Source organism: Candidatus Solirubrobacter pratensis (assembly GCF_000425945.1).
Classification (GTDB): Bacteria; Actinomycetota; Thermoleophilia; order Solirubrobacterales; family Solirubrobacteraceae; genus Solirubrobacter; species Solirubrobacter pratensis.
Map to the genome: position 1 here is coordinate 1 of NZ_AUEK01000019.1, position 55,135 is coordinate 55,135.

57 protein-coding genes and 1 pseudogene (1 of these 58 cut by a window edge) are annotated in these 55,135 nt (G+C 70.8%); 42 read left to right on the forward strand and 16 right to left on the reverse strand.

Annotated elements, in window-relative coordinates:
- Nucleotides 1–331: 331 nt before the first annotated feature.
- The 5 genes from H958_RS0122495 to H958_RS0122515 all read left to right on the forward strand — a co-directional run bounded on the left by H958_RS0122495 (nt 332) and on the right by H958_RS0122515 (nt 5,418).
- The gene (locus H958_RS0122495) at nt 332–778 is read left to right on the forward strand and encodes an IS110 family transposase (RefSeq protein ID WP_028060303.1); all 447 of its coding nucleotides are present in this window, start codon (nt 332–334) and stop codon (nt 776–778) included.
- 645 nt (nt 779–1,423) lie between these two features.
- Complete coding sequence (locus tag H958_RS39580; RefSeq protein WP_407641162.1) at nt 1,424–3,004, forward strand: MFS transporter; 1,581 nt, start codon at nt 1,424–1,426, stop codon at nt 3,002–3,004.
- A 77-nt stretch (nt 3,005–3,081) separates the two neighbouring features.
- Nucleotides 3,082–3,222, forward strand: a complete 141-nt coding sequence (locus H958_RS46625) for a hypothetical protein (protein ID WP_156028170.1) — start codon at nt 3,082–3,084, stop codon at nt 3,220–3,222.
- A gap of 207 nt (nt 3,223–3,429) precedes the next feature.
- Nucleotides 3,430–4,830, forward strand: coding sequence for a transposase (locus H958_RS39585; RefSeq protein ID WP_196807497.1), 1,401 nt, complete (start codon nt 3,430–3,432; stop codon nt 4,828–4,830).
- Nucleotides 4,831–5,127: 297 nt separating this feature from the next.
- Nucleotides 5,128–5,418 carry a hypothetical protein gene (locus H958_RS0122515; protein ID WP_028060304.1) on the forward strand — a complete coding sequence of 97 codons (291 nt, stop codon included), beginning with the start codon at nt 5,128–5,130 and terminating at the stop codon, nt 5,416–5,418.
- 103 nt (nt 5,419–5,521) lie between these two features.
- Here the strand turns inward: H958_RS0122515 and H958_RS0122520 are convergent, their stop codons facing one another.
- The 3 genes from H958_RS0122520 to H958_RS39590 all read right to left on the reverse strand — a co-directional run bounded on the left by H958_RS0122520 (nt 5,522) and on the right by H958_RS39590 (nt 8,073).
- Nucleotides 5,522–6,271 carry a class I SAM-dependent methyltransferase gene (locus H958_RS0122520; RefSeq protein WP_028060305.1) on the reverse strand — a complete coding sequence of 250 codons (750 nt, stop codon included), beginning with the start codon at nt 6,269–6,271 and terminating at the stop codon, nt 5,522–5,524.
- A gap of 69 nt (nt 6,272–6,340) precedes the next feature.
- Nucleotides 6,341–7,540 carry a hypothetical protein gene (locus tag H958_RS0122525; protein WP_028060306.1) on the reverse strand — a complete coding sequence of 400 codons (1,200 nt, stop codon included), beginning with the start codon at nt 7,538–7,540 and terminating at the stop codon, nt 6,341–6,343.
- Nucleotides 7,537–8,073: an RNA polymerase sigma factor gene (locus H958_RS39590; RefSeq protein ID WP_037411183.1), complete on the reverse strand. Its 537-nt coding sequence runs from the start codon at nt 8,071–8,073 to the stop codon at nt 7,537–7,539. The genes H958_RS0122525 and H958_RS39590 overlap by 4 nt, the downstream gene beginning before the upstream one ends.
- A gap of 245 nt (nt 8,074–8,318) precedes the next feature.
- Between H958_RS39590 and H958_RS0122535 the strand changes: the two genes are divergently transcribed.
- Nucleotides 8,319–8,843 carry a hypothetical protein gene (locus H958_RS0122535; protein ID WP_028060307.1) on the forward strand — a complete coding sequence of 175 codons (525 nt, stop codon included), beginning with the start codon at nt 8,319–8,321 and terminating at the stop codon, nt 8,841–8,843.
- Nucleotides 8,844–9,382: 539 nt separating this feature from the next.
- On the opposite strand, the gene H958_RS48415 is transcribed toward H958_RS0122535, so the two are convergent.
- The 3 genes and pseudogenes from H958_RS48415 to H958_RS39600 all read right to left on the reverse strand — a co-directional run bounded on the left by H958_RS48415 (nt 9,383) and on the right by H958_RS39600 (nt 10,575).
- The gene (locus H958_RS48415) at nt 9,383–9,571 is read right to left on the reverse strand and encodes a hypothetical protein (protein WP_028060308.1); all 189 of its coding nucleotides are present in this window, start codon (nt 9,569–9,571) and stop codon (nt 9,383–9,385) included.
- Between the two features lie 88 nt (nt 9,572–9,659).
- Nucleotides 9,660–9,824, reverse strand: a pseudogene (locus tag H958_RS49175) (NAD(P)/FAD-dependent oxidoreductase); the annotation flags it as partial.
- Nucleotide 9,825: 1 nt separating this feature from the next.
- Complete coding sequence (locus H958_RS39600) at nt 9,826–10,575, reverse strand: alpha/beta hydrolase (RefSeq protein ID WP_081686174.1); 750 nt, start codon at nt 10,573–10,575, stop codon at nt 9,826–9,828.
- Nucleotides 10,576–10,668: 93 nt separating this feature from the next.
- Between H958_RS39600 and H958_RS39605 the strand changes: the two genes are divergently transcribed.
- Together H958_RS39605 and H958_RS0122565 are read left to right on the forward strand one after the other, a co-directional pair.
- Nucleotides 10,669–12,291, forward strand: coding sequence for a GMC family oxidoreductase (locus H958_RS39605; RefSeq protein ID WP_037411184.1), 1,623 nt, complete (start codon nt 10,669–10,671; stop codon nt 12,289–12,291).
- A gap of 687 nt (nt 12,292–12,978) precedes the next feature.
- Nucleotides 12,979–13,464: a DapH/DapD/GlmU-related protein gene (locus tag H958_RS0122565; protein WP_156028174.1), complete on the forward strand. Its 486-nt coding sequence runs from the start codon at nt 12,979–12,981 to the stop codon at nt 13,462–13,464.
- A gap of 295 nt (nt 13,465–13,759) precedes the next feature.
- On the opposite strand, the gene H958_RS0122570 is transcribed toward H958_RS0122565, so the two are convergent.
- Nucleotides 13,760–14,389, reverse strand: a complete 630-nt coding sequence (locus H958_RS0122570) for a glutathione S-transferase family protein (protein WP_028060310.1) — start codon at nt 14,387–14,389, stop codon at nt 13,760–13,762.
- A gap of 200 nt (nt 14,390–14,589) precedes the next feature.
- On the opposite strand from H958_RS0122570, the gene H958_RS0122575 reads away from it, so the two are divergent.
- Nucleotides 14,590–15,039: a hypothetical protein gene (locus H958_RS0122575; RefSeq protein ID WP_028060311.1), complete on the forward strand. Its 450-nt coding sequence runs from the start codon at nt 14,590–14,592 to the stop codon at nt 15,037–15,039.
- Nucleotides 15,040–15,277: 238 nt separating this feature from the next.
- On the opposite strand, the gene H958_RS0122580 is transcribed toward H958_RS0122575, so the two are convergent.
- Nucleotides 15,278–15,835, reverse strand: a complete 558-nt coding sequence (locus H958_RS0122580; protein ID WP_028060312.1) for a dihydrofolate reductase family protein — start codon at nt 15,833–15,835, stop codon at nt 15,278–15,280.
- Nucleotides 15,836–16,290: 455 nt separating this feature from the next.
- On the opposite strand from H958_RS0122580, the gene H958_RS0122590 reads away from it, so the two are divergent.
- Nucleotides 16,291–17,154, forward strand: coding sequence for a Vgb family protein (locus H958_RS0122590; protein ID WP_028060313.1), 864 nt, complete (start codon nt 16,291–16,293; stop codon nt 17,152–17,154).
- Nucleotides 17,155–17,814: 660 nt separating this feature from the next.
- Here the strand turns inward: H958_RS0122590 and H958_RS0122600 are convergent.
- On the reverse strand, nt 17,815–18,927 hold the full coding sequence (locus tag H958_RS0122600; protein ID WP_028060314.1) for a D-glucuronyl C5-epimerase family protein: 1,113 nt from the start codon (nt 18,925–18,927) through the stop codon (nt 17,815–17,817).
- 754 nt (nt 18,928–19,681) lie between these two features.
- On the opposite strand from H958_RS0122600, the gene H958_RS0122605 reads away from it, so the two are divergent.
- Complete coding sequence (locus H958_RS0122605; protein WP_028060315.1) at nt 19,682–19,990, forward strand: helix-turn-helix domain-containing protein; 309 nt, start codon at nt 19,682–19,684, stop codon at nt 19,988–19,990.
- 357 nt (nt 19,991–20,347) lie between these two features.
- On the opposite strand, the gene H958_RS43905 is transcribed toward H958_RS0122605, so the two are convergent.
- Nucleotides 20,348–21,958 carry a metallophosphoesterase gene (locus tag H958_RS43905; protein WP_051324687.1) on the reverse strand — a complete coding sequence of 537 codons (1,611 nt, stop codon included), beginning with the start codon at nt 21,956–21,958 and terminating at the stop codon, nt 20,348–20,350.
- Nucleotides 21,959–22,412: 454 nt separating this feature from the next.
- Here H958_RS43905 and H958_RS0122615 point away from each other — a divergent pair, with 454 nt between their 5' ends.
- Complete coding sequence (locus H958_RS0122615) at nt 22,413–22,604, forward strand: hypothetical protein (protein WP_028060316.1); 192 nt, start codon at nt 22,413–22,415, stop codon at nt 22,602–22,604.
- 202 nt (nt 22,605–22,806) lie between these two features.
- On the forward strand, nt 22,807–23,376 hold the full coding sequence (locus tag H958_RS0122620; RefSeq protein ID WP_028060317.1) for a type 1 periplasmic-binding domain-containing protein: 570 nt from the start codon (nt 22,807–22,809) through the stop codon (nt 23,374–23,376).
- Between the two features lie 66 nt (nt 23,377–23,442).
- On the opposite strand, the gene H958_RS0122625 is transcribed toward H958_RS0122620, so the two are convergent.
- Nucleotides 23,443–23,622, reverse strand: a complete 180-nt coding sequence (locus tag H958_RS0122625) for a hypothetical protein (protein ID WP_028060318.1) — start codon at nt 23,620–23,622, stop codon at nt 23,443–23,445.
- A 146-nt stretch (nt 23,623–23,768) separates the two neighbouring features.
- Here H958_RS0122625 and H958_RS39615 point away from each other — a divergent pair, with 146 nt between their 5' ends.
- Nucleotides 23,769–24,698 (forward strand): alpha/beta fold hydrolase, encoded by a 930-nt coding sequence (locus H958_RS39615; protein ID WP_051324688.1) that lies wholly within the window; start codon nt 23,769–23,771, stop codon nt 24,696–24,698.
- Between the two features lie 93 nt (nt 24,699–24,791).
- Here H958_RS39615 and H958_RS0122635 read toward each other — a convergent pair whose 3' ends face one another.
- A complete protein-coding gene (locus tag H958_RS0122635; RefSeq protein WP_196807500.1) occupies nt 24,792–25,778 on the reverse strand; it encodes an IS110 family transposase in 987 nt (328 codons plus the stop codon).
- Between the two features lie 541 nt (nt 25,779–26,319).
- Between H958_RS0122635 and H958_RS43910 the strand changes: the two genes are divergently transcribed.
- From H958_RS43910 to H958_RS46630, 3 genes are all read left to right on the forward strand, one after another.
- Nucleotides 26,320–26,841 (forward strand): nuclear transport factor 2 family protein, encoded by a 522-nt coding sequence (locus H958_RS43910; RefSeq protein WP_051324689.1) that lies wholly within the window; start codon nt 26,320–26,322, stop codon nt 26,839–26,841.
- A gap of 462 nt (nt 26,842–27,303) precedes the next feature.
- A complete protein-coding gene (locus H958_RS0122645; RefSeq protein WP_196807501.1) occupies nt 27,304–27,876 on the forward strand; it encodes a DUF1036 domain-containing protein in 573 nt (190 codons plus the stop codon).
- A 529-nt stretch (nt 27,877–28,405) separates the two neighbouring features.
- Nucleotides 28,406–28,786 (forward strand): ABC transporter ATP-binding protein, encoded by a 381-nt coding sequence (locus H958_RS46630; RefSeq protein ID WP_156028176.1) that lies wholly within the window; start codon nt 28,406–28,408, stop codon nt 28,784–28,786.
- A 116-nt stretch (nt 28,787–28,902) separates the two neighbouring features.
- Here the strand turns inward: H958_RS46630 and H958_RS49325 are convergent, their stop codons facing one another.
- The gene (locus tag H958_RS49325; protein ID WP_456064418.1) at nt 28,903–28,992 is read right to left on the reverse strand and encodes a DUF3309 family protein; all 90 of its coding nucleotides are present in this window, start codon (nt 28,990–28,992) and stop codon (nt 28,903–28,905) included.
- A gap of 235 nt (nt 28,993–29,227) precedes the next feature.
- Between H958_RS49325 and H958_RS0122665 the strand changes: the two genes are divergently transcribed.
- The 15 genes from H958_RS0122665 (at nt 29,228) to H958_RS0122735 (ending at nt 42,645) form a co-directional block, all read left to right on the forward strand.
- Nucleotides 29,228–29,854 (forward strand): HdeD family acid-resistance protein, encoded by a 627-nt coding sequence (locus tag H958_RS0122665; protein WP_028060322.1) that lies wholly within the window; start codon nt 29,228–29,230, stop codon nt 29,852–29,854.
- A gap of 130 nt (nt 29,855–29,984) precedes the next feature.
- The gene (locus tag H958_RS43915) at nt 29,985–30,788 is read left to right on the forward strand and encodes an oxygenase MpaB family protein (protein ID WP_196807502.1); all 804 of its coding nucleotides are present in this window, start codon (nt 29,985–29,987) and stop codon (nt 30,786–30,788) included.
- Between the two features lie 175 nt (nt 30,789–30,963).
- Nucleotides 30,964–31,200: a hypothetical protein gene (locus H958_RS0122675; protein ID WP_028060323.1), complete on the forward strand. Its 237-nt coding sequence runs from the start codon at nt 30,964–30,966 to the stop codon at nt 31,198–31,200.
- A 360-nt stretch (nt 31,201–31,560) separates the two neighbouring features.
- Complete coding sequence (locus tag H958_RS39630; RefSeq protein ID WP_051324691.1) at nt 31,561–32,265, forward strand: GntR family transcriptional regulator; 705 nt, start codon at nt 31,561–31,563, stop codon at nt 32,263–32,265.
- The gene (locus H958_RS39635; protein ID WP_051324692.1) at nt 32,262–33,518 is read left to right on the forward strand and encodes a pyridoxal phosphate-dependent aminotransferase; all 1,257 of its coding nucleotides are present in this window, start codon (nt 32,262–32,264) and stop codon (nt 33,516–33,518) included. Before H958_RS39630 ends, H958_RS39635 begins: the two co-directional genes overlap by 4 nt.
- A 26-nt stretch (nt 33,519–33,544) precedes the next feature.
- Nucleotides 33,545–34,609, forward strand: coding sequence for an ABC transporter substrate-binding protein (locus tag H958_RS0122690; RefSeq protein ID WP_081686177.1), 1,065 nt, complete (start codon nt 33,545–33,547; stop codon nt 34,607–34,609).
- Entirely contained in the window at nt 34,609–35,793 is a 1,185-nt protein-coding gene (locus tag H958_RS0122695; protein ID WP_028060325.1) for a M24 family metallopeptidase, read from the forward strand. The genes H958_RS0122690 and H958_RS0122695 overlap by 1 nt, the downstream gene beginning before the upstream one ends.
- The gene (locus H958_RS39640; RefSeq protein ID WP_051324693.1) at nt 35,790–36,446 is read left to right on the forward strand and encodes a cysteine hydrolase family protein; all 657 of its coding nucleotides are present in this window, start codon (nt 35,790–35,792) and stop codon (nt 36,444–36,446) included. The genes H958_RS0122695 and H958_RS39640 overlap by 4 nt, the downstream gene beginning before the upstream one ends.
- On the forward strand, nt 36,443–37,357 hold the full coding sequence (locus H958_RS0122705) for a dipicolinate synthase subunit DpsA (RefSeq protein ID WP_028060326.1): 915 nt from the start codon (nt 36,443–36,445) through the stop codon (nt 37,355–37,357). Before H958_RS39640 ends, H958_RS0122705 begins: the two co-directional genes overlap by 4 nt.
- Nucleotides 37,350–39,008: an L-aspartate oxidase gene (locus H958_RS0122710; protein ID WP_028060327.1), complete on the forward strand. Its 1,659-nt coding sequence runs from the start codon at nt 37,350–37,352 to the stop codon at nt 39,006–39,008. The genes H958_RS0122705 and H958_RS0122710 overlap by 8 nt, the downstream gene beginning before the upstream one ends.
- Nucleotides 39,005–39,814, forward strand: coding sequence for an ABC transporter ATP-binding protein (locus H958_RS0122715; RefSeq protein ID WP_196807503.1), 810 nt, complete (start codon nt 39,005–39,007; stop codon nt 39,812–39,814). Before H958_RS0122710 ends, H958_RS0122715 begins: the two co-directional genes overlap by 4 nt.
- A 9-nt stretch (nt 39,815–39,823) precedes the next feature.
- Nucleotides 39,824–40,702, forward strand: a complete 879-nt coding sequence (locus H958_RS39645) for an ABC transporter permease (protein WP_051324694.1) — start codon at nt 39,824–39,826, stop codon at nt 40,700–40,702.
- On the forward strand, nt 40,702–41,883 hold the full coding sequence (locus tag H958_RS0122725; protein WP_028060329.1) for a M20/M25/M40 family metallo-hydrolase: 1,182 nt from the start codon (nt 40,702–40,704) through the stop codon (nt 41,881–41,883). Before H958_RS39645 ends, H958_RS0122725 begins: the two co-directional genes overlap by 1 nt.
- Nucleotides 41,880–42,254, forward strand: a complete 375-nt coding sequence (locus H958_RS0122730) for a RidA family protein (protein ID WP_037411185.1) — start codon at nt 41,880–41,882, stop codon at nt 42,252–42,254. Before H958_RS0122725 ends, H958_RS0122730 begins: the two co-directional genes overlap by 4 nt.
- A gap of 190 nt (nt 42,255–42,444) precedes the next feature.
- Nucleotides 42,445–42,645: a hypothetical protein gene (locus H958_RS0122735; protein WP_156028180.1), complete on the forward strand. Its 201-nt coding sequence runs from the start codon at nt 42,445–42,447 to the stop codon at nt 42,643–42,645.
- Nucleotides 42,646–43,080: 435 nt separating this feature from the next.
- Here the strand turns inward: H958_RS0122735 and H958_RS0122740 are convergent, their stop codons facing one another.
- Nucleotides 43,081–43,272, reverse strand: a complete 192-nt coding sequence (locus H958_RS0122740) for a hypothetical protein (RefSeq protein ID WP_028060331.1) — start codon at nt 43,270–43,272, stop codon at nt 43,081–43,083.
- Nucleotides 43,273–43,527: 255 nt separating this feature from the next.
- On the opposite strand from H958_RS0122740, the gene H958_RS0122745 reads away from it, so the two are divergent.
- From H958_RS0122745 to H958_RS0122770, 6 genes are read left to right on the forward strand one after another with little or no spacing between them, the layout of a single operon-like run.
- Nucleotides 43,528–44,901 carry an aminotransferase gene (locus H958_RS0122745; protein ID WP_028060332.1) on the forward strand — a complete coding sequence of 458 codons (1,374 nt, stop codon included), beginning with the start codon at nt 43,528–43,530 and terminating at the stop codon, nt 44,899–44,901.
- A gap of 8 nt (nt 44,902–44,909) precedes the next feature.
- Nucleotides 44,910–45,986, forward strand: coding sequence for an ATP-NAD kinase family protein (locus tag H958_RS0122750; RefSeq protein WP_051324695.1), 1,077 nt, complete (start codon nt 44,910–44,912; stop codon nt 45,984–45,986).
- A gap of 28 nt (nt 45,987–46,014) precedes the next feature.
- On the forward strand, nt 46,015–47,391 hold the full coding sequence (gcvPA, locus tag H958_RS0122755; protein ID WP_028060333.1) for an aminomethyl-transferring glycine dehydrogenase subunit GcvPA: 1,377 nt from the start codon (nt 46,015–46,017) through the stop codon (nt 47,389–47,391).
- Complete coding sequence (gene gcvPB / locus H958_RS0122760; RefSeq protein ID WP_028060334.1) at nt 47,388–48,920, forward strand: aminomethyl-transferring glycine dehydrogenase subunit GcvPB; 1,533 nt, start codon at nt 47,388–47,390, stop codon at nt 48,918–48,920. The genes gcvPA and gcvPB overlap by 4 nt, the downstream gene beginning before the upstream one ends.
- Complete coding sequence (locus H958_RS0122765) at nt 48,917–49,822, forward strand: 3-hydroxyacyl-CoA dehydrogenase (RefSeq protein WP_028060335.1); 906 nt, start codon at nt 48,917–48,919, stop codon at nt 49,820–49,822. Before gcvPB ends, H958_RS0122765 begins: the two co-directional genes overlap by 4 nt.
- 47 nt (nt 49,823–49,869) lie before the next feature.
- Nucleotides 49,870–50,667, forward strand: a complete 798-nt coding sequence (locus tag H958_RS0122770) for an IclR family transcriptional regulator domain-containing protein (protein ID WP_028060336.1) — start codon at nt 49,870–49,872, stop codon at nt 50,665–50,667.
- Here the strand turns inward: H958_RS0122770 and H958_RS47805 are convergent.
- Nucleotides 50,664–51,590 carry a VOC family protein gene (locus tag H958_RS47805; protein WP_028060337.1) on the reverse strand — a complete coding sequence of 309 codons (927 nt, stop codon included), beginning with the start codon at nt 51,588–51,590 and terminating at the stop codon, nt 50,664–50,666. The two genes, H958_RS0122770 and H958_RS47805, sit on opposite strands and share 4 nt — an antisense overlap.
- 72 nt (nt 51,591–51,662) lie before the next feature.
- On the opposite strand from H958_RS47805, the gene H958_RS39650 reads away from it, so the two are divergent.
- The 4 genes from H958_RS39650 (at nt 51,663) to H958_RS0122795 (ending at nt 54,742) form a co-directional block, all read left to right on the forward strand.
- Entirely contained in the window at nt 51,663–53,171 is a 1,509-nt protein-coding gene (locus H958_RS39650; protein WP_051324696.1) for an APC family permease, read from the forward strand.
- A gap of 1 nt (nt 53,172) precedes the next feature.
- Nucleotides 53,173–53,940 carry a 3-oxoacyl-ACP reductase FabG gene (gene fabG, locus H958_RS0122785; RefSeq protein WP_028060338.1) on the forward strand — a complete coding sequence of 256 codons (768 nt, stop codon included), beginning with the start codon at nt 53,173–53,175 and terminating at the stop codon, nt 53,938–53,940.
- Nucleotides 53,941–54,224: 284 nt separating this feature from the next.
- Nucleotides 54,225–54,347: a hypothetical protein gene (locus H958_RS48790; RefSeq protein ID WP_255325448.1), complete on the forward strand. Its 123-nt coding sequence runs from the start codon at nt 54,225–54,227 to the stop codon at nt 54,345–54,347.
- Nucleotides 54,335–54,742 (forward strand): hypothetical protein, encoded by a 408-nt coding sequence (locus H958_RS0122795; RefSeq protein ID WP_028060339.1) that lies wholly within the window; start codon nt 54,335–54,337, stop codon nt 54,740–54,742. The genes H958_RS48790 and H958_RS0122795 overlap by 13 nt, the downstream gene beginning before the upstream one ends.
- Here H958_RS0122795 and H958_RS0122800 read toward each other — a convergent pair.
- Nucleotides 54,709–55,135, reverse strand: the 3' end of a protein-coding gene (locus H958_RS0122800) for an SDR family oxidoreductase (RefSeq protein WP_028060340.1). Its footprint extends 488 nt past the window's final position; 427 of the gene's 915 nt are visible here — the last part of the coding sequence; its start codon lies off the right edge, out of view; the stop codon is at nt 54,709–54,711. The genes H958_RS0122795 and H958_RS0122800 overlap by 34 nt on opposite strands.

The following is a 55,135-nucleotide window of genomic DNA, read 5'->3' on the forward strand; positions in this document are numbered from 1 at the left end:
GAAGGCCGCATCAGTCACCTCAAGCGACGCTACGGCCTCGACCGATCCCGCCTCAAAGGCCACACCGGCGCCCGCACCTGGGCCGCCTGGGCGATCCTCGCCTACAACCTCGACACGCTCGCCCTCACGACCACCTGACGCGACCGGCGACGCGATCCGCTGAACGGCCGGCGGGCCCGCCAACCACCGCCCGCCACACCCGTCCGGACCGCCTGACACCATCACCACCGGTCGCGGAGCCGCCCGCCCACGACCCGCCCGATGAACGGCCGCGCCGCCCGCGCGGCCGTTCTCACTTCACCCGTTTATCCGGGGGAAGTAGCTAGACGCTGTGACCGAGTGGCTGCGCGGCTTGCCGGAGCCGCTGTGGGCGGTGTATGAGGCGGGGCCGCCGGGCTTCGCGCTCGCGCGGGCCGCGGAAGCGGCCGGCGTCACGGTGCAGGTGGTCGCGCCTGGCAAGACGCCGCGCGCGGCCGCGGATCGGGTCAAGACCGATCGCAAGGACGCCGAGTTGCTCGCGCGCTTGCTGCTCGCCGGCCGGCTCACGGTGGTGCCGGTGCCGCCGGACTGGCTGGAGGCGGTGCGGCACCTGGCCAGGACGCGCGAGCACGCGCGCCGAGATCTCGCGCGTGCGCGCCATCGGGTGCCGAAGTTGCTGTTGCTGCACGGCCGCGTCTATGAGGGCGCGACGACGTGGAACCGCGAGCACCGCCGGCGGCTCGCCGCGCAGACGTTCACGCACATGAGCAGCCCGTCACACGGCCACGCTCGTTCCTAGACCGCGCACGCCGGCGACGAAGCCAGCGCCCTGGGCTAGCCGACGCCCGCATCATCAGACTGAAACGCCGACGCGATCTCGACATCGCGCCCGGCCCGGGACCCGAGACCACCCAGACCTGTCCGCCCAGCGACCGCGATCCGCGACTACGAGGTTTCCGATGGAGGACTACGCGTCGCGTGATTCGATAATCGCTCGTCGTTGCGACTGTCGACGCTCCCGAGGAAGGAGCGATATGACACGCAGCAGACCCATTACCTTGCTCGCCCGCGCAGCGGTGCTCGCGCTGGTCGGTCCGTCCGTCGCAGCCTGCGGCGGTGTGGGCGCCGCGACGGCGTCGCCCTTCGCAGGTCACCTATAACGGCCACCCGCTTCAGCTGGTTCGTAAAGGACACGAAGGCCGGCCAGACCACCTGATGGGCGAGGAGACGCGGCACCGGCTGGCGCAGGCGATGACCGACCTCGGCTACCGCCCCAACGTCGCCGCGCGGACGTGTTCGTTAACCGCTGGTCACCCAAGGAGTTTCGATGGCACCCGCAGACCCCGCCGGCTCGAGCACTCCCGCTCTGAACGGTCGAGCATCGGACCGCGCCCCACGTCGATCAGTCCTCCCAGCCACCCGTCGCGGCCTCGGCCATCCCTGGCTGACGCTGCTGGCGGCCGCGTTCGGCCTGGGGATGATCGGCCTCGACTCGACGATCGTGGCTGTCGCCAACCCGACGATTGGGCATCACTTCCACGCGACCCTGCCGCAGTTGCAGTGGGTCACCAACGCCTACCTGCTCGCGCTCGCGGTCACGCTGATCACCGGCGGCAAGCTCGGCGATCAGCTCGGACGCAAACGCATCTTTCTGATCGGCACGGCCGGGTTCGCGCTCGCGTCTCTGGCGTGCGGCCTGTCCACTTCACTCGGCGAGCTGATCGCCTTTCGCGCCGCGCAGGGTCTGTTCGGCGCGATCATCGTCCCGCAGACGCTCGCGACGCTCCGCGCAACGTTCCCGCTCGAGAAGCTCGCCGCCGCGATCGGGCTCTGGACGATGAGCTCCTCGCTCGGGATCGCATCGGGTCCGATCGCGGGAGGGCTGTTGATCAGTCACACGAGCTGGCGCTGGATCTTCTTCGTCAACGTCCCGGTCGCGGCGGTATCGCTGCTCGTCGGAACGTGGGTGATCCGCGAATCCCGCGATCAGGCCGAAGGCCGGCGGTTTGACCCGCCCGGGATCGCCCTGCTCACCGGCACGCTGTTCACCCTCATTTGGGGCCTGATCGACGCCGAGAAGCACGGCTGGGGTCACTTCACCCCGTTCGCCTGGCTGCTCACGGCGGCACTGCTGCTCGTTCTGTTCATCGCATGGGAGATCCGCGAGGAACGCGTCCGCCAGCCGCACATTCCCCTCAGCCTGTTCCGCTCCGCGCAGTTCTCATCCGGCGTCGTGATGGCGTTGGCCGTGATGATCGGGCTCTACTCCGTGCTGTTCTTCGTCACCCTGTACTTGCAGCGCGTGCACGGGTACACGGCCAGCCAGACCGGGGTTCGGCTGTTGGCGCTGACCGGGGTGATGGGGATCAGCGCGTTCGCCGGGAGCCGCGCCGTGGCCAAGATCGGACCGCGTGTCCCGCTGCTCGTCGGCGCGCTGCTGAGCGCCGGGGGACTGATCGGCCTTTCCCGCCTAGGACCACAGACCTCGTTCAGCTCGATCTGGCCGTTCCTGGCGCTCATCGGACTTGGGTTCGGTCCGGCCCAGACCGCATTCGCGCGAGCGATCGTCGGGGGAGCACCCCCCGGTCAAGCCGGGATCGCCGGCGGCATGACGAGCACCGCGGTCCAAGTCGGCGGGCTGCTCGGGCTCTCCGTGCTCGGCTCGGTGATCGTCAGCCGCGTCACCTCGACCTTGCCCCACAAGCTGACACAGGCGGGTGTTCCCGCCCAGCTGGTCCACCAGCTCCAAGGAACCGGCCACAGCATCGCCCAAGGCATCGTCCCGATCCCAAGAGGATTTCCGGCGAGCACCGCTCAGGCGATCACCAAGAGCGACCTGCTGGCATTCACAGCCGGCCTCGACGCCGCGATGGCGATCGCCGCCGCGATCGTCTTCGTCACCGGAATCGTGGCCTTCCTGGCCGTGGGGATCAGCGCCCGGGCGACCCGCGTTGCGGCAGTTCCCAGCGATACCCCACGCGAAGTCGTGGCCGAGCCCTCCGAGCCCTCTCAGAGAGCGGCCTAGCTGGTGTAGGACCTAGATCGCGAAGCCACATCACTGAACGCTTCACACGGGCAATCGACCAGCTCGGCAACCCGTCGATGGACGTCCGGATCGGCGGCATCTACGCGCTCGGGCGGATCGCGAGCGACTCTCGGCAAGACCACCCGCAGGTGATGGAGGTGCTCACCGCCCACGTCCGCGAGCACCCGCCGGGGCCCCTCACGGTGTCGCCGAGGTGATCGGGAGCAGACGGAGCAGGGCGCATCAGGACGGACGTGCAGGCGGCAATGACTGTGATCGGACCGCCAGGTCATCGCCGTTGCGTTGCTTCTCACGCGACCCCCGGCATCGACTTCGCCCGCGGCCAACGTCCGACACTCCTGCTTTCGCTCGAGGCTGTCGCACAAAGGGGGCTGCTGTCCGGCGGGTTTAAGAGGATTGCGGGCATGGCGCAGAACTTCTTGGCGTGTGATCGTGAGCAGTCGTTTTTGTTCCCGCCCGACGTCCGCGACTGGCTGCCCGAAAACCATCTCGCGTGGTTTGTGATTGACGCGGTCGGCGTGATCGATACGTCGCAGTTCTACGCGGCGTATCGGGCGGACGGGCACGGGCGCGCGGCGTATGAGCCGTCGATGGTGATCGCGCTGTTGCTGTATTGCTGGTCGCGCTCGGTGCGGTCCTCGCGAGCGATCGAACGGGCCTGCGTGGAAGACGTCGCCTGCCGCGTGATCGCCGCGCAGCAGCGCCCGGACCACGCGACGCTGGCGCGCTTTGTCGTGCGCCACGAGAGCGCGTTGGGTGAGCTGTTCGGGCAGGTGCTCGAGCTGTGCGCCGACGCGGGCTTGGCGACGGTCGGGATCGTCGCGATCGACGGGACCAAGGTCCACGCCAACGCCCATCGCGACCGGACCATGACCTACGAGCAGATCGCTGAGGCGATCATCGAGGAAGTGATCCAGACCGACATCGCCGAGACCGCCGTCCACGGTGAGCACCGTGGCGATGAGCTGCCCGAACCGGTCGCGACCCCCGAAGGGCGCCAGCGCTGGCTGCGCGCCGCGCGTCAGCGGCTTGAGCAGCGACGTGCTCGCGAGGCGCGGCCGATCCCTCGGTCACGGGCCTCGCGGTTGCTTGAGGCTCGGCGCCGGCTCGAGCAGGAGCTCGCCGTCGAGCGCGACGCCAACGCGCGCTACGAGGCCTACCGGTCGCGCGGCGTGATGAAAAACGGCCGCCGCTTCGGCGGCCCGCCCAAGCCCTACACGCCGCCGGCGACACCTGCGGGCAAGATCAATCTCACCGACCCGGACTCGCGCCTGGTGCACGGCATGCGCGGTTACATCCAGGGCTACAACGCCCAAGCCGTCTGCAACGAGCAATACCTGATCCTGGCGGCTGAGGTGATGACCGCCTCCCCAGACTTCGGGCACCTGCTGCCGATGCTCAACGCCGCTCGGGCCGAGCTCGCCGCCGCCGACGTCAACAGCACACCTGAAGTGGTGCTCGCCGACGCCGGCTACTGGCATCTGAACCAGATGAACGAGATCACCGGCGACGGCATCCCGGTACTGATCGCACCTGACTCCAGCCGCCGTGCATCTCCGCGGCCGGGCTGGACCGGCGGCGCTTATGACTTCATGCGCGCCGCGCTCGCCACCGAACGCGGCAACGAGCTCTACCGGCAGCGCAAACAGCTCATCGAACCGATCTTCGGTCACACCAAACACAACCGCGGATTCACCCGCTTCTCCCGACGCGGCCGAGCCGCCGCCCGGACCGAATGGCGACTGATCGCGACCACCCATAACCTCCTCAAGCTCCACCAGCACTTCACCGCCACGGTCATCTGACCGCGGCGGCGGGCGCCGGCCCCGAGCACGAGCACGACCCCTGGCGACGGCCCCGGGCATTCCCCGTTCGGTGGGGCACCGGAGTTGAGCCCCTCGCCCATCGGTCCCCGCGGACCGCCGACGAAGCGACCAAACCGACTTAGCGCGACAGCCTCGCTCGAAGGGCAGCCCGGCGTGCGCGTGATTCGGCGTTCGGCGCGGACGGTTGATCATCAGGAAGGGATGCCGTGGCGCCGGTCCGTTAGCGTTGGCCAAAGCCCATCGAAGTGGCATCCGCCACGTGAAAGGCAGGTCGGCATGCACGCGGTCGTTCGCACCTATTCGGGGCAGGGCGCGTCGGAGCTCTTCGAGCTTCTCGGTCAGCGCGAGAAGGACGTGAGGGGCATCATGACCGAGGTCGAGGGCTTCGTCAGCTACGTGGCCGTTCGCACCGGGGACGGCGGCGTGGCGGTAACTGTCTGTGACGATAAGGCCGGCGCGGACGAGTCCTCCCGGCGCGCAGCGGAGTGGGTCAAGGCGAAGCTCAGCGCGCCGGTCGATCCCCCTGCGATCACGGAGGGAGACGCGGTCCTCCACTTCAGCGCGTAGCGCCACAATCTCGGCATCGCGTGGCGCACGACACCGAGCCGGACCGAGGACAGCAACGGGTGGTGACAACAGTCAGGAATCGAAACAGGACCCCTCGGGCTGGTCAGGTCGCGTCGGAGACGACGAGTCGAAGCGCACCGTCGTAGGTGTCGCCCGTGCGCAGGTGCCCATGCTCGGCGTCCCACGCGCCCGAGTCGAGCGCCGCCGCGAGACGGCCGACGATGCGCTCCTCGACGCCGGGAGCCAACAGCGCCCACATCGACTGGGCCGCTCGCACAGCGGGATCGAGCAGAGCCTCGGGGCGACGCCAGAACGCCTCAAGGAAGCCGTCGACGCAATCGCTGGGAGTCTGGATCCGCGCGATGCGCGTGTGTCCGCCGAGCGCGGCGGCGACAGCGTCAACGCGAGGGAAGCGCGGCCGCTCGATCATCAGTCCCTCAGCCAGGTACTCCTGCTGCCACACCGGCAGCGCTTCGAGGTCGAACGTGAGCACCACGACGGCGCCGCGCGCGACACGACGCAACTCGGCCAGGCCCGCCGCCGGCGGCTCCCAGTGATGGACCGTGACGCAGGCCATCGCCGCGTCGACCGCGCCGTCATCCAGCGGCAGCGCCTCGGCGCGCGCGGCGATCGCCGGCGCGGCGCCCGGCGCGCGCTGCGCGCGCATCGTTGCGCTCGGCTCGATCGCAAGAACCCAGCGGTCCTCCGGCTCATACGAGCCGGCGCCGGCGCCGACGTTCAGCACGGTCGGTGCGTCGCCCAACGCCGCGTGGATGCGCGCCGCGATTCGCGGATCCGCACGCCTGTGACGCGCGTAGCCGCTTCCGTACTGCTCGTAGTCGACATGCGGCACGGCCGCGACGCTACACGCATGGCTCTGAAGCAGCACGCGTCGATGGCGCGAACACGTCGCGACGGGCGGTCACGGTAGTCGGAAGGAGACCCTGCCGACGAGCGCGCCGTTGTGGTCAGGCATGGCGAACGCGCCGCCCCGGGTCGAGTAGGTGATCAGGCCGTGATAGCGGCCGTGACCGGAGAGCCAGTCGAGCTTGAACACGACGGTCTCGCCGGCCTTGATGTCGCGCTGGGTCGAGGTTCCGACGCCGCGGCCGGGGTGCTTCTTGGACGGGCTGACGAGGATCAGCCCGTAGGAGCTGCCGGCGTCGGTCACGGCGACGCGGGCGCGGAAGCTGATGCGGGCATGCCAGTGCTTGCCACGATGGAACGTCGCGATGTGAATCGGGGTGCGGACGTCGGCGCTGTCGACAGGCGGCGCGGCCGGCGCGGTGTAGCCGGGATTGGCGCATGTATGCGCGGGCCCGGTCGGACCGGAGGGCCCGAGTTTGCAGGAGCTGCCGTCCTTGAAGCGGATCTCGGTGATCGGGCCGTTGGTGGGATACGGCGTGACGCCAACGCCGCCGATGCCACTGTTGCCGATCCGATCGACGATCAGGTAGGCGCCGTCGTCGCCCGTCGTCGGGATCACGCGCGAGCCGACCACGATGCTCTGCGCCTGCGGGCCGAGCGTCCCGTAGTAGAGGATGCGCACGCTGTCCGGGTCGCAGAGCTTGCTCTTGGGCACGCCGCTCGTGAACTGCGGCGGCATGCACTCCGCGTTAGGACTCGCGCTGGCCGCGATCCCGCCGAGCGTGATGTTCGCGATCAGCCGGCGAGCGCCGTCGAGCGACGCGCACGTTCCCGGATGACCGATCCCATCGGCGGGGAAGGGGTGGAAGCGGCCGTCGTTGTGGAAGGCGCCGTCGCGCCCGAGCACCCCGATGCGTCCGTTGACCAGGCGCCCGGCCTGCAGGCAGCCGAGGCCGCGACTGGTCGTGACCAGCTGCATGCCCCAAGGCGGGCCGCCGTCGGGATCCGCCGTTTGAACACCCAGCACGCGGCTGCTGCCGCCGGTCACCTGGCCGAGCCCGGTGTGCGGGTTGGACGGCTGCACCGGGTCCTTGGCGGGCGCGCCGATCGGGATCACGCCGCCGGCCGCCAGCGCAGCTGTCGTTCCAGCCACGAGCAGCACCGGCAGGCCGAGGCCGAGCTTCAGCGAGAAGCGCCGCCGGCGGGGCGGGAGGACGCGTTCGAGCTCGCGTTCGAGTTCCGGGATCAACGTCATGGCTTCACATCCCTTCGCAGCGCCGCAATGCCGCGCGAGACCCGCTGGCGCACCACCGCCGGCGAGCACTCCAGGTCACGCGCGATCACGCCGTAGTCCTCCTCGGCCAGCACACGCCGGCGGACCGCCTCGCGCTGGTCGGCCGGCAGATCCGCCAGCCACGCCTCCACCACGGCGCCCTCCGACTCCAGCACCGCTTCCTCCACCGACCGCAGGGTTTGCTCGCTCGGCTCGAGCACGCGCATGCCGAGCCGGCGCCGCATCTCGCTCTCGACGCGCCCTTCGCGCCACGCGGCGAGCACGACGTGCCGCGCGATGCCGAGCAGCCACGCCCGCGCGCCGCCGACTTCGGGCCGATACGCGTCGCGTGACTCGTACGCGCGTGCGAACGTCTCCGCGACCACGTCGATCGTCACCTCGGGATCGCCGACCATCCGGCCGACGAACGTCACCACCGCCCGCTCATGGCGGCGGTAGAAAGCCCCGAAGGCACCGTCGTCTCGCAGCAGCTTTGCGTCGCCGTCACGGCCCATGTCTTCCTATTGCGCCACGGCGGCCCGTTTTGTGACGAGCGGACCGATGACAACCGCCGAGGACAGGAGGCGATCGGCTACGCGGGCCGCGCCAATCGGTCTCGGCGAACGAGGAGTGGGTTCGCGAGCGCCCGGCGCGTCGCGAGAGGATCATGCGCCTAGGGCGCGAGCTCTGACCGGGTGCGGGCGCGTCCACCCCTAGGGTGGACCGCGCCGGCCGGCGCACCGGACACGATGGGTGGCGAATGCTCCGTCGCACGCTCTCCTTCGCAGCGCTGATGGTGCTCGCGGCTCCCGGCGCCGCGCACGCGCGCACGCTCGTGCGCGTGGACAAGCCGACACCCGTCAGCGCGTCCGGCTCCGACGTCGTCTACAGCCGCAGCGACCCGGCCACGCGTGAGTTCCAGCTCTGGTACGCGCACGGTCGCGCCGTGCCGATCCCGCTGCCGATCGACGAGCGCACGGTGCCGTTCGATGCCGACCTCGGTCCCGGCCCGCACGGTCATCGTGTCGCCGTCTACTCGCGCTGCACGTCTGAGCCGCCGTACGACACGGCCGACGAGAACGGCTGGCCGATCCCGTACACGCGCGGCCGCGGCTGCTCGCCGTACGAGGTGGACTTGTTCACCAACGTCGAGCGCCGGCTGCGCGCGTCCGACGCGCCCGGCGACGAGGTGCTGCCGCCGCAGTACGCGGACGGCGCGCCCTACTGGGCTCGGCTGTGCCAGGGCGACCCGGCCGGCTGTCCGGGCCGCGCGGGCCTGATGTAAGCGCGCGGCGCCGCCCGATACCGCGCGCGGATCGGCGGCGAGGACCTGTGGCAGGCACGCGTCGGCGACGTCACGCTCGTGCTCCACAACGCGGACGAGTTCGAGCTCTGCGGCCACGGCTGCCCGTTGCAGCCGCCGCGGCACCCGACGTACCTGCCCAGCCGCGCGCCGTTGGAGTGACCCGCGGGCGTAGGCGCGCGGCGCGACCCATCGAGCCGCAGCCCGCGCCGCCCGCGCCCAGCCGATCAACGCCGTGCGACCGCTGGCCGCCGACGCCCTCAGCGCAGGCTCGACGGCATTCCGAAGCTCGTACGAGCACGTGATCGCCCGCCGTCAGCCGAAGCGGGCGATGTTGCAGCTCGCCGACCACAGCGGGATCCGGCCGGCGACGGCGGCGGATGTCACCCGCGCGCGACACCCGGGCCGCGATCGCGGCTGCGGGCTTCGAGATCGAGCGCTGCGAGCGGTTCGCGTTCAGAGCGCTCACGATCGAACCTCGCATCCCGTACATCCTCGGGATCGCGCGACGCCGCTGACCGTCAGGCGGCGACCTGGCGCAGCTCGCGATCTGCCCGCCGCGCGACTTCCCGGCGCTCATGCTCGAGCGCGCGCAGGTAGTCGTCGAAGTCGACCTCGATCGTGTGGCGCTTGGAGGCGACGTAGCGCCGGCGCATCGCCTCGTCCTCCTCCTCGATGTCGCGCAGCATCTCGGCGCGCCCGGGCGGCACGTAGTCGCCGCACAGATTGTCGGCGATCCACCCGGCCCTGGGTCTCGGCGATCGGCATCGTCGCGCCGAGCGGCTGCACGAGGCCGACGAAGAAGACGCTCGGGATGTCCGGGTGCAGGACCCGGCGGAACAGCCCGATCCGGTTGCCGGGCGCGGAGATGAAGCCCGGATCGAAGAACGGGAAGCTGATGCGGTAGCCGGTGCAGTAGACGACGACGTCGACACGCTCGCGCGAGCCGTCGACGAACTCCACCTCATCGCGGTGCAGCCGCGCGATATTCGGCTTGGGCGTGATGGGATCGCCGCGCGGATGTCGCCGGCGACCGCCTCGACCGCCTCGTTGCTCGTTCGAACACGTTCACCATCGAGAAGAAGCCGTGGAACATGTCGTCGTAACGGCGGAGGGTCACGTCGGTGCCGGCAGCGCGGAGGCGCTGCGCATATGCGATGACGTGGTCGCGCAGCGGGTCGTATTCGGCGACCGCCATGACGGCCGGCGGCAGCTTCGACATGTCCGGGGCGCGAAGCGGCGACACCTCCGCGTCCTCGCGATGGGCGACGTCGACGACGTAGTGATCCCAGAACCACCGCATCTCCTGGCTGCCGACCAGCGCGTCAGTGGCGTGCTCGACAAAGGAGGCCGTGGTCATGGCGTGGTCGGTCACCGGATACACGAGGACCTGCAGGCTGAGCGCGGGTCCGCCTCGGTCTCGGGCGCGCAGGGCGCAGACCGCCGCGAGGTTGCCGCCCGAGCTGTCACCGCCGACCATCAGCGGGACGGACGCGTGTTCTTGCGCCGCCCAGTTCAGCGCGTCCCAACAGTCTTCGAGCGGCGCGGGGGCGAGCTCTCGCCTTGACCCAGATCGTGGGTCGAATCGCCCAAGCAGGACTTTGCCCGTTCGGACTGTCTGCATAGACCCTCCGCCCGGCCTGAAACCCGCTTCACCCGGGCCGTGAGCGGCAACGCGCCGCAGCGCCCCGGATGCCCCGAACGTGGTGTCCATCGCCCTTCGTCTGGACCATGCCGGCACGGCTGGGCACAACTGGCGAATGCCGCTCTTCTTCGTCCCGCCCCACGCTCCAGCGGTTCCGGTCCGATGAGCGCCGACCCCAGAGATGCGACGTACGATTACGTCATCGTCGGCGCCGGCTCGGCCGGTTGCGTGTTGGCCAGCCGCTTGAGCGAGGACCCGGACGCGCGTGTGCTGCTGCTCGAGGCCGGTGGGCCTGATTCGGACGAGATGCTCCAGATCCCGGCCGTCTTCGCGACGCTGTTGCGTACCGATCACGACTGGGACCACTCGACCGGCCCCGAGCCCGAGTGCGACAACCGACGTGTCTACCTGCCGCGCGGCAAGGGGCTCGGCGGCACCTCGTCCACGAACGCGACGATCTACATCCGGGGCCACCGGCGCGACTACGACGAGTGGCGCGAGCTCGGCTGCGAGGGCTGGGGGTGGGACGACCTGCTGCCGTACTTCAAGCGCGCCGAGGACAACGAGCGCGGGGCCAGCGCGCTGCACGGCGCCGGCGGTCCGTTGGCCGTGTCCGACGTGCGCCACCGCAACGCGATCCAGCAGGCGTTCATCGAGGCCGCGGCAGTGCACGGACTGCCCGCCAACGACGACTTCAACGGGCCCGATCAGGAGGGCATCGGCTGGTATCAGACGACCACCCGGGACGGCCTGCGGGCGAGCACGGCCGCGGCGTATCTGCACCCGGCCGCGAGCCGGCCCAATCTCACTGTCGAGACGCGCGTGCACGCGCTCAACATCATCTTCAAGGGCACGCGTGCGGTCGGCGTCGCCGGGCTGCGCCTCGACGAGCGGCTCGAGTTCCGCGCCGAGCGCGAGGTGATCGTGTGCGCAGGCGCGTACGGCTCGCCACAGCTGTTGATGCAGTCGGGGATCGGCCGCCCGGACGAACTCGCCCAGCTGGGGATCTGGTCGGTCTCCGACCTCCCGGGCGTGGGTTGCAACCTCCAGGACCACCCGTTCGCCGAGATCGTCTTCCTCACCGACCGCGACGACACGATGTTCGGCGCGTTCAACGAGACCAACCTCGAGCTGCTCGAGCAGGGCCAAGGTCCGCTGACCGCGCCCGGTCTCCAAGCCGGCGGGTTCGTTCGCACCGACGACGGCCTCGAGACGCCCGACGTGCAGCTCTACTGCATCCCCGCGCTGCTGCGCGACGAAGCGCTGGTGCCCGCGCACGCCCCCGGCGTGACGCTGGCCCAGTGCGTGACCAAGCCGGCGAGCACCGGCTACGTGGCGCTCGTCTCCCCCGACCCGACCGCGAAGCCGCTGATCGTCCACAACTACTACGCCGAGCCGGCGGATCTGCGCACGCAGATTGCCGGGACTCGCCTCTGCATGGAGCTCGCGCGCACTCAACCGCTCGCCGGCTGCCTCGGCGAGCCCTACCAGTACCCGGCCTCCGACTCCGACGCGGACATCGCCGCGATGCTGCGACGGCACACGGGATCGGGGCTCCATGCAACGAGCAGCTGCAAGCTGGGCGTCGACGAGCTCGCGGTCGTAGACCTCGAGCTGCGCGTGCGCGGCACCGACGGGCTGCGCGTCGTCGACGCGTCGGTGATGCCGAGCGTGCCCCGCGGAAACACGAACGCCCCGACCATCGCGATCGCCGAGCGGGCCGCCGACCTGATCCGCGGGCGAACACCGCTCGGCGACGAAACGGCGCGGGCGCGCGTCGCCTGAGCGCCGCCCCACCGTTCCTCGACTCAGCGGGCGATCGGCGCCGTGGCGAACGACGAGCGATGCCGGCGCGGTCTCTCACTCGAACCCGTCCGGGTTGGTGAAGGCCCTGCGTCGCTGCCGATGATGAGCCGGTGTCTCATCGGCCAGCGGTCGCCCGATCAGCCGGTGGTGACCGAAGGGATCCTCGAGCCGTCCTTGTCGCAATCCGAAAGCCTGTCGGCGGCCGCGGCGATCTCGGTCGCGCCCGCGGCGATGGCCCGTTGGGCAATCGCACGGCGTCGAGGATGTCGGGCGCGACACGATCAAGCGGCTCGTACGCCAGCACGGGATCCGGGGCGCCAGACGCTGCGGCAGGCCGTGACGCACGACCAAACCGGACACGGACGCGGCGCGGCGGGCCGGATCTGGTCTGCCGCGATGTCCACCGCCGGGCTCTACGGAGGGTCACGCGAATTCCTGCCAAAGTCTCGGATCTCGACGAAACGACGCGTCTGCCGCGCTCGCGAACTCGGCGGCCGAGAGAGGCAGCGCTTATCTCTGAGCGTCGCCCGCTCCCGCGGGATCGCCGTCCTCAGCCGGAGCTAGAGTCGACGGCATGTTTTGCATCGCTCGATCGCGTCGCCCGTCGTGAGGGGCGAGCGGCTTCTTCCGAGAGGGGGCGAAGAGACCAGAGCCGTCACTCGTGGAGTGCCGCGTGCATTCGCCTGCTGCGAGGCCATCAACCGGCTTCCGTACTCGGACCAGGATGCCATCCGCCGCGCGTGGTCAGAGCTGACAGGCCGACCGATCGACGAGCGCTTCCATCTGGTGCCACCCGTCCACAGCGACCACGGGCTCAAGCTCCGGGTCGGCGCCAACGTGTTCATCAATCACGGGTGCACCCTCAACGACATGGGCGGCATCGAGATCGGTGGCGACTCCATGATCGGGCCGAACGTCAGCCTCTTGACGACCGGTCACCCCACAGCCGTTGCTGATCGACGAGCCGGCATCACCGTCGCGCCGATTCACATCGGCGCCAACGTCTGGATCGGCGGCGGCGCGACCGTCCTCGGCGGCGTGACGGTCGGCGACGGTGCCGTCGTGGCCGCCGGCGCCGTCGTCAGCCGCGACGTGCCGCCGGCCACCCTCGTCGCGGGCATACCGGCACGAGCCATCCGCTCTCTCGACTGACTGGGCGTACCCCCTCGGTGCAAGGAAAGGGGTCCGACGGAAAGACCCGCGGGCCGGCTGCCGTCCAGCGCGACCTCGTCCTCCTCATACGTGGCGAGGACCTTCGCCGAACGTACCGGGAGCGTGCGCGACACGACCGATGCAGCGACGTACACGGCACTGCCCGACGGCCCGCCCTGCCCGCCGCAGTGGGGACGCGTGTACGCCGACGAAGTCTCCCACGCGAGGTAGGGACGCCCGACGACCGCTGGTGGACACACATGATGTTCAGCACGCGCCGAGGCGTCTCGCGCCGTTAGTGGTAGCGGTCGAAGTCGGCCGGCCAGGGCAGCGGGAACAGGTGCCGATAGGGCCGCGCGTCCGCGATCACCTTTGCGAACGACGGCCGTTGCGCGAGCGCGCGGTAGTACCGCGTCAGGTGCGGGTGCGTTCCCTCGTCCCACGGGTGGATCGCCAGGGCGTAGAACAGGCCCGGCGCGGCGGCGCAGTCGGCGATCGTGAGCGTGTCGCCGGCGAGGAACTCGTGCCCGGCCAGCTGCGCCTCGAGCATGCCGTAGGCCATGTCGAGCCGGCCCCGCGCCTGGCTGACTGCGCGCTCGTCGAAGCGCTCGTAGATCGTGTCGAAGACGATCGCCTGGACGGCGTCGGAGACGTACTGGTCGCAGAGGCGGTCCCACTTGCGGGCCTCCAGCGACGGCACCAACCGCGCGCCGGCGACGTGCTCGATGATGATCGACGTCTCGCCGATCACCTGGTCGCCGTCGCGCAGCACCGGGATCGACGCCGGCGGCCACAGCTCGGCCAGTTCGGCGCGGTCGAAGTCGCGTTGCTCCTCGAGGACGTCGTAGGCGATGCCCTGCTCGTTGAGCGCGATCAGGACCTTCTGGCAGTAGAGCGCGAAGGGGTGCTCGTAGAGAGTGAGCATCCGGATCCTTCCTGTCGTTAGGGTGTTCACACTCCTGGGTCGGAGCCGTCGGCGGGTTCTCGACGTCGCCGCGCAAGGCTCGTGGACGAATGCGAGTGCGCGGGCGGCGCCGCGAACCTCGCGACGAGTCTCCCGCGCGCGCCAGGACGTGATTCTGTCCAGAAGGGGGCGGGGAAGTACCCTCCGCGGATGTCTCACGTATGACTGACCTCGGCTGGCGCGACTTCGGCCGCTGGATCATCCAGGGGGCCGAGCGCGGGCTCAGGGAGCGCTACCGCGACGCCGGGCCGATCAAGCGCGGCATCGTGGAGGGAGCCTACGAGAGCATCACCGGGCGGGACCTCAACTTGCCCAAGAAGAAGCGCAACCGCCCGTGGTCGATGCGCTCCAAGGCGGGCACGCCGTGGTCGTTCCGCCAGAACGGGCGTCCGCGGAAGCTGCTCTCCACCCGCCAAATCCACCGGCACCTGGCGGCGCGGGCACGCCAGGACCGGGCAGGTCAGCGGGCGCACGCCAACCGGGCAGGTCAGCTGGCGCGCGCCAACCGGGCAAGTCAGCGGGCGCGGGCCAACCGGGCAGGTCAGCTGGCGCGGGCCAACCGGGCAGGTCAGCTGGCGCGGGCCAACCGGCGGCGCAAGAGGCGACCGTGAGATCGTCGGGCCAGATCAACCGGCGGACGGGACGTCGCGGCATCGCCGGTAGTCTCCTCAGACGCCGAGATGTCGCTGCTCTCGTACACGGCGCAAACGGGATCGATCGCCCGACTGGGACGCGCCGGCGGAGCGGCTACCCGTGGATGCGGCCTCCGAGCGATTACGCGCCGGGGCGCGCTGCCGCTGTCATGAGCCGCTCGTAGCCGTGGTGGCCCGGATCAGTTTGGGCGGTCGCTCATCGCTTCGGCACCAGGATCTGCGCGAGGGCTCCGCTCCGGAAGCGTTCCTCCTCGACGACGTGAAGCTTCAGGTGCTCTCCCAGTTCGGCGAATGGGCTGCGCCCCGCGCCGATCGCAATCGGGACCGTCGTCAGCTGGTATTCGTCGACGAGTCCCAGACGTGTCAGCGACTTGCCGAAGTCGGGGCCGCCGTGGACCAGGACCGTCCCTTCGTCGTCTCGAGCCTTGAGGTCCGCGATCTCCGCGGCCAGGTCCCCGCCGAAGATCTCGGCCGGTCCCCATTCCGCCTTCTCCAGGGTGCGGGAGAAGACAGCCTTCGGCTTCTCGTTCATCGCGGTCGCGATCGGCCCGTGGGACGCGGCCCAGTACGGGCCCATGATCTCGTAGCTGCGGCGGCCCATCGCGTGGACGCCCGCCTCCTCGAGTGCGCGGCGGTTCCACTCACCCGAGTCGTCGCCGAACCACTCGAACATCCATTCGTGGGTCCCGTCGGGGCTGGTGGCAAAACCGTCGAGGGACAGGACCATTTTGAGAACTACTTTTCTATCGCTCATGCCGGTAGAGACCTGCTTTCTCGCGTGAACTCATCGCCCATCGGTGGATCGGGGAACAACCGGACCGCTCCCGCCTCGTGTTGACACATCTAGGGACGCGGCCGGCGGCCGACGCACTGACCGCTGTGATGGATCACACGGCGGTGCGTAGTACGTACACGAAGACAGTGTTGCTGGTCGTGGCGGACGTGTTGCTCATGGTCGCGTGCTAGGTCCATACCAGCAACGGACCGCAGCGTCGGTCTCTCCGGGAGTGGTGCTTCTCGACGAGCTCGAGACACTCACGGGGCTGCCGCCTCCCATGCGACGCGGCGTCTCACGACGCTTTCGTCGGGCACCGGTCCGCGGTGTGGCGCTCCCGCCTGACAGGAACGGTGCGGCGCGGAGACCGCCGACGCTGCGCGCCACCGTATGGACGCCGGCCTCGTCGGCGGCCGTCGCTAGAGTCGCCGCCGATGGTGGTAGCGGTCGGCGAAGCGGGCGCGGGCCCCTACGGCGTGGCGTCCGGACCGGATGGCGCGCTCTGGGTCACGCTCGTCCACAGCGGCGAGATCGCGCGCGTCACTGTCGACGGGCGCGTCGACGTGTACGGGCTCGGCTCACCGGACTCGCGCCCGTCGCTGATCACGGCCGGTCGCGACGGCGCGCTGTGGTTCACGCGCGCCGGCGATGACCGGATCGGCCGGATCGCCGCGGGCGGGGAGGCGACGTCGTTCGCGCTCCCGGACGGGACTGCGCCGTTCGGCATCGTCGCAGGCCCCGACGGCGCGCTGTGGTTCACGGCGATGGGCACGGACCGGATCGGGCGCCTCGATTTCGACGGCTCGCTCGTCGAGTTTACCCTGCCCGTGGCGGCGGGTGCGATGCCGTCGATGATCACCGTCGGCCCCGACGGCGCGTTGTGGTTCACGCTCAACCGGGCGCACGCGGTGGGCCGCCTCGACCTCGAGGGCGAGGTGACGGTGCGCGCGCTGCCGACAACCGGCGCCGGCCCGGTCGGCATCGCGGCGACGCACGATGCGGTCTGGTTCACAGAGATCCTCGCTGGGCAGATCGGCCGGGTGACGCCGGACGGGTCGATCCAGGAGTTGCCGCTGCCCGACCGCGAGGCGCGCCCGCACGCGGTGATCGCCGCGCAGGCCGACGGTGTCTGGGTAAGTCTGTGGGCGAGCGCGCGGATCGCGCATGTCAGCGACGAGGGCGAGCTTGCCGAGCTCGAGCTGCCACCGTCGAGCGAGCCGCACGGGCTCGCGGTGGGCTCCGACGGCGCGCTCTGGGTCGCGCTCGAGTCGGGGTCGCTGTTCCGCTTCACCGCGTAGCCGCGGACGGCATTCCGCGCCCGAGCTGCGGCGTCCACGCGGCGCTCGCGGAGCAGGCGTTGCCCTCGCCGCAGATCTTGCGGCTGATGACCGTTCCCGGCGTCAACGTCCACACCCGCGACGGAGAAGAAGGCCGATCTGGGTCGAGATTCCCTCTGGAACTCGACGAGGGCGGGTAGTCGCGAGAACACAACCCTCAGGCGGCTTCCCCGGCACCTTCGACTCGCCAAGGCCGAGTCTCGTCCATGGCGGCCGTGATGGCGGGGCGGTCTTCGACCGGCTGGGGCCGGCGCAGACGGGCGGCTCTGCGATGTCCTGGGCCCAGAGGTCGTCGGCGCCGCGGGCAACCGGTCGACTGCCTCCTGCTCTCGCCCGCTCCGGTCGACAGGATCACGGCCGGCGGCATCTTCCGCGAGGGCGTCTTCAGCGCCGGCGAGCGCTGGCCGGTGTTTGACAGCGTGACCAGCACGAGCGAGCAGGCGTCCGAACCACGCCGCGATCTGGGCCGAGCTCGATCTGTAGCCGAGCCGGATCGGGACGACCGGCTCAGCGCGATCGGCTCGTCGAACGCTCGCGCGGCCGCCGGCGGTGGCCCACGCCCTGCGGTCCGGCTGAAAGGGTCACAGCGGAACAACGCAGTCTCACTGACGCGTCGGCGCGCTACCGCGGGCCTGCTCGGCGGACCAATTGTCCCGGGTCGTGCCGCGGCCGGGACACCCGCGGGCAGCGGCGCTCGAGCTCGGCGGTGAACGAGTGCCACGCCCTGCAGATCGCCCGCGCGCCGGTGCGCTGGCAGAGCTTGCGAGCGAGGTCGCGGTTGAGCACGTGGTAGCTGAGGTCGGCGAGCGGGCCGTGCTCGGCGTAGAGCGACCAGCGGCCGGTGTCGAAGCGCGCGATGTGCCGCCGCGCGGCGCGCAGCCCCTCGCGGGCGAGCGCGCTCGCGCGGGGATCGTGTGTCGCTACGGCGAAGTCGTGCAGTGCCGTGACCGCGTTGAGCTGGGCGTTGAGGACGCGGGCGGCGGGGGCGAACGTGTAGAGCGCGAACCAGCTTCCGTCGCGCGCCAGGCGCAGGTTGACGCCGGCCGGAGGGCGCAGCGCAAACAGGCGCACGAGGTCGTGCGCGGTCTGCAGGTAGTCGGGACGTCCGAGGAGGATCGCGGCCGTCAGGTAGGCCTCGAGCGCGGTCGCCTGCGAGAGCCCGCTGCCCCACGGCGGCCTGCCGCCGCCGAACGGGAAGAAGTACTCCCAGGTCAGCGCGCCGCCACGGTGGGACGCCAGCGGACGCATCTCGTCGAGGATCTGTGCCGCCTTCGCCGTCTTGGTGGGGACCTTCGTCTGAAGCAGCGAGGTGGCGGCGGCGAACGTGCCGTTGATGTGCAGCTGCAGCCCGAGGCCGTGGTTGTACTCCCAGACCAGCCCGCTGCCCGGGAAGCTCACACGCGCCGCCCGCGCTCGTAGTTGTCGGAGCGGCTTGCAGCGTCGCCCCTGCGCGTCCTTCTCTCCCGGCGACCCGGGCGACGGCGGCCCGTGGGCCGTCCACCACTCGACGTTGCGCTGGAGCGTGAGGAACGCCAGCGGCATGCGTTCCGCGCTGAGCGCGCCGCGCCTGGCGATGTCGCGCACGATGTGGACGGCGCCGCGCAGCTCGCGGCGACGCACGCCGCCCAGTCCGGGCAGGGCGCCGAGCGCGCTGCCGTACGTCGCGCGGTAAGAATGCGCGAGCGGCGCATCGATCGCCCCCGCCGCCAGAGCGGCGGCGAGCGCGGCGCGCACAGGGTCGCGATGAGCAGGGCGGGCGGAGGCCGAGGGAGGCCCGCACGCGACGAGCGCTACGACGAGGAAGGCGATGGAACGGACCTTCAAGCTGCGGACCTCGCTGAAGGGACACGCGTGGGCTGGGTTCCGGTCGACAGTGTGACGCGCGCGCGCGCCGCCGACGTGCTCGAGAGCGTGCGCGAGCCGTTGTGTCGCGCCTCTGCTTCTGTGTGGAAGCGGTACGCGCCCGCGCGTTTGTCTCACAGCGTGTCTGACCGCATCGCGAACGCGCTGACCGGCTTGCGCTCGACCGAGCGACAGTCGCGGTTGGACCGTCGGGGCCGGCCTTCGGTCATCGGCCCGGCGGGTCGAGTCTCGTGCATGTCGGCGGTGATGGCGAGCCGGTCGTCGGCCGGCCCGTCCTGGCGTAGATGGGCGGCTGTGCGACGTCTGCTCCTAGAGGTCGTCGGGCTCCCGTCCGCCCCCGAGCAGCGTGGATCTCACGACAGTAGTCGCCCCGGGCGACGCGCCAACGTCATCTGAGCTGCAGCGCGTGCGCGCGCAGACCCGCGAGCGCCTGGACGAGCTGCGTCCGGCGGTCATGTAGTACGAGCGCCTGCAAGCGGTGCTCGCCGCTCTCGGAGCCGTCGCACCGAGTGGCTCGCGCTCCTCACGCGCACGCACGCCGTCTGCAGCGGCGCCGTCGGACGGCGCGGCCACCCGCGGCGCCCAAGCGGCCCGGCCGCGCCGGCGCTCGAGTTCCGGCGACGCGATGCCGCCTGCAACGGCCGAGGTTGAGCGCCGGACGCGCGCGCCGCACGGGGCCAACCGCGCCGTGCTGCTCGCCGCCGTCCGCGAGCGGCCGGGCGCGAGTGCCGGAGAGCTGGCCGCTGCGGCCGGCATCGCGCGGCCCGTCATCTACGCGTTGCTGAATCGGCTGACCGCGCACGGCGAGCTCGTAGGGAGCGAGCTGCCGGGCGGCTCGAGCGGCTACGCGCTCCGGCCCGAGCCTCCCGCGCCCGGGTTGGTCCCGCGCCGACGCGGGCATGACCGGCGCCGACGCGCCGCGCTCGGACGCTGAGGCATCAGGCGCGTAGGCGGGTGGCGAGGCCGGACGGCGTGCGACACGCCGACGGCGTTGACCGTCGAGCGCCTGAGAGCCGACTCCACGCCGCGTGAACGGGCTCAATGATGTGGAGCTCGCCGGGATCTGGCCTGGGACGACGTGGGAGCGCTGGGTCCCGACGACGGCCCGGGAGCCGATGGCGTGGCCAGAGAGCCGTCACGAACGGCGGACGCGATACCGGCGGGAGACTGGCTTGCAGCGAGGGGATTCGCTGCGGTCCGTCGGGCTCCGACGCCGCGAATTCGCGTTGCGGCGGGTCGCCCGGCACCCCGAACGCCGGCCGCAGACCGCCGCGCGTCGTGCCGTCGCCGCCTAATGCGTGGCCCCTGCGGTCCGCGCCGGCTGGATGATCGTGATGGTCACCGTGCGGTGGCGGTAGCGGCTGCCCTTGGCCCACGAGGGGAGCTTGAGCGTGAGCGCACCCTTGTTGGAGGTCGACCGGACCACCGCGAGCCGTCCGCCGACGTGGACCTTGATGACGGTCGGTGCCCAACGACGCGCGGGGATGCGGATGCGCCCGCGGGCGAGCGCCCGCCGCGCGCTGGCCGCCTTGACGCGCCAGTGGGCGAGCCGCTTCGCGCTCTGGTGCGCCGCGGGGTGGCCGCCGGTCGCCTGGCCGCCGGTCTGCTGGGCGCCGCCCGCCTGGTCGACGGCCTGTTGCGGCGTTGGGGTGACGACCGTGACCACATTGGACAGCCCGGACATGTTGCCTGCGGCGTCGCGCGCCTGGACCGCGTAGACGTAGCTCTGCCCGGCGGTGACCGCCGTGTCGGCGAAGCTCGTGCGCGGCGTGCTCGCGATCCGTGTCAGCGTGGCAGCCGTCGGCCCGCGCAGGACGTCGTAGCCCGTGACGCCGACGATGTCTGCCGAGGGAGCCCATGACAGGTCGACCTCAGTCGGGCTGTTGGCCGTCGCCTGCAGCCCGGTGGCCGCGCTCGGCGGTGTGGTGTCGGCCCGGCACGCCTGGGAGCCGGAGTCCGGGAACGTGCTGCCTGCGATCGGGAGGAAGGTCCAGTCGTAGCTCGCGGGGTGCAGCACGAGCCGCAGCACGCCGAACGTCGAGTTCTGGCGCACCTCGCTCCCCGGCGCGGTGACGCCGAAGTCGTGGAAGCTCTCGCCACCGGTGCCGACGACGAACTGGCGCATCCCGTTCGTCGGATCGATCACGCCGGCGCCGTTCAGCGGCGCGAAGCGCTCATAGGTGTGAAGGTGGCCGGACAGGACGAGATCGCCGCCGCTCTCATAGAACAGGTTCCAGAGCGGCTGCATCATGCTGCCGTTGTAGCCCAGGCCGCTGCTCCAGCGCGGGTGATGCCAGGCCGCGAGCGTGCAGGAGCGCGGGTTGGCGGCGAGGTCGCTCTGTAGCCAGGTGTACTCGGGCGAGCCGGGGCCGCAGCCGCCGACGGCGATGCAGTTGGAGTTGAGCATCACGATGTGCCAGGTCCCGAGGTCGAAGGAGTAGAACGCCGCACCGCCCTGCTGTCCGGTCGCGTTGCAGTGTGCGATGGCCCCGAAGTACTGGCAGTAGCCGTCGCCGCTCGTCGCGGCCTCGCCGTCGTGGTTGCCGATGATCGGATATGTCGTTGCCTTGAAGCGGCCCCAGGTGGGGTCGTAGACGGTCTGGTAGGCGCTGAAGGCCCCTGTCTCGTATTGCTGGTCGCCAAGTGCGAGCACCGCGTCGAAGGCCTGGCCCACGATCAGGTCGCTGGTCGCCTTCTGCCGGCAGGCCGTCGCCGTGCCGTTGCCGGCGTTGAAGTTGGGATCGCTGGGATCGCAGGCGACGTCTCCGACGGCCAGGACAACCGGATCGGCGAGGGCGGCGCGCGGCAGCACCGCGATCGCGATCCCGCAGCAGGCGACCGCGAGCACGAACGTGCGGCTCCGCCGGCGGCTGTGGTGTGTGAGCGTCGACTGTCGTGTCATCTGGTCGTCCTCCGTGCGACGTGCTCGGATGGGATCGGCGGTCCTGCGGGTTCCGGCGCCGCTGGCCGCGCCTTGCCACAGGCGCCGAACCGGCGTGGGAGCGCTGCCCGGAGTCGAATCTGTGGTCACTTCAAGACTGGCGGGCGGTGGTGAACATTTGAACGAACTGTGAGTTTCGCCGAGTTGCCTGCGCGGTCGTTGAACCGCGCGACGCATACCCGGATCACACGCAGGACGTTCCGCGTTGATGACAGTGCAACAAGTAAGCGCACACACACCGCCGCTTGATGGAGGCGACCGGTCGTTGTCGCTTGATCGTAAAGCGACCAGTGACCGCTGGGGAAACCGGCGTCAGAGCGCTGACGCGCGTACGCCGATCACGGTCTCCAGGCCGCCCAGGCGGTCAAGCCCGTGCTCGCCGAGCGCGGCGGGCGCGTACGCGCACGGCCTGCAGGTGTGCGACGAGGTCCCGTACGGCCCGGACGATGCCGATCCGGGCCGCTGCGCCGCCATCGGGCGCGCACTGGCGGACAACCGGGCCGTGCTCGGCGTCATCGGCCCCTGGTCGTCCTCGTGCGCGCCACTGCTCACGGTCCTCAACCGCGCGCCGGGGCCGCCGCCGCTGATCAGCCCGTCGGCGACCTAGGTCGGCTTGACGCGCGCAGGCCCGGGCGTCCCCGCCGAGGAGCCCGCGCGGTTCCGCCCAACAGGGCGCCGCAACTTCGCCCGCGTCGTCCCGGCCGACGACGTCCAGGCGGCCGCCGGCGCTCTGTACGCGCGGGGACTGGGCGCACGGCGGCTGTACGTGGTCCACGACGAGACGGCCTACGGCCGGGGACTCGCCGCGGATGTGCGGGTCACGGCGTCGCGCGGGCGGATCGCGCTCGCCGGATTCGCCGGGCTGGCGCGCGGAGGCGCGCGGCTACGCGGCGCTCGCGCGGCGCGTGCGCGACGCGCGCGCCGGCGCCGTCTACCTGGCGGGGCTCGCGTCGAATCACGGTCCGCGGCTGCTCGCGGATCTCCGGCGAACGCTCAGCTCGCATGTGCCGATCATCCGCCCGGACGGGTTCGCTGCGCCCGGGTACCTGATCGAGGGCGCCGGCGCCGCCGCCGAGGGGTTCGTGTTCACCATCGCCACGCTGCCCAGCAACAAGCTGCCGCCCGCGGGCCACCGGTTCGCGACCGAGTTCGACCGGCGTTTCGGCGCGTTCCCCTGCTGCGTTGCGATGCAGAGCGCCCAGGCGATGTACCTCCTGCTCGACGCGATCGCCGCCTCCGACGGCTCGCGCGCGGATGTGACGCGCCACGTCCTGCGCTCAGGCATCCACACAAGTATTGCCCACTGGTCACAGTCGAGCCTCGCACGTGGGCTCGCGCCGCTGCCTCGCTCTGCCTCGACCGTGATCCGTTCGTCCTAAAGCGCCACGCGCGCCGCATCCGCATCTCGGGCGAGGCGGCGGCGCAGGTGCGCTGCGGCTCGTGCCTCAGAGCATCAGCCGGCTGCGTACGGTCGGGTTCTTCGGCGCGCGGCCGCTGATCGCATAAGGCAACAGCGGCGCGGCTGCCGGCCGCTCACCCGTGTCGTTCCGAGGGAGCAGCGAACCGCGCTCAAGGGTACTCCGGAGCACGCCGGTTTCGACGAGCGCGGCGCTCCCGATCGTCACGCTGCGGGTCCTTCAGTGCCTCTAGGGAGCCTCGATCACACCATGGTGCGAATCCTGATCGTTCGAAGCTGAGCGTCGTTGACGGCTCGTGGCGACGGGCGTAGCGTCGTGTTTGCCAACGCACCCGATGTGGAGGAGGCTCCGGAATGCCCGAGCTCGAGCGGGGCACCGTCGAAGCCAACGGACTTCAGTTCCACTACCTCACGGCGGGCAACGGCCCGTTGGCGCTCTGCCTCCACGGCTTTCCCGACTCGCCGTGGACGTACCGTCACCTGCTGCCGGAACTGGCGCGGGCCGGGTTCCGCGCGGTCGCCCCGTTCAACCGCGGCTTCGCGCCGACGGAGCTTCCGGCGGATCGCCACCACGTCCACACGAGCACGATGGTGGCCGACGCACTTGCGCTCAACGACGCGCTGGGCGGGGGCGAGGACTCGGTACTGATCGCGCACGACTGGGGCGCAGTCGCGGCATGGGGCGCGGCGGGCCAGGCTCCGGAACGATGGGGGCGGTGCGTGATCCTCAACATTCCGCCGTTTGAGATCTTCGGTGAGAACATCGTCACCTACGACCAGATCAAACGCTCGTTCTACTTCTGGTACTTCCAGCTGCAGCGCGTCATCGAGGGCTCGATCTCGGCGAACGACTTCGAGTTCATCGATCGCATCTGGGGCGACTGGTCACCGGGCTATGACGCCAGCAAGGATCTGCCGCTGGTCAAGGACTGCATCCGTGAGCCGGCGTATTTGCAGACGGCGCTCGGCTACTACTGGGGACAGTTCGACCCCACGCGCTTCGGCTCGCCCGAGTGGGCCGAGGAGCAGAAAGCGGCGTGGGGCTACAGCCTCGAGCACCCGACGCTCTACCTGCACGGCACGACCGATGGTTGCCACGGGATGAGCCACGAGCAGGTCGCACGCGTGCCCGGCTATTGCGGGCGAGGCTCGGAGTCCGAGCTGATCGAGGGCGTCGGCCACTTCATGCTCGTCGAGCGACCGGATGAGATCAACAACCGCGTCCTCGGCTTCCTGCAGCGCACCCAAAACACGCCCCGGCGGCCAATCGCGGCGACAACCTGACGACGAACCGCAGCCGAGCGGAAGCTCCAATGCCGGGGGCGACTCCTCATGCCACACGGCCCCGGGGATCGCCCGAGCATCTGCACGCACGCGCTACCGCCTTCGCGTGGTCGGAGCGGCGGCGGGAGGTGCTTGTCGCAGCGCTGCTTTCGCAGCTGGAATGTCAAGGAATCGGCGTTGTGCGCGTCGTTTCCAGCACCGGGGTGGGCGGCTGCAGCAGGTGCCAGATGCGGCGCTTGAGGCAGCGCGTGGCTTCCAGGCCGGTCTTGCCTTCGGCGCGTTTGCGGGCCAGGTAGTCCTGGGTTTCTGGGTGGCAGCGGGCGCGGGTGAGCGCGATGCGGTGGATGGCGGTGTTGAGCTGGCGGTTGCGATCTCGCCGAGCAGCTTGGCGGCGGTCAGCGGCCCGAACCCGGGCTCTGAGAGCAATAGCGGCGCGGCCTGGGCAACGAGCTCGGCGATCTCGGCTTCGAGCTCGCGAGCGGCGGCGGTCAGCTCGCGCAGCCGCCGCAGCTCGTCGCGGGCAATCCGAACCCGCGCGGTCTGCTCGGCGCGCGCCGAGCGCCGCGCGATCCGGCTCGACCACTTCTTCAAGACCAGTGCGCTGGCCGGCCGCTTAAGCTCGGACCAGGGATCGTGCAGATGCCAAAGCAGGTCTTTGTTGAGCGCGACTCGGCTGCGGATCAGCCGTTCGCGGTGATCGACCAGCAGCCGGATGTCGAGCTCCACGCCGGGCAACTGCGCTGATCGCAACGCGTCAATGCCCTCGCGCAGCGCGGCCGTGGCGACCGCCGGGGCGTCGATGCGGTCGGACTTGCCGCGATCGCGGCCGGCGCGGCGGGCGTCGCTGATGAGCTTGGTCGCCACCCGCAGCACGCGTTCGCCGCTGCCGATCAAGAACCGCTCGAAGGAACCCGACACGTGCCGGCAGTCTTGCAGCGCCCAGATCCGGTCCTCGCCGAGCGACCTGGGCCAGTCCAGCAGCGCGAGAAACCCGTCGTCGCCGACCCGGACGGTCTTGTCGCCGAGCAGTTCGCCCGTCGCCGCCGCGATCGCCGCGACGGTGTGCGACTGCTTGTGCATGTCCGCCCCGAGCACGATCCTCCGCGCTGTCCTCCTGTTCGCCTTGACCGACAGTTGGACCGCTCGGCGGACATGGCTTGCTTGAGGGCGCGGCCACGCTCCTATCAAGTCACACCGAGCCGTCCCGGACCGGCAACGAGCGACATTGCGAAAGGAAGTCAGGCCAACCGGCCGACGGCCTGAAACAGAGCGTCAGCTCGCCGCCGGCCCGGGACCATCTCCTGCACGTCGGACGTCACCGACGAGGCGAAATCAGAACAGCAAGCCTGAACGGAGCGACGAGCGTCGGGTCCGCGATGCCCGTGTCCACGTGACACAACCGTCCTAAAGCACCACGCGCACGGGGCTGTCGCGGCGCGCGAACCTCGGAATGCTGCTCGCGCGCGCGCCCGGGCGGCACGTCTTCCGGATTGGATTCGCGCGGGCCCGCGTGTGCCCGGTCATGATGTCAGGCGGGTCTGACCCGCATACGTAACCATGAGTGCGATCGCTCCGAACGGAGCGAGTCGGATTACCAATGCCCGTCCTAAGGGAGTGACGCATGAGTGACCGAGACCTTGAGCGCCGGATCGAGCTGCTCGAGGACGAACGGGCGATCCAGGCGCTAGTGCATCGCTACGCCACGCTCTGCGATCAGCGCTACGCGCCCGACCCGCTGGCCGAGCTGTTCACCGAGGACGCCGTCTGGAGCTCGGCGTCGCCCGACGGGGCGCTCGACTTTGGCACTCGACACGGTCGCGAGGCGATCCGCGAGCTGTTCCAGGAGGTGACCGCTCGGATCGCGCAGCCGACGCTGCACATGGTCTCTGCGCCGGAAATCGACGTCGCGCCCGACCGCCAGTCGGCGACCGGGCGCTGGTACTCGGTGGTGCTGCTGACGATGGAACAGGGGCCTGGGCAGGCCGCGGAGGTGCTGATGCTCGGCGCCACCTACGCGCACGAGTATCGCCGGATCGGCGGCGCCTGGCGCTTCTCGCGCGTCGCCGCGACGCTCCACTTCCACCTGCCTGTCGGTGCGGGCGTCGTCATCCCCGCGGTCAACGCGATGTCGCAGGACCGGTGATCAGAGAGGACTGGACTGAGGCTGCAGCGTTCGGGGATCGAGCGCTGTCTGCCAGGGCCGGATGCCGTTGAGCTAGGACGAAGGGGATGAATACAAGCGGCTCGTCGGAGAACTGCGCCCAACGCTCGACCGGTTTAGGCCGTCCCGGCGGCCGCGGCGAGGGTCTCTCTACGGAGCGGCGACGGCGTCGCGACCCTGGACGTGAAGGCCGATCGGGCGGCGGAGGCCGGAGCGGCGGTGGCGAGCACGGGAACCCGACGAAAGCGTGTCATCGCTCGCCGAGCCCCGACGATCAGCATCCGACCTCTGTTTCGAGCGATCGAGACCGCGTCCGTCAAGCCGGGGCTGACAACCGTGCCGCGCGCGGGTGGTCACGACCACCCCGAGGACGCCTACCTGGGGACGCTGCCGCCCCCGACTCTACTCACTGCAACCCCACAACCTTCCGAAGGGAGGATCGCAGTGAGTTCTTCCAATCAACTGTTCCGGGCCGGGCGGCGGGCAGCGCTGCTGGCTGCGGCGCTGGCATGCGCGTGTGCCCTGCTCGCCACGCTCATCGCCCGCGACGCCAACGCGGCAGCCACCAACACGGCCAGGCCGGGCCACAGCGGCGCCGCGTCGCATCTGAAGATGCCGACGGCGAAGCTCGGGCAGCTTCGCGCGTCCGCTTCCAGCGAGCACACCGTCAACTTCCGCAACAGCTACGGCAAGACGGTCTCGGTCGCGATCATGCGCTACAACCCGAATCTCTGCGCCGGCTACGGCGGCTACGAGACCTCGGGCTGGTTGAATCTCGCCCCGGGTGAGGTCAAGCAGTCCTTCACCACGTCCTACCGCTACGCCGCCTACTACGCGAGGGCCGTGGACGGCGCCGAGTGGACCGGGGATCGCGGGCCCGTCTACATCTATAACCACGCGTTCGACTCCTGCGTCAACATCGGGTCGACCGACGCGTCCGGCACCGTGAACATGAAGCTGATCGACCTCGAGGGCAAGAGCCCCAACTACACCTTCAACCTGATCCCCCCGCGCTGACCTCGCCGCGCGGCTCTGAACGAGTCGCTGGTAGGTCATTGGCCGCGACGGCCCCGGTACCAACCGGGGCCGTCGCCGTGTCTGCTTCAGGCGCGCGCGAACCGCCGGCGGAGCTCGCCCGCCGGGAGGATGTCGCCGGCTCCGCGAGCGCCGGCAGCGCGCGCTCATGATCGACCCAGGTCCGTTCTCGCGCGCGGCGAATGCAGTGCGCCGTAACGCAGTGACGACCGCTGTGGAACTCCTCGCGACGCGCTCGCTTCCACGCGAAGGCAGCGGTGCCATCAGCATGCGCGTCGTGGCAGTGTCATGCGCATGAACGCGACGGCCGGCGTCGAGCGCCTCCAGCGCGCAGGAACGGTGATCTCTCGCATGGGTTCCGGCGGTCGGACTGAAGCAGTCCGATGCACCACCAGCGTCTTGCCGTGGAGATCGTCGGCGACCAGCCCACGCGGAACGAACTCGACGCGCTTGCACGCGTGCGTTTCGACTCGGTACAAGCCGGAGCGTCGAGGCAAGTTCGGGCCTAGGCATGGCAAGACAAGCCGTCCATGGAGCGGCACGTCGAGCCGTTCCGCGCGAGCGAATCGGCATCGCGGGCGATCGCGCTGAGCCGGAGCTGCTCGTCACGGACGAGCCCGTCTCGGCGCTTGACGTATCCGTCCAGGCCTCGATCCTCAAGCGACTTCAGCAGGACCTCGCGTTGACCGTGCGCCTTGTCCGCCACGACCTCGCCGTCGTGCGCCAGCTCTGCGACCGCGTCATCGTGCTCCACGACGGCAAGATCGCGGCCGAAGGCGGCGCGGTGCGCGACCTGTTCGCCGCACCCCGCGGACCCGTACGCGCGGGAGCTGCTTGCGGCAACCCCGACCTGCTCTCACTCGCCGTCGGTCTTCCGGTCACCGGCCCGTAGCAGAGCTGTGGACCAGGGCTCTGCGGGTGGAGTCCCGCCAGTCCGTAGGTCGGTGTCCCGCGGCCGAGCGACTTGACCGCGCGGCCGCGGCCGCCCGCGGGCGGACCCAGGCGTCGTTACACGCCGCGTCGCCCTCGGCGGCTGTAGCCCCAGCCGCCGCCGAAGAGCAGCAGCAGGATGATGATGATCAGCAGAATAGTGAGCACCGTTCGGACCGCCTTTCGATTGATGGGAGCGGCCTACCCCGGCGCGGTCCGAATCAGGCCTCAGCGTCTGAGACAGCCTTCTTGATCTATTGAGGTCAGTAACAGATTAGGTGGCTTGGCTGGACGCCTGCCCGTTTAGGCGCTCGCTCCCCGGGTGTACGCTCCAACCAAGGCCTGAAGTTACGCCGTCGTCCAAGTTTGGCCGTCGGCTGGGCCGGACGGGAAGGAGGCAGTGATGCAGCAGTCAACGACGGTTTCGGTGCTGCGGGAGGCGGTTGACGATCTCAGCAGGTGGTGGTGGCTGTGGCTTGTTGCAGGCATCGCCTGGATCGTGATCGCGCTCGCCGTGCTCCAGTTCGACCGGGCTTCGGTGACCACGGTCGGCGTGCTCATCGGTCTCATGTTTCTGCTGGCGGCCGCCCAGCAGTTCGCGCTCGCGGCTCTCGCCCCGCGGCTGAAGTGGCTATGGGCGCTCTTCGGCGCGCTCTTCATCGTGGCCGGTGTGGTGTCCTTGATCAGCCCGGAGAACACGTTTGCCGGCGTCGCCGACATCCTCGGCTTCCTGTTTCTGCTCGTCGCGACGTTCTGGATTATTCAATCCTTCGCGGAGCGTCCGATCAACGACTTCTGGTGGCTGGGCCTGACCGCGGGGATCCTGATGGTGGTTCTGGCGTTCTGGACGAGCGGCCAGTTCTTCATCACGAAGGTCTATGTGCTGCTCGTATTCGCGGGCATCTGGGCCCTGATGCAGGGGGTGACCGACATCGTGCGCGCGTTCCAGATCCGCGGCCTGCGCTCCACGCCCGAACCCACGCCTCCGCGCCAAGTGCCTGCCCACGGGCCGGCGGGCACGCCTGCGTAGCCGCCGGAGGGCACGCGCGACGCAGCGATCGTGTCGACCGCGGCACCAGGAGACTCGCGGATGCGAGGTCGCTGACGCGGTGATGCCGCGCTTCGGGCAGTCGTGTGCGGTCGCGGATCTGCGGGAGCCGGTGTCGCGGACGCTTGAGCTTCCGGCGAGCCGGCGGGCGTGGTCTGAGTGGCCGTTCGTCGTGCCGTTCGCCGGGCGCGTGCTTGCGCTGCAGGGCATGCACCCGGTCGTCTCGGCGGGGTTGATGGACCACTCCAGCGTGTTCGAGGACCCGTGGGGACGTGGGTGGGACACCGTCGGCTATGGGTTACGGCTGATCTTCAGCGACGATCCCGTCGCGGTCGCCGCCGAGATCCGTGAGTTGCACCGCCCGCTCTATGGCCGCCTCGCCGATGGAACGCGCTACCACCCGTGGAATCCACGGCCGTGGGCGTGGGTGCACCTGTCGACCTACGAGGCGACGGTCTATTCCCGCCGCGCGATCGGCCGCGCCCCCGCACCTGCTGAGCAGGCGATGCTGTATGAGGAGTGGAAGCGCGTCGGCCGCAGTTACGGGCTGCGCGAGCAGGATCTTCCCGTCGATGTCGCCGCGCTGAACCGGTACGTGTGGGCCACGATCCAGGACGAGCTCGTTGCGACTCCGACGGCAACGCGCCTCTACCACGACACGCTCCGGAACCTTCCGGCGCCGCCCGGCCTGCCCGGCACGCGGCTCAGCTGGCCGCTCGCCGGCCGCCTGACCGCCCCGGCCATTCGGCTGCTGCTGGCCGGCTCGTTCCCGTCCGTGCTTCGCCGGCGCATGAACATCCCGTGGACCCCGCTGCACGAAGCCGGCTACCAGGCCGCCCTGCTGGCGCTCGGCACCGCCGTGCGGACGCTACCGGCGGCGCTGACGCGCTTCCCCGCCGCCCGGGCCGCCGCCTGACCGTCACGACCGCCCGACGAACGCCACGGCGGATCGGTCGCGTACGCATGCCGGCTCCCTGGCGCGCGAGAGCTCCTTGCCAGCCTGCAGCCTCGGCGGTCCTAGGTCCACGAGAGCGGTCGCCGCTCACTCGTCGCGCGGGCCGACCGCGAGGCCGGCGAGGATGCGGCCGCCCATGCGCCTCGGTCCGGCGCGGTTGGCGCTCGCCGACGCCGTAGAGCAGGTGCTCGCGGCCGCCGAGGTGGCCGACGATCGGGCAGGCCGGCCGGGGTCCGGTCGATCGGCCGCCCCGGTCGTGCTCGATCGGCCCGTCCGCGACTGGCGGGCGATCCGGCGGCTCGTGCGCAAGCTCAACGCCGACAGGCGGTTCCGCGCGGCGCTCAGCGGCACCCTGAGCGAGCAGCACGTGTAGGTGACCCATCTCTCGCGCCCGATGCGCCGCGGCCGCCGCCGCCACCTCAGGGAACTCGCGCTCGCAGCGCCGCCCCGGCCGCGAGCGCAGCTGCACGCGTCCGTCGGCGATCCGAAGCTGGCCGCGGCAACCGTCGAGCTGAGCTCCGACCACCACTCCTCGCCCTCCGGCAGCCGGTCGCTCGCCCACACCAGCATCGGCGACACGAACGACGGTGAGCCATCAGCCACAGCAGTCCCGGGATACGCGCGCCCACGCGTCGCTCCGCAAAGCAGCCAAACAGGGGCGGGTCGACGCGGCTACGCGCGGCCGACCGCCGGGTTGCGCGGAGCGGACCGGGCAGTTACAGTTCGCCCGCGAATGCATCTAAGATCTGAGATACAAGATCCGAGTGCACGGAGCGGGTTCGACCGTTCGGCGCCGCTCACGAAGAGCGACTTCGCCCACAACGAGCTGCGGCGCCGGATCGTCACCGGCGAGCTCATGCCGGGCGCGCGCCTGGATCTCCAGGAGCTCTGCGACGCCCTCGGCATCAGCCGCATGCCGATGCGCGAGGCGCTGTCCCGGCTCAGCGCGCAGGGCCTGATCGAGATCCACCCGCAGCGCGCGACCGTCGTCTCCGAGCTGTCGGTGCCCGATCTGCGCGACACCTACGGCGCGCGCGTCGCGCTTGAGACGCTGCTCGCCGAGTCCGCGACTCCGTATGTCGACGACGAGCTCATGCGCGCCTTCGAGGCGAACATCGATGAGCAGCGCCGGCTGGCCTCGGACGGTGACCTCGAGGGCTTCCTGTTCAGCGACCGCCGTTTTCACGACCGCCTCTACGAGCGCGCGGCGATGCCGCGAACGCACGGCCTCGCGACGCGCCTGCGCGACGTCGCGGACCGCTACGTCTACCTGTTCCTCCGCGACGGGTCGCACCGTCAGCAGTCGATCGACGAGCACGTGCGTCTTGTGGCGTTGTGCGGCGAGCGCGATGCCGTCGCGGTGAGGAACGCCGTCGGCGAGCACATCATGCGCGGGCGCGACGAACTGCTCGAGCAGCTGAAGCGAGCTGGGTCATGACGATCGCTCGCGACTTTGGCCACGGCTCCGCGAGCGCGCAGATCGCGCGGCTGCGCCTCGAGGGCCGCGCCGGGGAGGACACCGCGGGGGTCGTCTCGGCCGAGCGGGCGCTCGTGCGGCACGCGCGGGCGCTCGGCCGGCCGCTGCTCGACATCACCTACGCCGACACCAAGCGCTTTCCGGCTCCGACCTGGGCGCTGGAGGCCTTCATGGGCGCGGCTTCGGGCGGCGGCCCCGCGTACACGCCGTATCGCGGTGACCCTGCCGTCTGCGAGCACGTCGCGCGCGCGCTCGGCGAGTTCCTGGGCATGCCCGTGGACCCCGAGACCGAGCTGCTCCTGACCCCGGGGACGCAGGCCGGGGTGTTCGTGGCGCTCGCCGCGATTCTCGAACCGGGCGACCGGGTCGTGCTGGGCGATCCCGAGTACCTCGCGTACGAGCGGCTGATCCGCTTCCTCAATGCGGAAGTGGACCACGTCGCGCTGGAGTGGTCCGACGGGGCGGGGGAGATCGACCCGGACGCGCTTCGCGCGGCGATCTCCCCGGCGACCCGCTGCATCGTCCTGTCGAACCCCAACAACCCGACGGGCGCGGTGCTCCGCGACACGACGCTGCGGGCGATCGCCGAGCTGGCGATCGAGCATGACCTGCTGGTGATCGTCGATGAGCTGTACGCGCGCCTGCTCTACGACCGCCGCTCGTTCACGCACTTGGCGGCGCTCGAGGGGATGGCCGAGCGCACGATCACGCTGACGGGCCCGTCGAAGACGGAGTCCATGAGCGGGTACCGAGTCGGCGTCGCGCGTGCGCCCGCGGAGCTGGCGGACGCAATGGAGGACGTGCTGAGCGTCACGGCGCTGCGCGCCCCAGCGTACGCGCAGTCGACGCTCGTGCACTGGCTGCGCGATGACGCCGCGTTCATCGCAGCACGCATCGCCGAGTACGAGCGCCTGCGCGACATGACGGTTGCGCGGATCCGCGCCTCGCCGGCGCTCGACGTCGAGATTCCCGGCGGGACGGCGTACGCGTTCCCCCGGCTCACGGCCGGGGGGATCTCCGATCAGGCCGTAGCGATCGCTCTCATGGATCGCGCGGGCGTGATCGTGAACCCTGGGTACCAGTTCGGGCCGACCGCACGTGGGTCGTTCCGCATTTGCTTCGCGCAGGAGGAGAGCGCGTGGGAAGCGGCACTGGAGCGAATTGTCCGAGCGCTCGAGCTGCCGATCGATCCCGTGGCGGGCCCGCCCGCCTAAATCAAGCGAGGAGGACGGAAGTCGAGATGTTTCTTCGAAGCATGGGGGCGGTCACCCCAGCGCTGGTCGCTGCCGCGATCGGCCTGACCGCGTGCGGTGGCGACTCCGCGACGAACACGTCCGGCGGCGGCTCGGCAGGCGCCGCGAGCAAGCCTGTCAAGGTCACCGAGGCGGGCTTCAAGGTCATGAGCATGGCCCCGATCTACCTGGCGCAGGACAAGGGGTTCTTCGCCAAGAATGGGCTCGACTTCACGTTCACGGAGATCAGCAGCGGCAAGCTCGGCGTCGCGGCGCTGCTCTCGGGGAGCGCGCAGTTCGTCGACCTCGGCGTCGACGACGTCGTCAACCTGCACAACCAGGGTAAGGGCATCACGCTCTTCTACAACCTGGAGCGCCCGCTCACGATGGACTTCGTGATGCGCAAGCAGGCGATGCAGAAGCAGGGCATCACGGCCGACTCACCGCTGCCCGACAAGTTCAAGGCGCTCAAGGGACTCAACATCGGGATCACCGCGCCGGGCGCGCCGACCGACCTCTACCCGCGCTACTTCATGAAGCAGGTCGGGCTCGATCCGGCCAAGGACGCCAACTTCGTCCCGATCGGCGACGCGGCGACGCTGGTCGGCGCGCTGAAGGCCGGAAAGATCGACGGCTTCATGCTCTCGCCGCCCAACCCGTACGTCGCGCAGCAGCAGGGCATCGGCAGCGTGATCATCAAGGGCCGCGACTCCCTGCCGGTGTTCAAGACCTACGACTTCACCTCGGTGGCGGTCAGGGACGACTGGGCCAAGAGCCACCCGGATCTCGTCAAGGCGTACTCGAGGTCCGTGTCGGATGCCACCAAGTGGATGCTCGCGAACCGCGACGAGGCGCTGCAGGTCCTGCACGACAAGCATTTCAGCGACACCGACATGGACACGTTCAAGCTGTCGTTCAACCTCTTCCTCGAGTCCGTCAATCCCACCGGCGAGATGTCGCCGGACGCGGTCGGCAACCAGATCGACGTGCTCTCGAGTCTTGGTGCGCTCAAGGACGCCAAGGGCATCCCGACCACCGACCTGATGACGACGCAGTACGGCGCGGCCGGCTGATGTCGGCGGTCGACGACGTGGCGGCGGCCGCCGCCGGTATCGCCGGGTTCCCGCCGGCGTTCTCGACCGGGGAGTTCGACCGCCGCCTCGGCGGCGTGCGGAGGGCGATGGAGGAGCAGGGGCTGGAGCTCCTGCTCCTCTTCACTCCCGAGAACGTCACGTACCTCACCGGCTACGAGACGATCGGCTACTCCTCGTTTCTGTGCCTGATGGTGCCGCTCGAGGATGAGCCGCAGCTCGTGATCCGCGACATGGAGCTCGAAGTGGCGGCAGCAACCACATGGCTGACGCGCTTCGTCACGGTCGGCGACACCGACGACGCGATCGCGACCACGGCCGCCGCGGTTGGACGACTCGCCCCGACCGGCGGGCGCATCGGCGTCGAGGAGACCAGTCCGTTCCTGACCGCGCGCAGGTGGCGGCGGCTGACGGAGCAGCTCGGGAGCACGGTCGACGGGTCCGGGCTCGTGGAGCGAATGCGCCGCATCAAGTCCGACGAGGAGCTCGCGCTGATCCGCGACGCGTGCGGGCTCGCGGTCGACGGAATGGCGGCGGCGGTCGCCGCGACGGCCGTGGGCGAGACCGAGAACGCGGTCGCCGCGGCGGCGTTCGCGGCGATGGTGGGCGGGGGGTCCGACTTCCTCGCCGCGGATCCGATCGTCACGTCGGGGCCGCGCGCAAGCGTCGCCCACACGACGTTCGCCAATCGGCGGGTGGTCGACGGCGACGCGGTGCTGATCGAGCTGGGAGCTTGCCGCCGGCGCTACTTCGGCGCGCTCATGCGCACGGTGGCGGTGGGGGCCGGCCCGGCGCGCCTGCCCGAGCTGGCCCTCGCGCTGGACGAGGCGCTGGACGCGGCCGTCGCGGCGATCGCCCCGGGCCGTACATGCGGCGACGTCGATCGCGCCTGCCGCGAGCGGATCGAGGCGGCGGGGCTCGGGAACTGGTTCCGCAAGCGCACGGGCTACTCGGTCGGCGTCGCGTTCGCCCCCGACTGGGGCGAGGGGCACATCGTCAGCCTGCGCGCCGGCGACGAGACGCCGCTGGAGCCGGGCATGACGTTCCACATTCCGCCGGCGGTCCGCCTGCCCGGCGAGACGGTCTACGGCGTCAGTGAGACCGTCGTGGTGACGGCGGACGGCTGCGAGGTGCTGACCGCGTTCGACCGCGAGCTGCGGCGATGACGGTCCTGCGCACGCTCGCCGAGCAGACCGATCCGCGCCACACGGCGCTGCTCGTGATCGACGTACAGAACGACTTCTGTCACGAGGACGGCGGCATCGCGCGCCGCGGCGGCGACCTGCGGCGGGTCCGGGAGCTCGTGGTCCCACGACTTGCGGAGCTGATCCGCACCGCCGCCGACGCGGGCGTGTTCATCGTGCTCGCGCGCATCGTGCAATCGCCGGCGACCAACTCGGAAGCATGGGAGGCGCTGGAGCCGGCCGACGGCGACCGCCTGGTCGTCGAGGACAGCTGGGGGGCCGAGTACTACCCGGGGCTGCCGCTCGAGCACGCCGATCTCGAGCTGGTCAAGCACCGCCACAGCGCGTTCGCGGCGACCGGACTCGACCGGATCCTGCGCTCGCGCGGCATCCGCTCGGTGGTGATCGGCGGCGTCGCGACGCACGTCTGCGTGGAGGGCACTGCGCGCGAGGCGGCCGACCGCGACTACTACGTGACCGTGGTCGAGGACGCCACGGGCGCGGCGTTCTCACACTTGCACGAGACGAGCCTCGAGAACATGCGGCGCTACTTCGGACGGGTGGAGACGTGCGCCGCCGTGACGTCCGTGTGGACGGCGCTTGCCGTCGCCGAATCAGAGGAGATCCTTTCGTGAGCTATCAGCCCCGTATCGACCTTTCCGGCAAGCGCGTCGCCGTGCTCGCGGGCGACGAGCGCATGCTCGAGATCATGCGGCTCGCGCGCAGCGCCGGCGCGACCGTGACGGCGTTCGCATCCGCGCCCGGCGCCGAGGAGGCCAGCGGCGCGCCGGTCGCGGCCTCGCTCGAGGAGGCGCTCGCCGACGCCCACCTGATCGTCAACCCGGTTCCCGGCCTGGGTCCCGACGACTCGCTGTGGACGCCGCACCGCGCTGAGCCGGTCCACCTGACGAGCGCGGCGCTTGCTATGGCGGCGCCCGGCGCGCACATGTACATGGGCCGCGTCACGGCCGGGATCGAGGCGCTGTGCGAGCCGACCGGCGTGACGCCCGTGGCTCACGGCGACGACGACGTCGAAGCGTTGCTGCACGCGATCCCGACGGCCGAGGGCGCGGTCCACCACGCGATCGCGCTGAGCGATATCACGATCATGGGCTCGCGCTGCCTCTGCACCGGCTTCGGGCGCGTCGGGCAGTCGATGGCGCTGCTGCTGCGCGGCATGGGCGCCGACGTCACGCTCTGCGCGCGCAACGAGTCCCAGCGCGCCCGCGCCACGGGCTTCGGTCTGAAGGCGCTCCCGCTGGACGAGCTCGCGGCGCAGCTGGCGCAGGCGGATTTCTGCTTTCAGTCGGCGCCGGGGCTGGACGGCTACATCCTCGACCGCGAGCGGCTCGAGCAGGCCAACCCGCGGATCGTGATCATCGAGCTGTCGTCACCGCCGTCAGGGACCGATCTGGAGGCAGCGGAGGAGCTCGGCTTGACGGCGATGTGGGCGCGCGGGCAGGCCGGGAGCGCGCCCCGGACCGCGGGCGCTGACGAATGGCAGGTGATCGAGCGCATGTACGCGGAGTCGCTCGCCCATGCCTGACGTCGTCGCCGAGGTCGACGCCGATGTGCTCGTCGTCGGCGGCGGGCTCGCGGCGCTGCGCTGCGCGCTCGACGCACGCCGCAGCGGGGCGCGCGTCGCGGTGGCCGTGAAGGGGCGGCTCGGGCGAAGCGGCTCCTCGGCGATGACCTCGGCGGGCTACTCGGCGGTCGTCGACGCGCCGGATGAGCCGGCGCTGCACGTGACCGACACGCTGACCGGCGGGCGGGGCCTCAACGACGCGCGGCTGGTCGACGTGATGGCCAGCGAGGCGCCCGCGCGTCTGCGCGAGCTCGTCGCGCTCGGCGCGCCGCTGGCGCTCGAGCAGGACGGGAGCTGGGTCGTGCATCCGAGCGGCGATCACAGCATCGCGCGGACCGTCGTGGCCGCGAGCTTCCGCGGCCTGGACTTCACGCTGCCGCTCGCCGCCGAGGTCGAGCGGATCGGGTGCACGGTGCTCGAGCGCACGATGGTGCTGGACGTGCTCGGGGACGGCTGTGACGTGTATGGAGCGGTCGCCGTGCGCCGCGGCGACGACCCCGGGCTGGTCGTCGTGCGCGCGCCGGCGGTCGTGCTGGCGACCGGCGGCGCGGGGCAGCTGTTCTCGGTCTCGTCGAACCCGAGCGACGTGACCGGCGACGGGTACGCGATCGCGCTGCGCGCGGGCTGTGCGCTGCGCGACATGGAGTTCATCCAGTTCTACCCCTGGCGCTGCATCGTCCCGTTCGAGCAAGGGCGGATGCCGATCCAGCCGTCGACGTTCGTCTTCGGAGCGCGCCTGCTCAACGCACGCGGCGAGCGGTTCATGCGCGACTGGGACCCGGAGCGCATCGAGGCGACCACGCGTGACGTCGCGGCGCGCGCGATCTACGAGCAGATCCGCACCGGCGCAGCGGTTCGCGGAGGCGTTCGGCTCGATCTGACGCACGTGTCCGACGCGGACTGGCGGCGGTCGAATCCGCGGCCTGCCGACTGGTTCGACAAGCGCGGGCTCGACGTGCGTGAACAGGAGCTCATCATCGCGCCCGAGGGGCATTTCTTCATGGGTGGGGTGGTCGTCGATGAGCACGGACGCTCGAGCGTCGGTGGGCTGTTCGCGGCCGGCGAGACCGCCGGTGGCGTGCACGGAGCCAACCGGCTGGATTCCAACGCGATCCCTGAGACGCAGGTCTTCGGCGCCCGCGCCGGCCGTGCCGCGGCCGCGTGGGCGGCCGGGGCCGAGCGCCGCGACGTCGACGACGCGCTGGGGGATTGGCGGGCTGCGCACGCAAGCTCCGGCGGCGCGATGTGGTCGGCGGCCGACTACCAGGCGCGTCGCCGGCGCCTACAGGAGGTCGCGTGGGACGCGCTGGGCATCGTGCGCGAGGGCGGGCGGCTCTCGGCGGGGCTGGCCGAGCTGGCCGAGCTGCGGGAGGCCCTCGGCGCGTCGGCCCCCGCGGACGCCGCGGCCGCACTCGCGCGGGCGGAGCTCGACGACCTCCTGCTGGTCGGTGCGGCCTGTATGACCGCGGCGCTTCAGCGCGCCGAGAGCCGCGGCGCGCACTTCCGCAGCGACTATCCCGAGCGCGACGACGCGCGGTGGCAGCGGGCCCTGGTGCTGCGAGGCCGTGACGCCGAAGCGCTGCGGGCGGCGACAGAGGAGGTGGCGACGTGAGCACGATCAGCGCACCCGCGGACGCTCGCCGACTGACCCTGGACGGCGTCTACAAGGTCTATGTCAGCCGCGGCGAGTCGCTGCTGGCCGTTCGCGACGTGTCGCTGGACATCCAGCCCGGCGAGTTCGTCGCGTTCCTCGGCCCGAGCGGCTGCGGCAAGTCGACGGTGCTCAACATGCTGGCCGGGCTCGAGCGCGTGACCGACGGGCGCGTGCTCCAGGGCGACCGGGCCATCCAGGGCGTCAACACCGGCGTCGGCTACATCACGCAGGACGACAACCTGCTGCCGTGGCGGACGCTGCTCGACAACGTCGCGTTCCCGCTGGAGTTGCGCGGCGTGGGTCGCAGCGAGCGGCGCGAGCAGGCGCACGCGCTCTTGCGGTCGGTCGGTCTGGAGGGCTTCGAGCGCGCGTATCCGTACGAGCTCTCCGGCGGCATGCGCAAGCGCGGCGCGATCGCCCGCACGCTGCTGGTCGACGAGCCGGTGATCCTCATGGACGAGCCGTTCGGACCGCTGGACGCGCAGACCCGCCTGCTGCTGCAGGATGAGCTGCTGCGCCTGTGGAGCGGCAGCGGCAAGACGATCGTCTTCGTCACGCACGACCTTGTCGAGGCGATCGCGCTGGCGGACCGGATCGTGATCTTCACATCCGTGCCCGGAACGATCAAGAGCGTTCACCGCATCGGCATTCCTCGCCCCAGGGACGTGTTCCACATCTACGAGACCGATGGCTTCAGCGAGCTGTTCGACGTGCTGTGGGCCGAGCTGCGCGAGGAGATCACCAAGGCGCGGGCGCGCCACTAGCGAGGAGCCATGTCCGAGACCCACACCGAGCCGCTCCCGGACCTCGCCGGGCGCCAGGCGCGCGTCGACGAGGACCGCCTCCAGCGCGACGAGCTCGCGCGATCGCGTCGTGCCCGCCGGCGCAGCACGACCTGGACGCTGACCTGGCGGCTGGTTCTGCTGGGAGCTCTGCTGGTCGGCTGGTACGTGGCGTCCGGCCGCCTCGTCGACAGCCTGTTCGCCTCCAACCCCGTCGACGTCGGCAAGGCCTTCGGCGACGAGGTCTCCAGCGGCCAGCTCTGGTATCACCTCCGCTACACGCTGCTCGAGGTCGCCGTCGGCTACTGCGCCGGCACCGCGATCGCGCTCGCACTGGCCGGCACGTTGTCGATCTTCCCGACCGCGCACCGCGTGCTGCATCCGTTCCTGATGGCCTTCTACGCGATCCCGAAGATCGCGATCGCGCCGCTGATGATCATGTGGTTCGGCCTCGGCCTGACGCCGAAGTTCCTGCTGTCCGGCATCTTCGTGTTCTTCGTGGTGTTCATGAACACCCTCGCCGGGCTGCGGTCGGTCTCGCCGAGCCTGATCAACGTGGCCCGCGTGATGGGTGCAAGTCGCCCGCAGCTGCTGCTCAAGGTCGTGTTTCCGTCGGCGATCCCGAACGTGCTCACGGCCATGCGAATCACCGTGCCGGAGGCGATGGTCGGCGCGATCGTCGGAGAGTTCATCGCCGGCAATCACGGCATCGGCTACCTGATCAACTCGGCGTCGAACCAGTACAACACCGCCGCCGTGTTCGCCGGGATCATCGCGATCCTGGTGGTGGTCCTGATCATGGACACGCTCGTGACGCTGCTGGAGCGGCGGCTGATGCGTTGGCGTCCCCCAAGCCCCACCGAGCGCTGATGGAGGAGCTGCTCGAGCTGCTGCGAATCCGCAGCGTGGCCGGCGAGCCCGCAGAACTGCGCCGCGCGGTCGACTGGGTCTGCGACTACGTCGAACGCCATGGCGGCGTGACCGAGCGCCGCGCGGTCGGCGACGTCCCGCTCGGCGTCACCACGCTGCGCGCGAGCAGCGGCGCAGCGAAGGCCCCGACCATCCTCTGCTACGGCCACGTCGACGTCCAGTCCGCCGGTCCGCTCGACGCGTGGGACAGCGACCCGTTCGAGCCCGTCGTGCGAGACGGCTGGCTGATCGCGCGCGGCGCGGCCGACGACAAGGGCCCGTTCTTCGTGCTCGTTCGCGCCGCCGCGGAGCTGGCGGCGGCGGGGCGGCTCCCGGTGGATGTCCGGATCGTCTGCGACACCGAGGAGGAGACCGGTGGCCGCACGGCGGTCGAGCTGCTGCGCACCGACCCGACGCCGATCGACGCGTGCGTGATCTTCGACGTTGCGATGCTCGGTCCCGCTCGCCCGGTCGCGGTGCTCGGCACGCGCGGCATCGCGTCGCTGCATGTCGCCGTGCGCACGGCGGCGGCCGACCTGCACAGCGGAACATACGGGGGCCTCGCGGCCAACGCCGCCAATGTGCTCGTGCGGATGCTGGCCGCAGTGCTGCCCTTGCCGACCCCACTGCGGGCGGGCACACCGGCGGGCTCGACGTGGCAGCCGGCGCTCGACGTGCACGGCCTACGCGCCGGGGTCACCGGCGAGGAGCGCAACGTCGTGCTGTCGCAGGCAGAGGCGGTCCTGTCGGTGCGCGTCGTGCCGGGGCAGGACGTCGACGCGGTCGGCGACGCGCTCGAGCGGCTGCTGCGCGAGGCGGCGCCGGGCGACGCCGAGGTGACGATCCGGACCGGGTCGCGAACGCCGCCCGCCGGCCCTATGGATCCCACGGGCGAGGCGCTCGCACTCGGGCTCGATGCCCTCGAGCGCGGCTTCGGGGCGCGGCCCGCGCTGGTGCAGAGCGGCGGCTCGCTGCCGATCCTCGCCGCGCTCGGGGAGCGCTCGATCCCGACGCTGCTGAGTGGCATCGACGTGCCCGACGGAAACATCCACGGGCCGGGCGAGCGGTTGCGTGTGGCGCACCTCGACCTCGGCGCGGCGGCCGCCGAGGCGCTCTTCACGTCCTGGGCCGAACTGGCATGAGGCGGGCGGTCAGCACCAACGAGGCGCCGCCGCCGGCGGGCAGCTACTCGCAAGCGGTCCGATGGGGCGACCTGTTGCTGATCTCAGGCCAGACGCCACGCCGGACGAACGGCGAGCGAATGAGCGGTCCGTTCCGCGACCAGGCCGAACAGACCTACGCGAACGTCCGCGCTCTGGCACGGGCCGGGGGCGCGACCATGGATGACGCGCTCCGCGTGACCGTGTACCTCCAGGACCACGGCGACTCCGCAGAGGCCGATGCGGCGTTCGCGGCGGCCTTCCCCGAGCCCCGGCCCGCGCGCACCACGATCGTGTGCGCGATCCCGTTCGCGATCGAGGTCGACGCGATCTTCGGGATCCGGGCCTCTTAGCGGCGTCGCTACCTCACACAGCGGGGCCGCGCTGCACGACCTGCGCGGCATGACCAGGCGCCGACTCTGCCTGTTCCACCCGCGCGCCGCGATCGAGACCTCGCGCGCGACTCGGCACCTGGCAGCGTACCTTGCGCCCACTAGATTGCGCCCGTCCAAGTGGTTCACCGTTCCTAAGGTGGGGAGCCACATGGCACGGATGGTCATCGTCGTCGTTCTCGCCGGTCTCGGCCTGTTCGCACCCGCCGCGAACGCGCGGCCACTTGACGTCCCGGTCGCCCACGCGTCGGCGACGTGCGCGGACTACCCGAACCAGGCGGCGGCCCAGCGCGCGGCCGACACGCGCGACGGCGACGGCGACGGGATCTCCTGCGTTATCTCCCCTCGGTAATCGGGCGTAGCTGGCGTGGCGGCGATCCGCGGCGGCTCGCCGTCGATCCTCGTGCTCAACCGAGCCGGCGCCGACGCGCGCCGTGACCGCCTGCACGAACGCTGGCCGACGCGCGCCGGCCGGGACCGCGACGAGTATCCGCCCGCGGTCGGCTGCGGGCGCGGCAAGGACCTGGTGCGCGGGAGCAACCCGCGCGGCTGGATGGCCGACGTCGCGTACGTGCCGAGCGCGGAGATCGCAGCCACGGCTCGGTGCTCGGGATCAAGCTGCGCCGCTTCTGCGACGGCACCAAGTTCCGCTACGTCTTCTACTAGTACCGCTTCACGGAGGTTCGTTCAGGCGCCGGCGAGCCGGCCGCGCTGATGGAGCGATCACGGCGATGTCCTCCTCGCCGGTGAAGAACCCGGGCAGCGCCACGGGTCGGTTGAGTGGCGACTATCGCAAGACGTCGTCCAGGAAGTCGTACAAGGCGTCGACGCGCTCGACGTCGTTATCGCTCGGAGCCGCGATGCCGGCGGTGGCGACTGCGGCGAGCTGCTGCGCTGCGACCGGATCATGCTCGGCGTAGGTGCGAACTCCGCGGCGGCCTTCACCGCGGCCCGCGCTGCGCCAGCGCACGGCGACCACGATCTTGGCAGCAGAATCCGCGGGCGGCTCTCGATCCGTCGCCGTTCTCGTCCAGCCAGCGCACCTGCAACCTGGTGGCGACCGGGATCACCAGCGTGGCGATCAGGATGTTGTCGACGACGAAATGAATCGCGGAACGCTACGCCGCGGTGTGTGCGCGGTAGTCACGCGCGTTCTCAGCGGCGGGGTGGACAGCGGCGGGGTGTTTTGCGAAGGTTCGCATACCGGGCACATGACCGCAGTACGAGCAGCCAGATGACGACCTCCCCCTCAGTCGCGCTTGGCGACATCGATCGCCGACACGTCTTCCACCCCTTCACGGTCCTCGACGAGCACGAGTCGTCCGGGCCTCGGCGCATGATCGTGAGCGGCGAAGGGAGCACGCTGACGGACGACCAGGGCCGCCGCTATCTCGACGCGATGGCCGGTCTATGGTGCGTGAACGTCGGCTACGGGCGAGCCGAGATCGCCGATGCGCTTCGGGCGCAGGCGCTCAAGCTTCCCTATTACCACGCGTTCTCCTCGATGGCGACCGACGCGCCGGCGCTGCTCGCCGAGCGGCTGATCGCCCTCGCGCCCGCGGGTATGTCGAAGGTGCTCTACGGCAACAGCGGCTCGGACGCCAACGACACCCAGATCAAGCTCGTGCGGATGTACAACAACTTGCTCGGGCGGCCGCGCAAGAAGAAGATCATCTCTCGCGCGCGCGGGTACCACGGCGTCTCGCTCGGCGCCGCGAGTCTGACCGGGCTCGCGAGTATGCACCGTGCGTTCGACCTGCCGCTTGACGGCGTCCTGCACACACGCGCGCCGTACTCGCTGTGGGAGGCACGACCCGGCGAGGACGACACGGCGTTCAGCGCGCGCCTCGCGGCCGATCTGGAGGAGTTGATCCTCGCCGAGGGCCCTGAGACCGTCGCCGCGTTCATCGCCGAGCCGGTTCAGGCCGCCGGCGGCGTGATCGTTCCGCCGGAGGGATACTTCGCGGCGATCCAGGCGGTGCTGGACGCCTACGACGTGTTGCTGATCGCCGACGAGGTCGTTTCCGGCTTCGGCCGCCTCGGCGGCTGGTTCGGCAGCGTCATGCTGGACATGCGGCCGGACCTGATGACGGTGGCCAAAGGCATCACCTCCGCCTACGTGCCACTTTCCGCCTGCCTCGTGTCCGAGGAGGTCTGGCGCGTGCTGGCGGACCGTAGCGCCGGCACGACGTTCAGCCATGGCTACACGTACACGGCTCACCCGATCGCGGCGGCAGCGGCGCTGGCGAACCTCGACGTGCTCGAAAACGACGGCCTGATCGAGCAGGCCGGCGCGCGCGGCGAGCGGCTGCGGGCGCGGTTGCATGAAGCGTTCGACGGCCATCCGCTGGTCGGCGAGGTGCGGGGCCTCGGGCTGGTCGCGGCCGTCGAGTTCGTGGCGGGTCCCGGAAAGCGCTTCGATCCCGTGGGCAGCGTCGCCGCGCGGGTCACGCGCGAGTGCCTCGAGCGCGGCGTGATCACGCGCGCGCTTCCCGAGGGCGACTCGATCGCGTTCTCGCCGCCGTTCGTGATCACCGAGGCCGAGATCGACGAGGTCGTACGGGTCGCGCGCGAGGCGGCCGACATCGTCGCCGGCGAGGTGCTCTGACGCTCGGCTTGGTCGTCAACCCGATCGCCGGCATGGGCGGCCGCGTGGCGCTGAAGGGGACCGACGGGCCGGACGCGCTGCGGATCGCCCGCGAGCGCGGCGCCACGCCGCTGGCACCGGACCGGGCGCGACGCGCGCTCGGCCGCCTCGATCCCGGCACGCGCGTTCTGGCGGCGCCGGGACCGATGGGCGCCGATCTCGCCCACGCGGCGGGGCTCGCGTGGGAGGCGACGGATTCGGCGGCCGGGGGCGACCGGCCGAACACCACCGCGCTGGACACCCGCAACGCCGTCGCCGAGATGAGCCGCCGCGGCGTGGAGCTGCTGATGTTCGCCGGCGGCGACGGCACCGCGCGCGACATCCACGACGCGATCGGCGCCGACGTGCCACTCGTCGGCATCCCGACGGGCGTGAAGATGCATTCCGGCGTGTTCGCGGCCACGCCGGACGCCGCGGGAGCGGCGGCGGCCGCCTACCTGCGCGGCGCCGTTGCGCTCCAGGACGCCGAGATCGCCGACGTCGACGAGGACGCCGCCCGCCGCGGTCGCGTCGCAACGCGGCTCTACGGCTCCGCGCGGGTCCCGCGCCAGCCGGCCCTGATGCTGTCCGCCAAGGCGCCGACGCTCGCCGCCGACGCCGGGCTGGAGGCTCTGTGCGAGCAACTCGCGCGGAGCCTCGACGGGCTCACGCTGCTCGGCCCGGGGACGACGACGGCGCGGATTGCGCAAGGCACGCTGCTGGGCGTCGACGCGGCGCTCGACGGCGAGCTGATCGCGACGGACCTCGGCGAAGCCGGCCTGCTCTCCCTGCTCGACTCCCACGCGGACGCGACGTTGATCCTCGGCGTCGTCGGCGGCCAGGGCTCGTTGCTCGGAAGGGGCAACCAGCAGCTCAGCCCGCGCGTGCTGCGCCGAATCGGATGTGACCGCATCCACGTCGTCGCCTCGGCCGAGAAGCTGCTGCGCCTGAGCCCGCCCGTGCTGCGCGTGGACACCGGGGACGAGGGGCTCGACGCGGAGCTGTCGGGCTACATCCGCGTCCACGTGGCGCCCGGAAGGACGATCGTGATGAAGGTTTCGACTTGAGGAGGAGAGCCGCGTGACGCACCCGTATATGGCGAACTCGGCGCCCGAGCTGCGCCAGGAGCTGCTCGACGCCGTCGGCATCGCCGACGTCGAGGAGCTGTTCGCGCAGATCCCCGACGACCATTACATGTCGCGCCCGCTCCAGCTCGCGCCGGCGCTGTCCGCCGAGAGCGACCTGTCGCGCCACCTGCGCCGCATGCTCTCACGCAACGTCAGCTGCGAGGACGCGCTGTCGTTCCTCGGCGGCGGCGTCTGGCAACACCACGTCCCCGCCGTCTGCGACGAGATCGCGCAGCGCACTGAGTTCGTCACCTCGGAGTGGGGCACGCCGGCCTCCGACCACGGCCGCAACCAGGCGTGGTTCGAGTTCGCCAGCCAGCTCGGCGAGCTGCTCGACCTCGACTTCGTCGGGCTGCCCGTCTACAGCTGGGGCTGCGCCGCCGGCCACGCGATCCGCATGGCGGCGCGCATCACCGGCCGCGCCGAGGTGCTCGTCCCGGCGACGCTCGACCGCGAGCGCCTCGCGGTGATCCGCACCTACTGCGAGCCGGCCGAGATGCACCACGGCCACATCGCGATCACGCCCGTGGCCATCGACGGCGAGACCGGCCGGCTGGACCTCGCCGACCTCGAGGCCAAGCTGTCGGAGAGCACCGCTGCGATCTACTTCGAGACGCCCGGGTCGCTCGGTGTGATCGAGACCGAGGCCGAGCGGATCGCCGCCCTGGCGCGCGCGGCCGGCGCCGAGACGATCCTCGGCGTCGACCCGCTGTCGCTCGGCGTGCTCACCCCGCCCGGCGAGCTCGGAGCCGACATCGCGGTCGGCTCCACCCAGCCGCTCGGCGTGCACATGCACTGCGGCGGCGGCGTCGGCGGCTTCATCGCCTCGCGCGACGAGGAGCGCTACGCGCGCGAGTACCCGACGCTGCAGGTCAGCATCGCGCCGACGCTCGTGCCCGGCGAGCGTGGTTTCACGATGGCGCTGTTCGCGCAGAACTCGTATGCCCAGCGCGAGGACGGCAAGGACTGGACCGGCAACTCGGTCTACCTGTGGACCATCGTCAACGCCGTCTACATGGCGCTGATGGGGCCGCAGGGGTTCGTCGACCTGGGGGAGGCGATCCTCCAGCGAAGCCACTATGCGGCGGCGCGGATCGCCGCGCTGCCCGGCGTGCACGTGCGCTGGCGCGGCTTCTTCAAGGAGCTGGTCGTCGACTTCAACGACACCGGCCGCACGGTCGCGCAGGTCAACGCGGCGCTGCGCGAGCGCGGGATCTTCGGCGGCGGCGACCTGTCCGCCTCGCACCCGGAGCTCGGCGAGGCGGCGCTCTACTGCGTGACCGAGGTGCATACCCAGGACGACATCGACCGCCTCGCCGAGGCGCTGGCGGAGGTGACGCGATGAGCGCGCTGCCCAACTACCACGCGGCCCGCTGGGAGGAGCCCCTGGTGATGGAGCTCGGCCGCTCCGGCCGCCGTGCGCAACTCGTCGGCGCACCGATCGACGCGCCCGCCGGCGCGGGCTTCATCCCCGAGGCAGTCCGCCGCACCACCCCGCCGCAGCTGCCCGAGCTGACCGAGTTCGAGGTCCAACGCCACTATCTGCACCTGTCGCAGATGACGCTCGGGATGATGGGCGTCAACCTCTTCGGCACCTGCACGATGAAGTACAACGCGCGGCTGAACGAGCACATCGTCGCGCGGCCGTGGATCGCCGAGCTGCACCCCGGCCAGAACGAGGAGACGCTGCAGGGGACGCTCGAGATCATCCACTCGTTCGACCTCATCCTGCGCGAGCTCTCGGGCATGGCGCAATTCGTCTTCCAGCCGGGCGGCGGCGCCGACGCCGCCTACACGCACGCGTGCGTCACGCGCGCCTACCACGCCGCCCGCGGCGAGCTCGCGCAACGCGACGAGGTCATCACCACGATCCAGGCGCACCCGTGCAACGCGGCGACGGCCGCAGCGGCCGGCTTCAAGGTCGTCACGCTCCCGATCGAGGAGGACGGCTACGCGTCGGTCGAGGCACTCGAAGCGGCGGTGTCCGACCGCACCGCAGCGCTGATGCTCAACAACCCTGACGACATGGGCGTCTACAACCCGCACATCAAGCGCTGGGTGGAAATCGTCCACGAGGCCGGGGCGCTCGCGTTCTACGACCACGCGAACTTCAACGGCGTCATGGGTCGCCTGCGCGCGCGCGAGCTCGGTTTCGACGCGTGCATGTACATGCTGCACAAGACGTTCGGCGCGCCCAAGGGCGGGGGCGGCCCGGCCGTTGGCGCGTACGGGTGCTCCGAGGAGCTGGTCGGGTTCCTGCCGCGCCCGCTCGTGCGCCGCGACGGCGACCGCTACACGATCGAGCGCGACGCGCCTGACTCAATCGGTCGCGTGCGCGAGTACTGGGGCAACGTCCCGGTCGTGACGAAGGCGTACGCGTGGACGCGCGCGATGGGCGCCGCGGGCATCAAGCAGGCCGCGGACCTCTCCGTGCTGGCCAACAACTACATGGAGAAGCGGCTGCTGGCCATCCGCGGCATCACGCGCTCGCACCCGGATGCGACGACGCCGCGGCTGGAGATGACGCGCTACTCGCTCGAGACCGTCACGCGCGAGACCGGCATCACCGCGTTCGACGTCCAGAACCGCATGATCGACTTCGGCGTCGACGCGTTCTGGCTCAGCCACGAGCCGTGGCTGCTACCGGAGCCGTTCACACCGGAGGCCGGCGAGCTGTGGTCCAAGGAGGACATCGACCTGTGGATCGACGTGCTCGCGCACGTGATCCAGGAGGCCTACGAGGACCCCGAGCTGGTCAAGACGGCGCCGCACAACCAGGTCATCCACCAGGTCGACGGCTCGCGCGTGAACGAGCCCGGCCAGTGGGCGACGACGTGGCGGGCGCACCGGCGCAAGACCGCGGCGGTCGTGTGAGCATCGCTGTAATCGGCGCGGGGACGATCGGCGTCGGCTGGGCGGTCGTCTTCGCGCGCGCCGGGCACGAGGTGGCGCTCTACGACCCGGATCCCGCCCGCCGCGAGGCGGCGCCGGCAGAGCTATCGCTGCGCTTCGGGGAGCTCGCCGAGTTCGGGGTGCTCGACCGCGAGCCCGCGCCGATCGCGCTGCACGCCAGGCTCGAGGAGGCGCTGTACGAGGCCGAGCACGTACAGGAATGCGCGCCCGAGGACCTCGCGCTCAAGCGCGAGCTGTTCGCGCGGCTCGATGCGCTCGCGCCGCCCGGGGTCCCGCTCGCAAGCTCCTCGTCGGCGCTGACGGCCTCACGGTTCGCGCCCGGCCGCGCCCGGGTGCTCGTTGCGCACCCGGGCAACCCGCCGCACCTGCTGCCGATAGTGGAGCTGGTGCCGGCGCCGTTCACGTCCGAGGCGGTCGTGGACCGCGTGTACGCGCTGCTGCGCGACGCCGGGATGTCACCCGTGCGGCTCAGGCGCGAGATCGACGGCTTCGTCTTCAACCGCCTGCAGGGCGCCGTGCTGCGCGAGGCGTACTGCCTCGTGCGCGACGGCGTCGTCGAGGTCGAGGACATCGACCGCGTGATGCGCGAGGGGCTCGGCCGCCGCTACGCGGTGATCGGCCCGTTCGAGACCGCCGATCTCAACACTCGCGGCGGAATCGAGGAGCATGCGCGTCGGCTCGGGCCTGCCTACGCGCGCATGGGCGCTGAGCGCGGACAGGACGACCCGTGGACGCCTGAGCTCGTCGCGCACGTGACGGCCCAGCGCCGGGCGCTCCTCCCGCTCACGGACTGGGACGAGCGCGTCGAGTGGCGCGACCGGATGCTGCTCGCACTCGAGCGCGCGCGGCGCGAGGCGTCGTGAGCATCTACGGTCGGGACTGGCGACGGCCGCCGATAAGATCGCCCGCGATGTCAGAGCTGGCCGAGGACGAGAGCGTCCCCGGACGCCCGCGAGAGTTCATCCAGTCGCTCGAACGCGGCCTGGCCATCATCCGCGCGTTCGGCCCACACGCCCCGGAGCAGACAGTGACCGAGCTGGCAGCCAAGACCGCTCTTACACGCGCCACCGCGCGACGTTTCCTGATCACGCTGATCGAGCTGGGCTACGTGGAGACCGACGGGCGCACGTTCCGCCTCACGCCGCGGGTGCTGGAGCTCGGCTACTCGTTCCTGTCCGGCCTCGGCTTCCCGGACGTCGCCCTTCCGCACCTGGAGCGCCTGGTAGCCCGGGTCGACGAGTCCAGCGAAGCGTCCGTGCTCGATGGCGACGACATCGTCTACGTCGCGCGCGTGCCATCGACCGCGGTGATGACGATCGCCGTCAACGTCGGCGGCCGCATGCCGGCGCATGCGACCTCGATGGGCAAGGTGCTGCTCGCGAGCCTGACCGATGCGGAGCTGGAGTCGTATCTGGAGCACGCCGCGCTCACGCGCTATCTCCCGCGCACGGTGACCGACCGCGACGAGCTGCGAGCGCAGCTGATGGAGGTGCGCGCCGTCGGCTACGCCGTCGTCGACCAGGAGCTGGAGGAGGGGCTCGTGGCTGTCGCCGCGCCGGTGCGCACGCGCGGCGGACGGGTCATCGGCGCGATCAATCTCTCCACGCACGTGGCCCGGCGCAGCGCGGACTCCGTGCGCGCCGAGCTCGTCGAGCCGTTGCTCGCGACGGCGCGGGCGATCGAGGCCGACCTGGCAGGGATGGGCTAGTACCGGGCTTCGGACAGGTAGACGGGCGTGTCGTCGGGGTCGACGAAGTACGCGTAGCGCCAGCTCGCCCCGCCGCCGAGGTCGATCGTCTGCGGCTCGGACCGCAGCTCGAGACCGCGCGCCGCGAGCTCGAGGTTGCGCACGCCGATGCCGAAGTCGAACGGCCCGAGGTGGCCCCACGCGCCGCGCTTGTCGGGTGACGGCGGGAACGATTCAACGGGCTCCATCCCCGCGCCCCAGGGGTTCGTCAGCAGCGACATCTTCATCCGCGGCGCCTCGCCCGACGCGAACCACGGGCCCATCGGCTCGAACACGCCATCGGAGTCGAACACCATGCCGGTGAAGCCGAGCCGCTTGTAGAAGGCCCGCGTGCGCTCCAGGTCCGCCACGCCGAACGCGACGTGGTTGACGCCCTGAGGTCCATCCTGGAACGGCCAGCCATTCTCCAGGTCCAGCCACTCGATGATCTCGATCTTCGTCCCGTCGGGATCGGCCACGTAGGACAGAGAGCACAGGGTCCCGTACGGGTCCAGCGGCGACGTGATGGGCTCCATCAGCGCCGCGTGGCCGGCCGCCACGAGACGCTCGTACACCCGCGCCTGCCCCTGCGCATGGACGCATACCTCGCACACGCCGCGTTCGCCCCACGCCATACCGTCCGGCATGGGCGGCGGCGCCGCGTCAGTGGTCTGCACGAGCTTGACGCCACCGGGGCCGAACACGGTCGGCGTGGTGGAGCGCAGCATCATGACGCGTGCTTCGACGGTGTCGCGGTCGCCCAGCGCGCCGAGGCCGCTCAGCGGACCCTGGTAGTCGAACGCGACCTCGCTGAAGCCGAGCTCGGCCCAGAAGGCCCTCGAGCGTTCCATGTCGGAGACCCCGACCCCGATGTGATCGACGCCCAGCGTCGCCGCGGTGCTCATGTGCGGATGATTGCACTGCATTGCGCGATATGCGAGCATCTGCTCGGAGAGCGAACACGGAGAAGGAGAGACATGTCGTCGACCGCACTGCGCCGTAACGAGCTCGGCTTCACGGAGGTGCTGTTCCAGGCGCTCGCGTCGGCCGCGCCGGGCCTCTCCGTCACGCTCGCGGTCGTCGTGGGCGCGAACTACGCCGGCGGCGCGCTGGGCCTCTCGCTGATCTTCGCCCTTGTCGGCATCCTGCTGGTGGCCACCTGCATCGGACAGATGGCGCAGCGGTTCCCTTCAGCCGCGGGCTTCTACACGTACGTCTCGCGCGGCCTGCACCCGTCGATGGGCCCGATGGTCGCGTGGCTGTACCTCGCGGTCTGGATCGTGTTCCCCTCGACGCTCTTCCTGCCCTTCGGCAACTTCGTCTCGAGCACGCTGCACAGTTCGTGGGGCTGGTCGGAGACGCCCGTGTGGATCGTCTGCGCCGCGCTGTGCATGGTGCTCGTGTTCAGCTTCGTGTACTCGGGCGCGCGCTTCTCGACCAACGTCGGGATCGTGCTGGGCATGACCGAGTTCCTGATCCTCGGCGTGCTCGCGCTGACGCTGATCGCCAAGGCCGGCTCCCACAACACGCTCTCGGTGTTCGGCACCTCGCACGCCGACGTGAAGGGCTTCGCCGGGATGTCGGGCATCTTCGCCGGCATGGTCTACGCCATCTACGGCTTCGTCGGCTTTGAGAACGTCGCGCCGTTGGCTGAGGAGGCCAAGAACCCGCGCCGGTCGGTGATGAAGGCCGCGCTGTTGTCGCCGCTCATCCTCGGCGTCTTCATCATCGTCTGCACGTACGCGGTGACGGTCTACTTCGGCCCTTCGAAGTTCGGCTCGTTCACGTCCTTCAACGGCGGGGACGCGTGGATCGGCGTCACCAAGGAGGTCTGGCACGACGGCTGGTACGTGCTCTGGTTCGCGCTGCTGAACTCGTGCGTCGCGAGCGCCAACGGCGCCACCAACGCGGGCACGCGCCACATGTACTCGATGGGCCGCATCAACCTGCTGCCGGCGAGGTTCGCGCGCACCAGCGAGAAGACCGGCGTGCCGACCACCGCGCTCGCCGTTGTCGCGGCGGTGTCGCTCGTGGCCACGTACGTGACCGGCAGCGTGCTCAGCGGCGGCCCGCTGGAGGCGTTCGCGTTCCTCGGCACGATCGAGACCATCACTGCGATCCTGCTCTACATGCTCGTCGCGCTGGCCGCGCTCGTGTACTTCCTGCGCACGCGCGAGTCGGGCTACAACCCGCTCCTGCACACGGTCGTGCCGATCCTCGCGATCGCCGTCATGATCCCGGCGCTGATGGCGGCCGTCGGCATCGGCTCCGGCGTCTTCTCGTTCATCTCGCCGCTGCCGAGCCCGTTCAACATCGCGGCCTGGATCACCGTCGGCTGGCTGGTGCTGGGCGTCGTATACGCGGTGTGGATCTGGACGCAGCACCCCGACCGGGCACGCGCGACCGAGCACATTTTCATCGACGAGCCGGAGCCGGCCGCCGCGGGCGCCCCCGCGGCGGCCGCGGGGGCCGCGGCGTACCGCTGAGGTGCGACGCCTCGACGGGCAGGGCGCGATCGTCACGGGGTCCGCGCGCGGCATCGGACGCGGGATCGCCCAGGTCCTCGCGTCCGAGGGCGCGCGCGTTGCGATCGCGGATCTCAACCAGGCCGCCGCGGAGGCGACGGCGGCCGAGTTCCGCGACGCCGGCCATGACGCCATCGCGGTCGGCGTCGACGTGACCTCGCGGGAGAGCGTCGGTGACATGGCCGCGGCTGTCCTCGACGCGTTCGGGCACCTGGACATCCTCGCCGCCAATGCCGGCATCTACCCGATCGCGCTGATCGACCAGATCGACGAGCGTGAGTGGGACCGCGTCAACGACCTCAACGCCAAGGGCGCGTTCTTCGCCCTGCAGGCGTGCGTCCCGGCGATGCGGGCGCGCTCCTACGGGCGGATCGTGCTCACCTCCTCGATCACCGGCCCGATCACCGGCCACCCTGGCTACGCGCACTACGGCGCATCGAAGGCGGCGATGCTCGGCTTCATGCGCTCGGCGGCGATCGAGCTGGCGACCGACGGGGTGACGGTCAACGCCGTGATGCCTGGCAACGTGCGCACGCCGGGGCTGGACGAGGCCGGCGAAGAGCACCAGCGCCAGATGATGGCCTCCATCCCGTTGAAGGACTTCGCCGATCCCGAGGACATCGGCTGGGCGGTCCGGTTCCTCGCCTCGCCCGAGGCGCGGTACATAACGGGCCAGACCCTGATCGTCGACGGCGGCCAAGTGCTGCCGGAGACGCCCGAAGCGTTGTAGGGGCGGCAACTCCTGGGGTTGCCGCACTGGAGCATCTGGCGTCGCTGGGCGACCTTCCCTCGGCGATCGAATGGCCGATCGTTGCAGTACGCCGACTCGCCGGAGCGAAGGATGTAGAGCATGGGAGATCTCCCTTCGAGGGTTTCGGGCGGTGGCAGCGTCACCGTCTCGCGCCGGTCGACGGCGACGCGATCGCTACGCCCGCGTCCGCGCTCGACTTCATCGCAGCAGGTCGCCGCAAGCACGCGCCGGCGGCGATCCGCGACGGCTGGCCGTCGATTCTCGTGATCAACCGCCGTGACCGCCTGCTCGAGGACTGGCCGACGCGCGCCGGCCGGGACCGCGACGAGTACCCGCCGCATCGCCACGAGGACTACGTCGGGCCGATGGGTGGGTGCCCGCGGTGATGGTCGGCGAGCTCGTGGAGGCGGCCGACCGTTGGCTGGTGCCGATGGCGGGCTTGACCGTCACGCAGTGTCGGCTCGACTACTCGTTCACGTTGGTGCTCGCTGGTGACGACGAGGGCTCGTTCTATGTCGCAATCGAGGAGCCATTCTCCGTGTCGATGCCGGGAAGCTCTGATGAGGTTGCGCTCGATCCGGAGGGGGAACCGGTGCAGATGGCGCCGCGAAAGCAGAAGCCGGGCACGCAGTGCTGCGTCCCCTGGACATGGGCGAGAAGCATGGAGGCAGCGGCCACAAGCGACCGGGCTGTCAGCGAAGGCGTGCGTCATGGTCGACCGCAGGCGCGTCTTACGCGCCCCGCAGATCACCGGGCCGCGGACGACGCCTCGGCGAAGTAGTGCCCTGCGTCGAGGTCGGCGATCAGGCCGGGCTGCTCGGGCTCCCAGCCCATCCGCTCGCGCGTGAGCGCGCTCGACGCCCTGACGTCGGCGCCGAAGAACACGCCGATGAAACCGAGGTGCTCGACGGCCTCATCAGGCGTGATCGAGCGAGTCGGCACGCCGAGGTGGCGGCCGATGGCCTCGGCGATCTCGCGGGTAGGCACGCCCTCCTCCGCGACGCCGTGGAGCACCGAGCCGGCCATGGCCGACTCGACCGCCAGCCGGAAGAGGCGTGCGGCGTCGAGCCGGTGGACCGCCGACCAGCGGTTGGCGCCGTCGCCGACATAGGCCGCGACGCCCCGCGTGCGCGCGCCGTCGATCAGCATCGGGACGAAGCCGTGGTCGCCCTCG

Bases quoted from the DNA above. Each gene is read 5' to 3' on its own strand.
- H958_RS43910 (WP_051324689.1), top strand. From the start codon at position 26,320: ATGAGTGACCGAGACCTTGAGCGCCGGATCGAGCTGCTCGAGGACGAA.
- H958_RS0122590 (WP_028060313.1), top strand. From the start codon at position 16,291: ATGGTGGTAGCGGTCGGCGAAGCGGGCGCGGGCCCCTACGGCGTGGCG.
- H958_RS0122675 (WP_028060323.1), top strand. From the start codon at position 30,964: ATGCGCCTCGGTCCGGCGCGGTTGGCGCTCGCCGACGCCGTAGAGCAG.
- H958_RS0122515 (WP_028060304.1), top strand. From the start codon at position 5,128: ATGCACGCGGTCGTTCGCACCTATTCGGGGCAGGGCGCGTCGGAGCTC.
- H958_RS0122745 (WP_028060332.1), top strand. From the start codon at position 43,528: ATGACGACCTCCCCCTCAGTCGCGCTTGGCGACATCGATCGCCGACAC.
- H958_RS0122605 (WP_028060315.1), top strand. From the start codon at position 19,682: ATGCCGCCTGCAACGGCCGAGGTTGAGCGCCGGACGCGCGCGCCGCAC.
- H958_RS39585 (WP_196807497.1), top strand. From the start codon at position 3,430: ATGGCGCAGAACTTCTTGGCGTGTGATCGTGAGCAGTCGTTTTTGTTC.
- H958_RS0122570 (WP_028060310.1), bottom strand. From the start codon at position 14,389: ATGCTCACTCTCTACGAGCACCCCTTCGCGCTCTACTGCCAGAAGGTC.
- H958_RS39650 (WP_051324696.1), top strand. From the start codon at position 51,663: ATGTCGTCGACCGCACTGCGCCGTAACGAGCTCGGCTTCACGGAGGTG.
- H958_RS0122575 (WP_028060311.1), top strand. From the start codon at position 14,590: ATGACTGACCTCGGCTGGCGCGACTTCGGCCGCTGGATCATCCAGGGG.
- H958_RS0122695 (WP_028060325.1), top strand. From the start codon at position 34,609: ATGTCGGCGGTCGACGACGTGGCGGCGGCCGCCGCCGGTATCGCCGGG.
- H958_RS39630 (WP_051324691.1), top strand. From the start codon at position 31,561: ATGCATCTAAGATCTGAGATACAAGATCCGAGTGCACGGAGCGGGTTC.
- H958_RS0122525 (WP_028060306.1), bottom strand. From the start codon at position 7,540: ATGACGTTGATCCCGGAACTCGAACGCGAGCTCGAACGCGTCCTCCCG.
- H958_RS46625 (WP_156028170.1), top strand. From the start codon at position 3,082: ATGGACGTCCGGATCGGCGGCATCTACGCGCTCGGGCGGATCGCGAGC.
- H958_RS0122730 (WP_037411185.1), top strand. From the start codon at position 41,880: ATGAGGCGGGCGGTCAGCACCAACGAGGCGCCGCCGCCGGCGGGCAGC.
- H958_RS43905 (WP_051324687.1), bottom strand. From the start codon at position 21,958: ATGACACGACAGTCGACGCTCACACACCACAGCCGCCGGCGGAGCCGC.
- H958_RS39605 (WP_037411184.1), top strand. From the start codon at position 10,669: ATGAGCGCCGACCCCAGAGATGCGACGTACGATTACGTCATCGTCGGC.
- H958_RS39640 (WP_051324693.1), top strand. From the start codon at position 35,790: ATGACGGTCCTGCGCACGCTCGCCGAGCAGACCGATCCGCGCCACACG.
- H958_RS0122690 (WP_081686177.1), top strand. From the start codon at position 33,545: ATGTTTCTTCGAAGCATGGGGGCGGTCACCCCAGCGCTGGTCGCTGCC.
- H958_RS0122770 (WP_028060336.1), top strand. From the start codon at position 49,870: ATGTCAGAGCTGGCCGAGGACGAGAGCGTCCCCGGACGCCCGCGAGAG.
- H958_RS39600 (WP_081686174.1), bottom strand. From the start codon at position 10,575: ATGGACACCACGTTCGGGGCATCCGGGGCGCTGCGGCGCGTTGCCGCT.
- H958_RS0122725 (WP_028060329.1), top strand. From the start codon at position 40,702: ATGGAGGAGCTGCTCGAGCTGCTGCGAATCCGCAGCGTGGCCGGCGAG.
- H958_RS0122635 (WP_196807500.1), bottom strand. From the start codon at position 25,778: ATGCACAAGCAGTCGCACACCGTCGCGGCGATCGCGGCGGCGACGGGC.
- H958_RS0122710 (WP_028060327.1), top strand. From the start codon at position 37,350: ATGCCTGACGTCGTCGCCGAGGTCGACGCCGATGTGCTCGTCGTCGGC.
- gcvPB (WP_028060334.1), top strand. From the start codon at position 47,388: ATGAGCGCGCTGCCCAACTACCACGCGGCCCGCTGGGAGGAGCCCCTG.
- H958_RS47805 (WP_028060337.1), bottom strand. From the start codon at position 51,590: ATGAGCACCGCGGCGACGCTGGGCGTCGATCACATCGGGGTCGGGGTC.
- H958_RS39590 (WP_037411183.1), bottom strand. From the start codon at position 8,073: ATGGGCCGTGACGGCGACGCAAAGCTGCTGCGAGACGACGGTGCCTTC.
- H958_RS0122535 (WP_028060307.1), top strand. From the start codon at position 8,319: ATGCTCCGTCGCACGCTCTCCTTCGCAGCGCTGATGGTGCTCGCGGCT.
- H958_RS39615 (WP_051324688.1), top strand. From the start codon at position 23,769: ATGCCCGAGCTCGAGCGGGGCACCGTCGAAGCCAACGGACTTCAGTTC.
- gcvPA (WP_028060333.1), top strand. From the start codon at position 46,015: ATGGCGAACTCGGCGCCCGAGCTGCGCCAGGAGCTGCTCGACGCCGTC.
- H958_RS39645 (WP_051324694.1), top strand. From the start codon at position 39,824: ATGTCCGAGACCCACACCGAGCCGCTCCCGGACCTCGCCGGGCGCCAG.
- H958_RS0122665 (WP_028060322.1), top strand. From the start codon at position 29,228: ATGCAGCAGTCAACGACGGTTTCGGTGCTGCGGGAGGCGGTTGACGAT.
- H958_RS0122735 (WP_156028180.1), top strand. From the start codon at position 42,445: ATGGCACGGATGGTCATCGTCGTCGTTCTCGCCGGTCTCGGCCTGTTC.
- H958_RS39635 (WP_051324692.1), top strand. From the start codon at position 32,262: ATGACGATCGCTCGCGACTTTGGCCACGGCTCCGCGAGCGCGCAGATC.
- H958_RS0122580 (WP_028060312.1), bottom strand. From the start codon at position 15,835: ATGAGCGATAGAAAAGTAGTTCTCAAAATGGTCCTGTCCCTCGACGGT.
- H958_RS0122620 (WP_028060317.1), top strand. From the start codon at position 22,807: ATGTGCGGGTCACGGCGTCGCGCGGGCGGATCGCGCTCGCCGGATTCG.
- H958_RS46630 (WP_156028176.1), top strand. From the start codon at position 28,406: ATGGCAAGACAAGCCGTCCATGGAGCGGCACGTCGAGCCGTTCCGCGC.